A 54286-nucleotide genomic window follows, 5' to 3' on the forward strand; every position below is an offset into this window, starting at 1 on the left:
CTGACGCCGCAGCATCGGCGAAGGCGGGGGCTGATACCGCAGCGAATTTGGCGGCCCAGTGGGCGTCCAAGACGGGTTCGCCGGTCAGCGGTGGGGAATTTTCTGCCAGGCACTACGCGCAACTTGCTGCTCAGGGGATGGGCCTACCCGTATTCCCGCCCGGCAACATCCCGACCGCCGACGCGGGGCCGATTTTTGTTGCGGCGCAAGGGGCGATGGAATGGCGCGGCGACCGTTACGTAGTGCAAAAGGCAGACCACGGCCAATGCCGCTTCGTGTATGTCAACACCACCACGTTGAGACTGGTTCCTGAAAGCGGTAACGGGGTCGTAATCAACGGCCGCCAATACCGCATTCAGCCTAGCGGCGTCAGCATCACCAATGCCAGCACGGCGGCGGGTACGGCCTACTACTTTTACGCCAAGGATGATGGATCTGGCGGCATTGCATTGGAAGCACGGGCAGCGGGTTCCAATCCCCACAGTACACATACCGATGGGGTCGAAATTCTGACCGGAGACCCGGCCTATACGTTGGTGGGCTGGGCATCCACCACGGGCACGAACACTTTTCAGTACACGGCGACGGATCACCGTGTTATGTCCTGGTTCAACCGCCGTCGTCGCAGTGTGCGGGAACTCAACAGCCCCAGCCTGACAGCTTCAACCTCATACGTACAACTTACCGCCGGACTGCTCACAGCATGTTGGGCGGGTGAGGAAATCGAGTTCGACGCGACCGGCGTGGTGTATAGCGTGTCGGGGGCCGCAGGGATGTACCTGAAAATCCAGGTCGGCGGCACGACGGACTTCGGTGGGTATGGATACTCAGCGCCGACCCCAGGATCTCAGATTGCTTCCGGGGTGTCGGATTCGTTCGTTGCACCCTCCGATGGGAATTATTCAGTTGCCCCGTTTGGATACGTCACCGCCAACAGCGGCACTTTTCGGCAGAACCTTGTTGCGCGAGCGATGATATGAGCGACGAAATCAAGATTGGCCCGAGCTTTCCTGATGAATTGGCAAATGCCGGTCTGATTGGTAAGCCTTTTTCTTGGCGTCCTGACGGGTCGGTGATTTTTGGCGAAGGTATGAGCGAAGGCGAACGCGCGGCAGTCCTGTCGTTGGTCGACGCACACGTTCCCAGTGCGCCCGCGTCTCCGGTCGTCCCAGAGTCTGTGACCAAGTATCAGTGCTGCGTTGTTCTGGCGCGGCATGGGTTGCTTGCCCGGACCGATGCCTATTTCGATGCCCTGCCCGTAGACGATCCGCGCCGGCTGGCTTGGCTCATGGCCGCGACCGTGCTACGGAACAGCGAAAGCACGCTGGACGCCATCTCGCATCTGGGGCTATCGCCGGCTCAGGCGGATGACATGTTTATCGAAGCCGCGCAGGTCGAATAGGAACGCAGCGGCTCGCATACGCCCGCCATCTTGGCGGGCTTTTTTTTGTTCAAACGGGAGGCAATCATGCGCACCGTCTACAGGAGCAGTGCAACTATGGAACCAGGTACTACGGGGCTGGGAGGCCTCGCTGCCTTGAAGGTCGCAATGGCGTATGGCGTGCCGGCGGCGTTGGCGGCCATGCTTGGCCTGCTGATCATGCCGCCACGGTCGGCGCGGGAGTTCACCGTCCGAACGATTTCGACCGTCGCATGCTCGTTCATGTTTGGGCCGGCGTTGGCCGGCGCGGTGATCGCGTGGAAACCGGGGCTGATGGACGCCATGATCTGGCTGGCGCAGCACGGCGCGGGCAGTGATGACGCGCTGCTGGCGAAGTTCTACGTGTTGGGGCCGAGCATGCTGCTCGCTGGGCTTCCGGCGTGGTGGGTATTGGGGGCGTACATGCGATGGATGGCAAGCATGCGGCGGAAGGGCCTGCTTGAATGGGTGGCCGAGGCCCGCGCGAAGATTCTGGGCGTGCGGCCTGGTGGGGAGGGGTGATTGTGGATATGAAGACAGTTATGGAGGTCGCAATCAAGCCGGCGCTCGCGCGCTTGCCGTCGAAGATGGACACTGCGGCGGCGCGCGTGATGCTGCTGGCAATCGGTCTGCAGGAAAGCCGCTTTCAGCACCGTCGCCAGATCGACGGTCCGGCGCGCGGCTTCTGGCAGTTTGAGCAGGGCGGCGGCGTGCGCGGCGTGCTCACGCACGCGGCCAGTGCGGCGCTGGCGCGCCAGGTGTGCGAGGCGCGTGACGTGTCGCCTGCCGCGACGGCGGTGTACGGACGACTCGAAAACGACGACGTGTTGGCGGCCGTCTTCGCGCGCCTGCTGCTCTGGACGGACGCGGCGCGACTGCCCGCCGTAGGAGACATGGAGGACGCGTGGGCGTTGTATCTGCGCACGTGGAGGCCCGGCAAACCGCATCCGACCACGTGGCCGGCGCTGTACGCGCGGGCTGTAGCCGAGATCCAGTCATGAGTGCTTCGTCTAAGTGGGCCGCCGTGGCCGGGTGGAAAGGTTACGCCACGGCGGCTCTGGCCAGCGCGCTGGTCGTTGGCGGCGCGGCGTGGACCGTCCGGGGATGGAAGGCTGACGCAGCCGAATGGAAGATGGCGTCCGAGCATGCCCAAGAACGTGATGCGCAGGCCAGGGCCGCCCTGGTGGCCGTAGAGGAAGTTCGGAAAGAGGAAAGGCGGCAGACCGCCGCCGTGGAGAAAGCCCGTGATGATGCCCAAGAACAAGCCGCGGCCGCAGCTGCTGATGCTGCTGGCGTTCGTTCTGAGCGCGACCGGCTGCGCGCCCGCGTCTCCTCGTTGGCTCACGCCGCAGCGGGTCGAGATCCCGCCGCTGCCGAGCGAAGCCCGGCAGGGGGCGACGCCGTCGATCTGCTCGCCCACATGTTCGGCAGGCTTAGCGACCGAGCTGCGGAGCTTGCGGGAATTGCAGACCGCGCCCGTATCGCCGGACTGATGTGCGAACGCGCCTACGACGTTGTGCGCGGCGCCCGGTAGAGGTTATTTTTCGATCTCGGGACGCTTGTGCGCGACCGCGACGGCCATAGCGCCGCTCGGCATTCGGTATTTTCCGCCGCCGAGCCAAACGACCGTTTCGCCGGTCGCGAGGGTACAGACGTACTGGTGCACTGGTGCCGCGTCGGGACAGCGTTTTATGACCAGGCGTCGTTCCACTCGACATGTGGACCGATCAGGCAGTTTGACGATAACGTCGGACAATCGGGAGCCGGAAGCCATAAATTGCCCCTCCTGTAGCCTGCGCGTCCGCATCGGGATCGATGTAATGTGCCGGCGGTCAGCGCTTTCCCGTGGCACTTCATTCGTAGCATGCAGGGAAGGACTGGGCGTATCCCCCAATCTGCCTATGGACAAAAGCCGCGAAACTCCAGGCAATAGAAAGCGCCCCGTAGAGGGGCGCTGAATGGCGGGTGGGCATACCGATTGCTGCAACGCATCGGCTCGCAAATCAAAGGTCCCATCATGCTACGTGATGAACTTCTCGCCAAAATGATCGCCCACGCTGCCCCCGGTCAAAATTTCGATGATTGGGCGCAAGTGCTTACCGAATACGCCAACTGCCTTGTGGAAATCAGCGACAGGCTGAGCGTTGATGAGTGCACCAGGCTCGTCAATGTGGGCTCCATGTTCTACCGCACGCTAGCCCGTGCGGAGGACTACCGCAGAACTTCGGTTCGCGGCGACTAGAGCGCGAACTCGGCCTCGCACCGTGGGGGACCGGGCCCGCACATGCTTTCGGAACCCTGCTTCCCATGCCTCGATCTTCAGTACCCAATCCGAGATCCGTTCTCCGGTATGTCCCGGCATTTCGGCAGCGCGTAAGTACGGGCAGTCCCACAAGGTCAATCCTTCGCGGGCGGCTTTCGCGCCGAGCTTCTGGATGTGATCGCAGTGCATTGCTGAACCCTCCAAAAGTATGGTCAATGGGAGGTCAGTATGCCGTTGCCCGTGCGTCGCTTGCAATAGTGTTGCGGCACTACTGGCGGAGTATGGAAGGGTCAGCCGTCGATCCATTGCATCCACCATCCCTGGTAGTAGCGCTTTCCATCGATCTCTTCAAAGCCGCAGACCATCATGCCGCGATCAGATCCGAAGGTCAGCAGCTCGGGTTGGACCAGATCCGGGATCGCGCCCTTTCGCGATGCGCCAAACGTCTGGAGGCTGTCCATCGTCATGACGCGGATGTACCGCTTCAAGTCATCGCGCATCATCGAGTACATGCGTACGGTGCCGGTGATGGTGGGGCCGGGATCGCGGTCGGGGCGCTTTTCGCCCAGACAATGGGTGCGTGTGACGGTACAGAGCATCGTTTGCTGCCTAAAGACTGGATAAAAACACAGTATATTGCAGCAAAAAACGGGGTCACTTTATCGGCGTGGCGACGAGCTTGTCCGAGGGGAAGGGGAGGAGAAAATCCCGGGTGGCAGCGGCCGGCGCGGTCAGCCAGTCGCCGTACGCGCCTTCCGGCAGGATGACGACCATGCGCTTTTCCTTGCCCGACTGGTGGTAGTCGCGGAATAGCGGGTCATCGTCAGCATTGATGGTCAGCATGGTGTAGCTCTCTTGCCACTGGCCGGCAGCATCGCGCCACCGGTCCCAAAGGCCCGCGATGCCGAGTGGCGCGCCGTCAGCCCGCGTGAACCGCGTGGGCACGGCCGACCCCGACCGCCAGTCGGGTTCGAAGATGGCATCCGCCGGGATGATGCAGTGTTGGGCGCGACGCCATGCGTTGCCAAAGGTGAAGGACTTGGGCGCGGTCTCGCTGCGGGCGTTGAACGTAGAGAGCTTGCCAGCTTTGTCCAACCCATCGAGCTTCGTCATGGCGCTGATGAGACCCCAGCGGCCAGCCACTGCTTCCCGCTCCGGCACAGCGTCGTCTCCCGCGTCATGCTCCACGGGGCGGCGCACGAATACGCCTTGATACCTGGGCCACATTTCGTACTTGCCAACGGCGGGCGGCTTCTCGCGCACTCCAAATTTCTTGAGCAGCAATTCGGCGTCTTTCAGCGTCTGGTAGTGGCTGCACATAGAACCCTCGCTATTGAACGCCCAGTATATGAGGTTGCCCCATGCCGCTAAAATGGATGGCCACGCTACGGCGTCATTGGCGAGCGATGCTGACCGACTGGGGAATCGCTAGGGGACTGGGAATTGTGCCCGCCGAAGTTTGATCGAGTGGCCCCAAATTGGCCCCAAAATCCCCGGGAAGCCGCGCCAATGCTAGCTTTTCGAGTCCCCTCCTTCGCACCATACAACTGAAAGCCGTTGCCGGCCTCCCGGGCCACATTGATGGCCTCCCGGGCCACATTGATGGCATCCAGGGCCACGTTGTTGGCCCACAAGGGCTTTTGCATCAACGGCTTAGTGGGAAAGAGAAAGAGAAAGAGAAAGCGAAAAGGAAAGTGAAAGGGAAAGGTAGGCGCCGGCTGACTGCCGATAATAATTAGAATTTGCAGTCTTTCAGCCCCATCTTGGCCCCATCCTTTGCACGCTTTGCATGGCCACGCGCCAGCGCCGTTGATACCCCGGTTAGTTAGCTAACTGGCTGCACCAACGGCGGCGTTCAATCAGCTATCAGTTCTTGACCTTGATACGGTCGCGACGCTTTTCGGTTCTGGGTTCGACATCGCGGCCCAGTTCTACGTCCATCAGGATGGCGGCATGGACTTTGGCGCGGCTGGCTTCAATGCGTGGCACGCATGCCCAGCCACGGTCGGCGGCTACCAACAATTTCTTGTCCAGTTCCTGATGGCGCCGACGCTTGTTTTCCGTCGACATATTGCTGAGTTCTTGGTCGGTGATTAAGCGCATGGGTTTCTCCTTGGTGAAACGATGTGGTTGCGAGGGAGGTGGGTGTTGGGCAAAGACCTGCGCCCGCGTGGTGGAGCACGCGTGCGCCCGCATGGCGCGTGTGTATGCCACGTTGCGCCATGATGTGTTTTTGTTATTCGGGAATGGAGCGCGGCCGGGAATCGTTCGGCCCGCAGGGTGACGCCAAGATCAAAGAGCGGGCGTAGTTTGACAGCTTAAATATTTATTGCAAGTCATTGAAAAATAAGAAGAAAAAGATATAAAAACCCCGCGTTCCATATACTTTCCGGCAGCTTTGGATACTTTCTATGCACCTGCATCAAGCAAAGCCGATATGCCGCGCGGAACAGGGTTTATCCTGATGCCCGCAAGGCTTGACACCCCTTTGCCCAGCCCATAAAGTCACCGCACAGATTTAGATAAAAGACCATCTGTAGGGTGGTCTTTTATTGCGCGCAGTTTGCGTCGACCTCTTACAGAAATAATTCCAAGAGGAGACGACTGTGCAATCATCGACCGTAAAAATACGTGGCATCGACGATGTCATCGCTTTTATCGATTCACGGCCCGGTATCACCGGGCGGGCAGGCCTGATCTGGTGGCTGGCCCTGGGTGGACTGTTCCTGGATGCGTTTGCCAACTCCGCGCTAAGCGCGGGCCTGGGTCCCATGACGCGCGACCTGGGCCTTGCGGCCGGTCAAGTCGCGCTGATGACCTCGTTTGCCGCGTGGGTGGCCATTGCGTTCAATCCCATCGGCGGCTGGATGGCGGATCGTTGGGGCCGGATCCGGCCCTTGGTCATCGCAAAATTCCTGGCTGTCATCGGCGCGTTGCTGGTGATGTTTGCGCCCAGCTTCGAAGTCATTCTGGTCGGCCGGTTTTTCGTAGGTGCTGCCTACGGGATCGACTTCGCCATCGCGATGGCCGTCCTGGCCGAATTCACCCCGCTTAAATTCAAAAGCCGCCTCAATACCTGGCAGGGCATGTGGTACACGGCCGTGTGCACGAACCTGCTGCTGGCCCTGTTGTTTTTCTCGTGGGATGTGGGCGATTCGATCTGGCGTTACTCGGTCGCGGCCACCGCCGTCTTCGCGGTCGTGATCCTGCTGCTGCAAATGCGCTATATGGTCGAAAGCCCGATCTGGCTGGCCCGCAAAGAGCGTGTCGAGCAGGCGGCGCGCGCCATGACGCGCATCTACGGGCAGCCCTTCGCGGCGGCGCCGATGAACGAGCGTGTGCCGGTGGTCAACCAGGCCAAGCGCGGCATTGCCAACGTGTTGTTGATCTTTCGCGGCGTTTACCTGCCGCGCACGATCCTGGCGGCAACGGTCCAGATCGGCCAGTCGATCCAGTACTTCGCCGTGGGCTGGTACCTGCCCTTGATCAGCGCCGCGCTGTTTGGCAAGGACTTTGTCTTCGCCACCATCGGCGCGTTGGTGTTCAACGTGTTCGGCATTTTCGGCGGGTTTCTGTCGCCGTACATCGGCCGCAAGCTGGGCCTGCGTCGCGCATCGGCATTCGGCTTTGCCGCGGTGTTTCTGATGCTGCTGATCCTTGGTACCTTCCACGGCAAGATGCCGCTGTGGCTGGCCGTCGTGGTGCCGTCGCTGTTCATCCTGTTCCATTCGGGCGGACCGGGTGCCAACGGCAAGAGCCTGTCGTCGCTGTCGTTCCGCAGTGAACTGCGCGCGGGCGCCAACGGCATCATCGGCGCGCTCGGTTCCACGGGCGCCGCGATCGGACTGCTGGTGTTTCCGCTGTTCCGCGAAAACTATGGCCTTGAAAAGACCTTCCTGATTCTCTCGATTGTGCCGCTGATCGCCAGCATCATCTGCTTCGTGATCAAGTGGGACCCCACCCGCACCACCATCAATCCGGACAACGAAGCCGACGCGCCCCAGTTCAAGGACGACGCCGTGCTGCCTGCCCTGGACCCCGCCATTGGGAAAGCCTCGCGATGACGAACAACAAAGTGATTCTGGCCATAGACGAGGGCACGTCCGGCACGCGGGCGGCCACGGTGTCACGGGACGGCCATGTGTCTTGCCTGCAATACGTGGCGCTGCATGTTGACTCGCCCCGGCCAGGTGTTGTGGAGCAGGACGCCAACGATATCCTCGACCGCACCGTCCAGGTCTGCCGGGATGCCATCGCCCAAGCGATCGCCGAGGGGCAGGAGATCGTTGCGCTGGCGCTGGCCACACAACGTGCCACGGCCGTGCTGTGGGACACGCAGACAGGGCGCGCGCTGGTGCCGGCCATGGTCTGGCAGGACACGCGCTTCGTCGACGAACTGGACCAATTGGCGCCGGAATGGGACGCCCGGCTGCGAGAGCGCGTGGGTCGGCCGGTGGGGGTGCGCTCGTTGTATCTATGGGCGGCGCGCCATCTGCGCGATTCGCCGCTTGTTGCCCGGGCTTGGCAAGAGAAGCGCTTGGCGTTCGGCACCGTGGACACGTGGTTGCTGTGGCATTTTTCACAGCGGCGCGAATGCGTGACTACGCCCACGAACGCCACCTCCGCCGGCGCCTATGTGCTTGCAGACCATCGCTACTACCTGGAATGGGTGCAGGAGCTTGGCTTTCCGCACGAGCTGCTGCCGACTCTGCGTCAGGACGCGGATGATTTCGGACGGACGCGCCCGGCGCTTTTGGGTATCGACGTGCCGATCCTGGCGTCTGCCGGCGACCAGCACGCGGGCGCCATCGGCCTGGGTTGCCTGGACCGTGGGCAAGCGATGTGCGTGCATGGCACGGGCAGCTTCGTGGACCTGGTCATCGGCGCCGAAACTCCCTTGGAAGCCGGCATGTCCGACGGGTCGTTGACGATGACGGCCCGGCGGCAGTCAGGCGTGTCGCACTTCGCGGTTGAGACTTTTGTGGCAACGACCGGATCGGCATTGAACTGGGTGTGCGAAAAGCTCAAGTGGTTCAAGGACGCGCACGAGATCAGCGCGTTGGCCGAAACGGTGAACGCGTCGAACGGCGTGACCTTCGTGCCGGCCTTGACCGGGCTGCGCGTGCCCCGGATGGAAGCCGCGGCCCGCGCGTCGTTGACGGGCGTATCGATGGCCACGACGCAGGCCGAAGTGGCCTACGCCATTCTGGAAGGCATTGCGCATTCCGTCGCCAGCTGCATCGAAGCGGACGAGCAGGCGTCCGGCGTGCGCGTGTCCGAACTGGTCGTGGGCGGTGGCCTGTCGCGCAGCAACCCCTTATTGCAGATTCAAGCGGACTTGATCGGCATTCCCATACGCCGCATGCAGGAGGCCGACCGCGCCAGCCTGCGCGGCATCGCGTACCTGGCGGGCTCGTCCGGCCTGTTGTGGCCTTCATTGCACGAGGCGTGCAAAACCATCGTGACCGACGCCGTGTTTCAGCCTGCCGTTGACGCCGACGAACGCCGCCGCCGCCGCGCCCTGTGGCACGCCCGAGTGGGCTCGGAATTGGGCCACGTCAAACAGTTCAAGCAAGACAACCAGGAGGCATTGCACAAATGATCGGGTGGCTATCCAGAAAGCCCAGGAAGGACCGGGCCGACATGACCAGCACCGAACCCCTGCGCCTGAACCGGCACGAACAGCTGGATCGCTTGGGCAGCGAGCAGTTCGACATCCTGATCGTGGGGGGCGGCATCACCGGCGCCTATGCCGCGCTGGACGCCGCCTTGCGCGGCTATCGCGTGGCGTTGATCGAAAAGGATGATTTTGCCTCGGGCACCTCGTCCAAATCCTCGAAGATGGTGCATGGGGGCTTGCGCTATATCGAACAGGGCAACCTGGGTTTGGTGCGGCATTCCCTGCATGAACGCCAACGGCTGCGGCGCAACGCGCGGCATCTGGTGCAGCGGCTGCCGTTTCTTTTTCCCATCCTGGAACGCGACGGGGTGTTCGACAAGCGCTTGTCCAAGGCGTTTGAAAGCCTGCTGTGGACGTATGACGTGGCCGGCGGATGGCGCGAAGGCATCCTGCACCAGAAGCTGACGGCGGCCGAAGTGCTGTCGCATTGCCCGACGTTCAAGGAAGACGGCCTGCTGGGCGGTTTCCTGTATTACGACGCCCGCGTTGACGATGCGCGCCTGACGCTGACGGTGGCGCGCACCGCCGCCTTTCACGGCGCGGCGGTGGCCAATCATGCCAAGGCGGTCGAGGTCACGCGTGACACGCACGGCAAGGTGGATGGCGCGATCATCCACGCGGATAACAAAGAAATCCGCGCGCGCGCCCGGGTCGTCATCATGGCGACGGGCGTTTGGCTACGCGACTGGACCGGCGCGAAAAAGGGCGATGAACCCGTCCTGCATGTGCGCCCGGCCAAGGGGGTGCACGTGGCGGTGCCCTGGATAAAGATCCGCAACGACTGCACGGTGACCATTCCCGTGCCGGGTCGCAGCCGTCGCGCCACGATCACGCGCTGGGGCGACGTGTCATACCTGGGTACCACCGACGAAGACTACGAAGGAAACCTGGACGACGTGTACTGCACGCGGCGCGAACTGGACTTCCTGCTGGAAGGCGCGCGCTCGGCGCTCAAAACCGATCTGCAAGCCGAAGACGTGGTGGGCAGCATCGCCGGCTGTCGCCCGCTGGTGGCGCCGCCCGGGGGCAAAACGCTGGAGATCAAGCGCAACCACGAAATTCGCGTGTCCGGCGACGGGCTGGTGACGATCGTGGGCGGCAAACTGACCACGTCGCGGCATATGGCGGAACAGACCATTGACGCCGCGCAACAGGTGCTGGGGCAGCGCAATGCCTGCCAGACCAAGAAGGCCTATCTGCTGGGCGCCGCCGGCTACGACCCGCAAGCCATCGTGGCCTCTGGCGGCCTGTCGGCGCATCTGGGTGAACGCTATGGCACCGAGGCGCGTTTTGTCAGCGACTTGATGCAGGCGTCGCCGGCTATGGTGACGCCGATTGTCGACGGCTTGCCCTATACCGAAGCCGAGGTGCTTTACGCGGTGCGTCACGAAATGGCCGGCACCGTTGAAGACGTGTTGGCCAGGCGCATGCGCACGCGCCTGATGGCGCGCGACGCGTCCGCGCTTGCCGCCGGCCGTGTCGGACAGATCTTGCAGGCGGAACTCGGTTTGCCGCCCGCCACCATCGCGCAGCAGGTGAACGACTACCTGGCTGCCATCAAGCACGAAAAATCCATACTCATGGGAGACGAACAATGATCAGCAAAGAAGCCATCAAGCGCGGCTACAACCGTGGTAATTACGTCGTGGGCGCACACACGCCGCCTGCCTATGCCGCCACCTTGACGGACGCAGGCGCCGGCACCGAACCCGGCCTGCAAAGCGACCCCGTGCGCGTCACCGAAGCGCAGGTCGATGCCCTGCGGCATGTCGCCGACAACGTCATGACGGCCATGGCCGACGTCGTGGCCTGGACGCGCGATTGGTGGGCAGGGTCCATGGTGTCCGAAACCGGCGGCAAGCCCGCGACGCCGCAGGCGGTGATCGTGACGGTGTCGTCGGTGCAGCAGGTGCAGGCGGTCATGCGTTGCGCCAACGCCGAGGCCATCCCGGTCACGGTGTCGGCGGGGCGCAGCAATGTCACGGGGGCCGCCTTGCCCGTGCGCGGTGGCATCGTGCTGGACGTATGCCAGTTGAACAGGCTGATCGGCGTGGACCGCGAAAGCCAGATCGTGGAAGTCGAAGCGGGCATGTTCGGCGACGTCTTTGAACAGACCATCCAGAATGAATACGGGCTGACGATGGGCCATTGGCCGTCGTCGTTCGGCATCAGCACGGTGGGAGGCTGGGCGGCTTGCCGGGGGGCAGGGCAGCTGTCCACGCGCTACGGCAAGATCGAAGACATGGTGTTCGGCATGGACGTCGTGCTGGCCGACGGCAGCCTGATCACGGTGGGCGGCTATTCCCGCGCGGCGGTGGGCTCGGACCTGCAGCAGCTGTTCATCGGCTCTGAAGGCACGCTGGGCGTAATCGTGCGGTTGCGACTCAAGCTGCATCGCTTGCCTGACTATGGCCGCGCCATCGCGTACGGTTTCAAAACGTTTGCCATCGGCCTGGACGCGTGCCGCGAGATCATGCAGCGCGGCGCCAACCCTGCCGCCTTGCGCCTGTATGACGAGCTGGAAAGCGGGGTGCAGTTCAATCGACCCGACCTGAACGTGCTGCTGGTGGCAGACGAGGGCGCGCGCCAGATCGTGGACGCCGTCATGCAGATCAGCGAAGGCGTCTGCGTAGAACTGGGCGAAAAGCTGGACGGCGATGCCATCTTTGAACGCTGGCTGGAAACGCGCTATCTGACCGGCAAAAGCGCAGAGGGCTTCAAGCGCAGCCCGGGCTTCGTGGCGGACACGCTTGAGATGTCGGGCCGCTGGAGCGACCTGTCCGCCATTTACAGCGAGGTGGTGGCGGCGGTGAACGCGGTGCCCGGCACGCTGGCGGGCTCCGCGCACCAGTCGCATGCTTACGTCGACGGGGCCTGCCTGTATTTTTCGCTGCGTGGCGACGTCGAGGTGGAGCGGCGCGCCCAGTGGTATCGCGCCGCATGGGATGCGGCCAACGCCGTGCTGATTAAATACAATGCGGCGCTCAGCCATCATCACGGCGTGGGCCTGCTGCGGGCGCCTTACATGCAGGAATCGTTGGGTAGCGCTTTCAACGTGCTGCTTGCGGTCAAGCGCCAGCTGGACCCGCAGAACATACTTAATCCCGGCAAGCTGGGCTTGAGCGATCAACGCCATTACGGTCAGGAAAGTCGATAACCATGGATAGGTCATTTGGGGCATGCCTGGCGCGTCATCCGGTCATTGCGACGCTTTATGGGCTTGAGCAAATCAACACGTTCGTGGGCAGCGTGGCCGAGATCGGCATCGTGGCCAACGTTGAATTGCGCAAGCTGGCGCCGGTCATCGCCACCCTGAACCGCGCGGGCAAATTCGCAATCGTCAATATCGACAGCTGCGAAGGCCTGTCGCAGGACAAGGGCGGGGTGGAATACCTGGCCGACATCGGTGTGGCCAGCCTGGTTTCAACCCGCGTGGCTACCATTCAGCGCGCCAACCGGGCGGGTATGGTCACGATGCAAAAGGTGTTCGTGACCGACCGTTCCACCTGGCCGCGCAGCGTCAAGGCGCTGGAACAAAGCGACCCCAACCTGGTGCAATTGATGCCTGCGCCGATGCTGGCGCACATGGCCGCCCAAGACCTCAAAGCCCTGCCGCCCATCGTGGCGTCGGGCTTTGTCTGCAACCAGGCGGATATCGCGTCGGCGATGAAGCATGGCGCGGTAGGGGTGTCGACCAGCGATCCACAGTTGTGGAGCCTGGAGGGCCGGCAGCTCAAGAGCTGAAAAAACGGGTCATGCAGCCTACCGGCCCTACGGCACTTCGTCCAGCTGCGCGATTTGCGCGTCTTCCGGGAAGCCCTGCGTGCGGTAGCGCGCCGGGTAGCCCTCTTCACGCGCCAGCAGCGGTTCCAGCAGGTGCGCGGCCTGTTCCCATGACACGACGCGCACGTCGCCCATGTTGTCCTCGGCGTCCGGGCGCACCAGCGCAAGGCGGTCTACCTTGGGCAGCGACGTATCCACGCCGCGCGTCCACGACGCCAGCGAAAACGACATGACAGGCTCGTCGTCGCTGGTGAACAGGTTGTAGTTCGCCACGAAAATGTCCTTGCCCTGTTCTTCGTGGATATGGTCCAGCGCCGCCTTCTGCGCGTCGTATTCGGCTTTGTCCAGCAGGCGCTCAAGGTGCTCCAGACGTTGCGCCAGCGCGGCGTCGGTCGGCACGTATCGCAGGGCTTGTCGGTCTTCGTAGTGGTACATGTGCGCGCTGACCGATCGGCCTTGCATGAGCGCCTGATGAGCCAGTTCCACCATGTTTGACAAGCCGACTTCGTCGTTGTCGCCGGCCACCAGCAGCACGTCGCGTGTGGGCACCATGAATACCGGCCGGCCCCGCACCGGCACGCGTTCAATCATGTCGGGCAGCAGCGCGCGGCTGATGTCGTAGCCGTCTGCCCAGGCGCCCCGATAGACGCCGGCAGCAGTCTCGACAAAGTCGTCGGGCGCGTCGCGCAGGTTGTCGATGGCAACCGCCAAGGCCTGGTCGAACGTTAATTGCCACGCGGCCTCGGGGCCGTTGGTCAGGGTGGAAATGGCGTCCGGGTGGTCCAGCGCCAACAGCACCACGCAATCCTCGCCAAAGGGCAGGTAGGCAGGATGGAACGCGGAATCGTCGCCTTCGGTGCGCACATGGTGCAGGCGTACGTCTTCCAGGGCGGTGCGGCTGCGGATAACGGCCCGCAGCATGGGGCGCGCCACCGTAGCCTGTTGCGGCGTCGACTGCTTGCTGCTGGCCAGGGCCGAGACAAAACCCTGCAACGCTCGCTGCTGCTGCGCGCCCCGGGTGTTGTAGTAAACGTGATAAGCGTTGTGCAGGTTGAAGAACGAACCTTCGCCCAGCAGCAGGCGGAATTCATCGGCCTTGTAGGTCAGGTCGCCCTCGAAGCCTTGCTTGCGAGCCGCCGCCACGAACAGTTTGGCGAATTGATCCGGCGTAGGCCTGCGCCGGAACAGCGTGTCTAAAAAACCCATGTGCCCGCCCTGAGTCAGATGCCGGACGGCGCTTTAGCCGTCCACGACGGGTCATTGTGGCCACGGTTCCGGGTTGCGTCCAGTGATAACGCTGCATCGTGGGGCGCGCATGCTCAGGACACCGTAAGTCGGAAATCAATACGCTCGCGGGTTACCTTCAGACTCAAATCCCTACGATGACGACGTCCCCCTTGCAGGCGAATTACTCCGGCCAATCTCACTATGACCGCACCTCGATCGCATTGCATTGGCTGACGGCGTTGCTGGTCGTGGGCCTGTTCGCGCTGGCCGAGATCTGGAGCTTTCTGCCGCGCGGCACCCCGACCCGTCGCCTGCTGCAATCGCTGCACCTATCGTTCGGCTTGCTGTTTACCGCGGTATTCGTGCTACGTGTGGTGTGGCGTTCGACCGGCGGCCGGCGCCTGGCGCCCGCTGCCACCGGCTTGATGGGCCTGGCTAGTACAGGCGTACATGGGCTGTTGTACCTGTTGATGGCGGCGCAGATCGTGCTGGGCTTTCTGTTCCGTTGGGCACAGGGCGAACCGTTTGCTTTCTTTGGATTGTTCGACGTGCCCCGGTGGATTGCGATCGACCGCGATCAGCGCCACTTCATCGGGGGGCTGCACGACACGGTAGCGTGGACGATCATCGTGTTGGCCTTGGTGCATGCGCTGGCGGCGTTGGTTCACCATTACGCCTTGCATGACGGGGTGTTGCGCCGGATGCTGCGCAGCCGCTGAGCGCGGCGGGAAAAAACGGGCGGTCAGGTGAAATCGAGGCGGGGCAGGTTGTACATTACGCACTGTCACCTGCCTTATTTCTACAGGATTTTCCCATCATGACCGCCCCAGAAGTCGTAATTTCCTCGTCGATCCACTGCGCCAATGACCGCCCCTTTGTGCTGTTTGGCGGCATCAACGTGCTGGAATCCCTGGATCTGGCGCTGCGCGCGTGCGAAGAATATCAACGCGTGACCCAAAAGCTGGGCATACCGTACGTGTTCAAAGCGTCATTCGACAAGGCCAACCGGTCTTCCATCCATTCCTACCGGGGCCCCGGCCTGGAAGAGGGCATGAAGATCTTCGAAGCCGTCAAGAAAGAGTTCGGCGTGCCGGTCATTACCGACGTGCACGAACCCTGGCAGGCGGCGCCCGTTGCTGAAGTGGCGGACATCCTGCAATTGCCGGCCTTCCTGGCGCGGCAGACGGATCTGGTGGTTGCCCTGGCCAAGACGCAACGCATCGTCAATATCAAGAAGCCGCAGTTTCTCAGCCCGGCCCAGATGCTGAACATTGTTGAAAAGTTCACGGAAGCGGGTAACGACAAGCTGATCCTGTGCGATCGCGGCACCAGCTTCGGCTACGACAACCTGGTGGTCGACATGCTGGGTTTCGGGGTGATGAAAAAAGTGTCGGGCAATCGCCCCTTGATTTTCGATGTGACGCATGCGTTGCAGCAGCGTTCCGCGCTGGATGCCGCATCGGGCGGGCGCCGGGAGCAGGTGGCCGAACTGGCGCGCGCCGGCATGGCGGTCGGCCTGGCCGGGCTATTCCTGGAAGCGCACCCCGACCCGAAAAACGCCAAATGCGATGGTCCCAGCGCGTTGCCGCTGGACAAGCTTGAACCCTTCCTGACCCAGCTCAAGCAGCTGGACGATCTGGTGAAATCCTTTGCGGACATCGACATCGAACCCTGACGTGGGCGGGCATGCCGTCAACGCCAACTTGCTATACGATCCTGGCCACACCATTTCAGGGAGGCCCGGATGTCTTTTTACGTAATCGTCGCTGTTCGAAAAGAGCCCATCAGCGGGCACATCGCCTATGTGCGCTGGGGCCAGGCTGAACGCGGCGTGCCGGGCTGGGTCACCGAGCCGGTCACGGCGTCGGCGTCCGAGGTGATCGACGTGATCAAGGATGGGGCGGACGTGGAAACCGCCTTCAGCGTGGACGGCACCAGCGTTGCGCTGCGCCCCGTCCGAGTGCTGACCACCGACGACGGCCATGAGCTGCTGGCGTCCGTGCCGGTGCCCAGTTCCACCCTGCACACGCTGTTCGACCTGCCTGAGTTCTAGGCGGGCTGGCGCCGGCCTTCGGCGAAGCTTTTCAGCGCGTCGTCCGTCAGGCGGTAACGCACCCACTCATCCAGCGGCACCGCGCCGATCGATACATAAAAGTCGATCGCGGGCTTGTTCCAGTCCAGCACGCTCCATTCCAGCCGCCCACACCCGTTGGCCACCGCTTCTTGCGCCAGGTGACGCAGCAGGTCGCGCCCGGCGCCGATGCCGCGATGTTCAGGGGTGATGTACAGGTCTTCCAGGTAAATACCGTTCTTGCCGAGCCAGGTGGAATAGCTGTAGAAATAGACCGCGTACCCGATCGGTTTACCGTCCGCCAGGCACATCAGCGCCTTGGCGGGCGCCTGCGGGGCAAAAAGGGTACGGGTGACGTCGTCCGCGCTGGCAATCACTTCGTGCGCGGCGCGTTCGTACACGGCCAGTTCAGTGATGAAGGCATAGATCTGGGCCGCGTCCGAGGGGATGGCGGGGCGGATGGCGATATTCACGTTGACTTCCTCCAAATAGGAGGGCCATGCTACCCGCTATTCCAGGCGCTTGCTGACGGGCGATCGGGTCTGACGCGTACACGAAGGAGACATCCTCGATGGCTGAGTCTGGTTCTGCCGCAGCTAGCACGCCGCCGCGCAAGGGGCGCCGCGTTTCCTGGATCTGGCTGGTTCCGGTGGTGGCCGTCATCGGCGGATTGCTGCTGGTGGTGCAGGCCTGGTTGAATGCGGGGCCTACGGCTACCGTCCACTTCCAGACCGCCGAAGGACTGGAAGCCGGCAAGACGCAGGTCCGATACAAGGAAGTCAACGTCGGCCTGGTTGAACGCGTCAACCTGAACGAGGACCGCACGGGCGTAGTGGTCACGATTCGCGTGGACAAGGACGCCGCCAACCTGTTGCGCGACGGCACGGTGTTCTGGGTGGTGCGCCCGCGGCTGACGCTTAGCGGGGTGTCGGGCCTGGGGACGCTGTTGTCCGGCTCGTATATTGGCCTGGACCCGGCCGGCGGCCACGGCAAGGACGGCGCGCGCGGCGAGCGTAAAAGCGAATTCACCGGCCTGGAAGTGCCGCCCGAGGTCGCGCAGGACCGGGCGGGAAAGCGCTTCACGCTGCACGCGAACGACCTGGGCTCGCTGGATGTCGGCTCACCCGTGTACTACCGCCGAATCGCCGTGGGGCAGGTGGTGAATTACCGGCTGGCCAAGAACGGCGATGGGGTCGATGTGCAGGTGTTCGTCGACGCGCCGAACGATGCCTACGTCAATGAGAGCACGCGCTTCTGGAATGCCAGCGGCGTCGACTTCAGTGTGGACGCGCGTGGTTTGCAGATGCGGTCGCAATCGCTGGTGTCGGTGATTATCGGTGGCGTGGCGTTCGATACATTGGACCAACAGGTACGCCAACCCGCATCGGCGGGGGCCGCCTTTCCACTGTTCTCAAGCGAGGAGTCGGCCCGCGCGCAGCCCGATGGCGCGCCGCTGCGCGTACGGATGCGTTTCGATCAGTCCGTGCGCGGCCTGGTGGTGGGGGCGCCGATCGACGCGTATGGCGTCACGGTGGGCAAGGTGGACGCCATCGACCTGGACTTCGATCAGACGGCCAAGCAGTTCTACGCGCTGGTCTCCGCCACGCTGTACCCCGAGCGCCTTGGCGCGGAGACATTCCATCAGATCAAGAATTTTGCCGGTCCAGACGTGGAACATCCCAGCGGCAGATTGATGACCGCCCTGGTGGCCCGAGGCACGCGGGCGCAGCTGCGCATCGGCAATCTTCTGACCGGCCAGTTATATGTCGCGCTGGCGGAATTTCCTGATGCGCCCCAGGCCACATTCAAGATGGAGGATCGACCCTTCATCCCCACCGTGCCCAACAATCTTGACCAGCTGCAACAGCAGTTGAACAGCATCCTGACCAAAGTCGAAAAGGTGCCGTTTGACGCCATCGGCGCGGAATTGGCTGGAGCGCTTCGGGGGGCGTCGCGGCTGGTCAAAAGGTTGGATACGCATCTGGCCCCAGAGGCGCAGGCCGTGCTGCGTCAGGCAAACCAGTCGCTCGCGGCGGTAGGCGCGTTGCTGGCCCCCGAATCCGCCTTGCCGGTAAATACCGACACAGCGCTGCGCGAGTTGGGCCGCGCGGCGCGTTCGCTGCGGCAGTTGGCGGATTATCTTCAGGCCCATCCCGACGCGCTGCTGCACGGCAGGGCGCCGGATGCGCCGCCCCGTCGGTAGTCAGGACACCGGCGCGGCCTGGCCGTTGGGCATGACACTTGCTGGGGGTCTTGCACGAACGGTTGCAGCATTGCGGCCGTCGGTGCGGTATCCGAGGGGGGACCACCGAATGGATCATAGTGAAATGATGGCCCGCATGATTTCTCAGCCGGTAGCGCCGGACCAGCTGGACGGCTGGGACGGCGTCTTGTCGGCGTATGCGGACTGCCTGTTGCGGGTGCAGGCCAAGCTGACCGACGCGGACGTCAGCCGCTTTCTGGATGTGGGCGCCTTGGTTTTTCGTTCGTGTTGCCAGGACGATGCACGCCTGCGGTGGACGGCCGAGGAATTAGCTTCGTTTCACCGCAAGCCGGAATGCGGCGCGTAGGCCCTGACACCAAAGCGCTGACACCAAAGCGCTGACACCACAGCGCTGACAATCAAGCGCTGAAATCGAACGCTAGGCACAACGCGTTCAGTACAAGCATTGGCTAAGCGCGAATTTACGTCCAAATGCGTGGACTTCGTCACCGTCCACCGACGCCGCCACATCCCAGTGGCCGCCGCGCGTCACCAGAAACGACTGCCCAGTCAGCGCATGCCGTAATGCAAAGCGCCAGAAGGCCGTTTCAGACCCGATAGGTTCCAGGTCATGGGGCCCTATCATCAGCCGGGTGGGTCGGGGGGTGGCGCCCAGCGACCACCGCACCGCAATCGCCAGGAAGGCGAACCGCGCGGACATCGACGACGGTTGAACGCAAAGGACTCGAATCTTGTTGCTCATGGGCGCCACCTTCTGCAGGTGCTTGTGAGCGTAGCAAAGACGCGCGTGACCTTCCATACCGCCTTTGCTGTATTTCGGCTGCAATAGTCCGATGAATGGCGGCATCGCGCGTGTGTGCGTGATGCCGCTGACCCGCCTGCGTCAGGCCGGCGCAGGCGCTGCCTGCCGAGTCACCCGGGGCAGCAGGACCAGCGCCAGGGCGGGCATCAACGCAAACGCCGCGAACAGCCAGCGGGCGGCATGCCGAGCCCCTTCGACACCGCCTGGGTCGGCAAGCCCCGCGCTATTGACAACCACCCCGGCCAGCGCCGCCGTTACCGCCGCCGCGTACAGCTGCACGGTGGTAATCGACGAAGACGTCAGCGTCTCTTCGCCTTTGGGCGCCGCGTTGAAGACTTTGGTCAGCAGATGCGGCCAGGCCAGCCCAATGCCGAATCCCACCCCGGCCAGCGCAACGATGTAGGCGCCCAGCCCAACGGGGGACGCCAGCAGCGCCGGCTGCGGCGTCATGATTCCCAGGCCGATCAACGACGCCAGGATCACGATGGGGCTGATGCGGATCAGCCTGTCGGCGGCGCGACCCGCCCGGGTGGCGCTGGGCATGGCGGCCAGCGTCCAGCCGGCGCCCATGGCAGCGGTCAGGTAGCCCGCCTTTAACGGCGACATGCCGTGGATGACCTGCAGGAAGTAGGGCACGAATATCTCGGTGGCGATGGCGGCCACCACCAGGCACATCGTCGCGTACAACGCGCCAAGCGGCGCACGCAAGCTATAAGCGCCGGTGGGAAGCAGCCGATAACGCGCGCGGGCGTCGACGCGGGCGATCAGCAGGGCGACGATGAGCCCCGCCGCAATGCCCGCCACGTTCCACCCAAGCTGCGTCGACAAGCTGGCCAGCGTGACGGCGATCACCGATATGACCAGCAACGCCAGCGTACGCAGCGGCAGCGCCGAGCGCGGCGCGGGAGGTACCGACGCCCGCCCGCCGACCTTGAATGCGACGATCAACGCCAGCAGCGCGGCAACCGGCAACAGCGCCCAGAACGCCAGCCGCCAATTCCCGGCCTGCGCGAATATTCCGCCGATGGCAGGCCCGGACAGCGTGGCAACCCCCCACATGCAAGACACCAGGGCCATGGCGCGCGACCACAGCGGTGCGTCAAACACCAAACGGATCAATGCGTAGCTCAACGCGAAAAGAACGCCGCCGCCCAGCCCCTGCACGCTGCGTCCGGCCAGCAGTACCGGCATGTCGGGGGCCGTTGCGCAGATGACGGCCCCGGCGCTGAACACGGCCACGGCAAACAGGTAGGCGCTACGCGGCCCCAGTGTTTCGATCAGCTTGGCCGACAGCGCGGATCCGATGATGGACGTCACCACGAACAGCGTCGTGTTCCATGCGTAGTACTCCAACCCGCCGATGTCCCGGATCACCGTGGGCAGGATCGTCGTGACGATATAGACGTTGATCGCGTGCAGCGCGACGCCTCCCGCCAGGGCAATCGACCGCAGGGCATTGGCGCCTTGCAACAGATCGGCCCACGAAGCGCTGGGCGCGGCGGGCTCAAGGGTAGGGCGGGTGGGCACAGGCGCTCCGATATATAAACAAGCAAAGGCTTTGATAATACGTGTGTGGCGAGAAAGGCACAACGCGAAACCGGCGCATCCTTGCCGCCTGTTCAGGCGCGGAGCCGAAGCCTGGCCGTATCAACGCCGCCGGGGCAAACCGCGCAGGATCAAGTCCAGGGTGTGAAGCGCGTCGTCAAGGCGGTTCGATTCGCCGGCCGCACCGGCGATCCATAACGCGCTGTCGGTCAGTCCGCCATTAATGAAGTTAGCCAAGGCCCAGGGGTCGGCGTGCTCGATCAGACCGTCGTCAATCAGTTGCTGAAGCAACGCCGCCATCGACGCAATGCACTGCGATTGCGCCGCGTTCGGCCCCGCGCCCAGCACCGCCGGGGCGTCTTGCAACACTATCCGCCGAATGGCCGGTTCAGTTGCCATCCGCAGATATGCGCGGCAACGCTCGCGCAGCGCTGTCCATGCGTCGGCGGCCTGACCCGAAATATCGTTCAAGCGGCGGTCCATATCGTCATCAATCTGTTGGACCACCGCTGCAAGCAAGCCCTGTTTGTCGTTGAAATGGTGATACAAGGCTCCTCGCGTCAATCCCACCCGGGCGGTCAGATCGTCCATGGACGTTGCGGCATAACCCACGTGTTCAAACGCGTGGCGGGCGGTGGCAAGCAGCTTGGCGCGAGTCGCCTCGATCATTTCCGCGCGGGTGCGGGGCATGTGCGTCTCCCATGACATACGGTGCGCAGGTTAATTGACATACGGAATGTATGTGAATAGCATCCGCCTGTCCACCCAATCAGCAAAAGGTCTTCGGTGTCCAATCCGTATCGTGAGTTATTCAACGCGCCAGGCGCCCTGGGTTTCGTGCTGGCCGGCGCTATCGCGCGCCTGCCTTTGCCGATGATCGGCATCGGCATCATCACGATGCTGTCGGAAGTGCGGGGCGCTTACGGCATGGCGGGCGCCGTTGCCGCCACCTTTGCGTTGGCGACCGCATTGCTGGCCCCGCGCATTTCGCGGCTGGTGGATCGCCATGGGCAAGGGCGTGTGCTGCCGGTTGCAGCGGGCGTATGCGTTGCCGCATTGATTGGATTGTCTGCCTGCGTGCAGTGGAACGCGCCGGATTGGACGCTGTTCCTGTTTGCCGCGCTGGCGGGCTCGTTGCCCAGCATGCCGGCGATGATTCGTGCCCGTTGGACCGAGATCTTTCGCGACCAGCCGCAACTGCGCACCGCCTATGCGCTGGAGTCGGTGGCCGACGAGGTCAGCTTCATCCTGGGCCCGCCCTTGGCCGTGGGCCTTAGCGTGGCCTTGTTTCCGCAAGCGGGGCCGCTGGTGGCCGCGTTGCTGTTGGCGGTGGGGGTGACGGCATTCGTCTTGCAGCGCGCCACGGCGCCCAGCGTGCAGGCCGTCCCGGCGGGGCGGCAGGCCTCGGTATTGCGCATGCCGTCCATGTGGGCGCTGGTGGCCATGATGGCGGCGATGGGCGTCATCGTGGGCACCATCGACGTCCTGAGCGTTGCCTTTGCCCGCGCTCAGGGCGTGCCGGCGGGCGCGAGCCTTGTGCTGTCCGCCTATGCGCTGGGTTCATGCGTGGCGGGGCTGGTGTTTGGCGTCATGAAATTTCAGATGCCGCTGGCCCGCCTGCTGTCGATCGCGGCGGCCGTGACGGCATTCACAACGTTGCCGTTGCTGCTGGTGAACGACCTTGTGACCTTGGCGCTGGGCGTGTTGCTGGCCGGGCTGTCGTTTGCCCCCACCATGATCATCGCGATGGCGCTGGTGGAAAGCAGCGTGCCGGGCCAACGTCTGACGGAAGGGCTGACCTGGCTGGTCACCGGGCTGGGGGCCGGGGTCGCGGCGGGTGCGGCGATAGCGGGCTGGGTCGTGGATCACCACGGGGTGCAAGCCGGGTTCTGGACGGCTACGGTGGCAGGCGCGATCGTATTGCTTGTGGCATTGCCTGGCGGTCGCCGGCCAGTTGTGGCGGATGTCGCGCTGTAAACCGACGCAAACCGACGCATCGCTAGAATTGGGGCTCCGGTGCGCTGTGGGGGCGCGCCGTTCACAGGAGCACGCATGTCCAGAACCGTTGTCAATCCTGATACCGTTTTCAACACCGTCCAGTACGGATTCAGCCAGGCGGTCATCGTGACCGGGCAACGCAGAATGCTGTTGTCGGGCCAGGTCGGCGTAGACATTAACGAGCGCACCGTCGGCCCCGGGCTGCAAGAACAAACTGAAGCCGCGCTGGACAATATCGAACGTGTGCTGGCCGCCGCGGGCGCCAACCTGGCGCAGGTCATCATGCTGCGCATCTACATCTGCGAAACCGCGCGAGAGGATCAGGAAGTGATCGCCCAGGCGCTGCGCGACCGTTTTCCGAAAGACCCGCCGCCGTCCTCATGGGTCATCGTCAGCGGGCTGTCGCTGCCGGAATGGCTGGTGGAGATCGAAGCGGAAGCCATGCTGGATTGACGCGGGCTGCGGCTAGGGCTTGTCGCGCCAGGGCGTCGCAGCGAAGGCTACGCGCAGATGCGCCAGGAACGCGGCAGTACGAGCAGACTGCTCATGGCGCGACTTGACCAACGCCACGACATTGGCGTCCGGCAAGCTCCAGCCCGCCAGCAGGGGCACCAGCGTACGCGCCTTCAGGTGTTCCGCCACATCCCATTCCGAACGCGCAACGATGCCGTGCCCGGCCAATGCCCACTGCACGGCGGCCGCGCCGGTGTTGCTGGACAGCACGGGCGATACGCGCACGCCCACGGCGGGGCCTCTGCCGCGCTTGAATCGCCATAAGGTCACGTCTTCGTCGTTTTCACGCAGCGCGATGCAGTCATGGTCGCGCAGGTCCTCGGGTTTGGCTGGCGCGCCATGGCGCGCCAGATACGCGGGCGACGCGCACAGGATGCGGCGGTTGGGCGCCAGGGGGTAGGCCACCAACGTCGAGTCGCGCAGCTCACCGATGTGGATCATGACGTCCCAGTTATCGGCTGCCAGACGCGGAGGGCCGTCAGACAGCGTCAGGCTTGCGGTGATGTTGTCGCTGGTTTTTCGAAATTCAGCCACCAGCGCGGCAACGTAGCGCTGCCCAAAGCCCAGCGGCGCCACAACGCGCAAATGCCCCGCCACCACGCCCCGGCGGCCGGCCAACTCATCGGCCAGATCGCCGAGTTCGCCGCAGATTTGTCCTGCGCGCAACGCCAATAAACGACCTTCGTCGGTCAGTGCGGTGCCTTTGCCGGATCGGTTTACCAGCCGGACGCCCAGACGCTTTTCCAATGCATGCAACCGTTGCGTTACGGCCGGGGGCGTCACGTCCAGCGCCCGGGCGGCCTGCGCAAGCGAGGGCGTGGCCGCAAGGCTCAGGAAAAATCGTAAGTCGTCCGTCGTGATCATTCAGTCTCGGCTTAATGAAAAATTAAGCTGTCATTAAACACGCGCGGGCCGGGTCGCGCCATACTCGGTCGACCGATTCAGAATATTCCGGATCGACTACGCCTTTTTCGAGACCCGCTCATGACACCCGCCAGCCTTCCCGTTACCCTCGACAGCCTTGAAACCCCGTGCCTGCTGTTGGATGAAACGCGCATGACGCGCAACATCCAACGGCTGGCCGCGTTGATGGCCAGCCACGGCGTGCGACTGCGCCCACACCTGAAAACGCCCAAGTCCATCGAAGTGGCGCGTCGGGTGATGAGCGGCCCCCACGGGCCGGCCGCTGTCTCGACCTTGCAGGAGGCAGAGCAGTTTGCGGCCGCCGGTGTCACCGATCTGCTCTACGCGGTAGGCGTGTCGCCGGGCAAGCTGCCGCGCGTGCTGGCGCTGCGCCAGCGCGGCGTGGACCTGACGGTGGTTGTCGACAGCCTGGATGCGGCGCGCGCGGTAGCGGCGCAGGCGCAGGCCAGCGGCAGCGGGATACCGGCGTTGATCGAAATCGATTGCGACGGCCACCGGGCTGGGGTGCAGCCCGGCAACGCCGAGCAACTGCTAGCGATTGCGCGGGTGCTGCACGCGGCGGACAGCCTGCGCGGCGTCATGACCCACGCCGGCGAATCCTATGGCTGCCGCAGCGTCGACGCCATCGCCGACATGGCCGAGCAAGAGCGCGCCGCCGCCGTGGGCTGCGCCCGGACGATCCGTGAGGCAGGGCTGCCGTGCCCGGTCGTCAGCGTGGGATCGACGCCCACCGCCCATTTCGCGCGCAACTTGGACGGCGTGACGGAAGTGCGCGCGGGCGTGTATGTATTTTTCGATCTGGTGATGGCGGGCTTGGGCGTCTGTTCAATGGACGACATCGCCGCATCGGTGCTGACCACGGTGATCGGACACCAGCCCGACAAGGGCTGGATATTGGTCGACGCCGGGTGGATGGCCATGTCGCGCGACCGCGGCACCGCCAAGCAGGCCGTCGACCAGTTGTACGGCGTGGTCTGCGACGTAAACGGAAACGTCTACCCCGATCTGCTGTTGGCCGAGACCAACCAGGAGCAGGGCATCATCAAGTTGCGCGCGGCAAGCGATGCCCGCCTGCCGGATCTGCCGCTGGGTACCAAGCTGCGCATCCTGCCTAACCACGCCTGCGCGACATGCGCTCAGCACGACGCCTACGAAGTCGTCCGGCCCGGCGAGCCCGGCGTGGTGGCGCACTGGGAACGGTTTCGCGGCTGGTGAATCGGCGTCCCGGCAGGTGAATCGGCGTCCTATAAGGGGCCGCCTATAATGCGCACGCCTCAACGACTACGGGGGAGACGTTCGCATGCAGTACGAATATTTGTTCTGGTCCATGGCCGCGATGGTGGCGGCCGCGCTGATCGGCGGTTCGCTTTGCGGCCGCCTGCGTTCGGTCAAGCAAGTGCTGCTGGGCGTGCTTGCCCTGGCCTTGGCCATTTGCGTTGCCGTTGTGCTGCTATCGCACCACGGCGGCTTTGGCGACTTGTCGGCGATGCTGTCCATCGCCGCCTTCATGTTCAGCCTGGTGATCGGCACCGCGGCATCCCTGCTCACGCGGCGCATCCTGCAACGCCGCTGAGCCTTTATCTGTAGTCTTTACTTCACTCTTCGGCGTCGAATTCCTCGGCGTCGTCTTCGTCGTCCTCATCCTGCTCCAGCGCGTCGTATCCCTTCCAGGTAATACGCCAGCGCGCGGCACCGGCATTGGCGGCGGTTTCGCTCACTTGCTTGACCAGGCCGGCATCGGCCAACAGGTCCAGGTGATGCGCAATGACTTGCAAGCCCTGTTCTTCAGGGTGCGGCGCCAAGGCGGCATTCTTGATGTCGTGGGTGCTCAAGTTGGGGCCGGGCGCGTCGCGCAGGGCGCCCAGGATCGTGACGACCAAGTCGAAATCGCGTTGCATGATGTTCACCGTAAGAAAAATAGTAGGCTGACAATAGCAGAGTTCCGTGGCGTGGATGCGACGGTGCGCAAGGCCGGGTTACAGTCGATGGTTCTCGACAACCGACACTTACCTACAGAACTTTATGAAGAAACCCGCTGAACGCGATTGCCTTGCGGTGATCCCCGGTTATACGGGCCAGGCCGCCAAGCTCTACCTGACGCGTGGCGAAGACGAGCGCATCGAAGGCGTGACGATTTTCGACCTGCTTGGCCACGTCAAGCAACAAGGCGACGCCGATTCCGCCGCCGCCTGGATCGGCCAATGGCTGGCCCAGGAAGCCGACAACCGCAGGGCGCGCCGCACGCAGCTGCAGGCGCAGATGTTCATCTGCAAGCTCACCGGCGATGACAAGAGCGCGTTCCTGGCCGCTCAGAAGCCGCTCATCCGTGTTCTGACCGATGCCGGGGTGCGCTGCCGTAGCGTAGCGGCCACGTCGGGGGCCGCTCGCCAGTCGCTGGGACCAAATGTCAAAAAACATTAGGCGAAGGCTGTTATAGTCGCGCCTGGGCGTGAGATTGCACCTTCACGGTGCGTGCGTCCAAGCGGGCCCAGCCCGCTGATCAAGGAAGATTGAACATGGAAATAGTAAGTCGGCACCTTGCCGACGTAGAGGGCGGCGTCGAGCTGCTCACGACGCTGGATGGCGAGCCCATCAGCGTCTACGTGGTGGTGGGCGTAACCGATCTCAATGCGATCGCTGACATCGTCCCCATCGAAAAAGTCGAAGCCGGAGCGGATATACACGCTTCAAATGTCGACAATGTTGATAATGCGCAAGAACAAATCGACCAGGTCCTGGAAAATATGAATCCCGGCGACGTGGCGGTTTTCCTTTGCTCGGGATCCGATGCTTTTGGCGCGGCTCTCGATCTGTTGGGTTTACCTATCGACCAGTAAGCCTGACGGCAAACCAAAGTGCTGATCCGAATGACGTATGAAAGACGTATGCGTTAAGACAGCATTTATATAAGCCCCGATTGTTTTTTTATTTTGTATGGGTGTTTACACCTATGCAGGGACAAGTTTTGCCTATGAAAACGTGCAAATTTTCAACGCAGTTTCTCTTTGTTGCATTATTGGCACGTATTTTTTAGGATTATGTTGACTTGTGAGGGGAACATAACGATAGTGTCGGCACACGATCACAAGCGTTGCGATTTTCGTTCAGTGCCGTGCCTTTTCCGGCTCAGCGTTATTGTTCTACTGTCCCCTCCTTGATTGATTCGTGACCTCCGGGCATTTGCCCATTATCTCTAGGAAATACAGTATGGAAACCGGCGTCGTTAAGTGGTTCAATTCGGAAAAAGGCTATGGCTTCATCACCCCGGAAGCGGGTGGTAAGGATCTGTTCGCTCACTTCTCCGAAATCCAGGGTTCTGGCTTCAAGTCTCTGGAAGAGAACCAGCGCGTCAGCTTTGTGACGGCCAATGGCCCCAAGGGCCCGCAAGCCACGAAGATTCAGGTCCTGTAAAGGTCTGAGTTCTCGCAAAAAAGCCCCTTCGGGGGCTTTTTTTGTTTTTGCCGCGCGGTATTCTGCACCTGCCGGTATGGCCACACCCCCCCGCGCATGCCTGTGCCGCCTCTATGCCCTCAGGACCGTTTCCATGACTGCTTCCTCGCCCATACCCTTAACTACACAAGCGACCGACGTCGTGGCCTTCTGGGCCGATGCAGGGCCGCAGCAGTGGTATCGGAAAAGCGATGCGTTCGACGCCGAGTTCCGGCAGCGCTTCGAGACGGCGCATTGGGCTGCCGCATCGAGGCAGCTTGATGCCTGGCAGGAAGATGCCGATGGCGCGCTGGCCTTGATGATCTTGCTGGACCAGTTTCCACGTAATGCGTATCGCGGTACGGCACATATGTTTGCCACCGACCCGCTGGCGCAGTATTTCGCTGAACGGGCGATCGCGGCAGGGCACGATCTGGCAGTGCAGCCGGCAATGCGGCAGTTCTTTTACATGCCGTTCGAGCATTCGGAAAGCCTGGCCATGCAAAACCGTGGCGTCGCGCTGATGGAGCCGCTGGAGCCGGATACGCTGCGCTGGGCCATCTTGCATCGGGACATCATCAAGCGCTTTGGCCGATTCCCGCATCGCAATGCCGTGTTGGGACGACAGACCACTCAGGCCGAACATGAATTCCTGGCTGCAGGCGGATTTGCGGGGTGATGGGCGTTAGCGACGCATGCGCTGGCGCGCGGGTATTGGGCGGCGGGTATCGGGTATCGGCATGTATCTTTTCATACCAAGGTGAAAATATTCATCTTTATGTGACCGGCGGCTGCGAACTAACACGGCGCCCGCGTCGACCATTCGCATATTTGACGTTTTTCCGGGTTCACCAATACACTGGGTTCAGCGAGATTTTCAAGCGACGCGGTCTGCGTCAACTTGTCGCCGTCAGTGGTGCTGCGGTTGCTTCCTCTCCCATCCTTGATGATCTGGCGCCCCGCGAGCAATCGCATCTTTTAGGTTCAAGGACAATCCATGGCAACCGGCATCGTTAAGTGGTTCAACGCCGAAAAGGGTTACGGCTTCATCATGCCCGACGACGGCAGCAAAGACCTTTTCGCCCATTACTCCGAGATCCGCAGCGAAGGCTATAAATCGCTGCAGGAAAACCAGCGCGTAACCTTCGAGGTCGGTACCGGTCCCAAGGGTCCCAGCGCCAAGAACATCAAGGTCGCGGCCTGACGCTTTGCGGGTAGCGCGCCGGGTGCGCCCGGTGTTCGGCCCATAAAAAAGCCCCCACACGCAACGTGTGGAGGCTTTTTTTTACGACAGCGACAGGCGTTGTCGCCCGTGCCTTAGTGCTTGTGCGCGGCGCGAGTCGACAGCTTGTCGACCAGCGCAATACCCAGCGCCGACAGTATGAACAATGCGTGGATGATGGTTTGCCACATGACGCCGGCTTCGGTGAAGCGCGCGTTCGGCGTGCCGATCGTGCCGGCTTCGATGAACGTGCGCAGCAAGTGGATGGACGAGATGCCGATGATCGCCATCGCCAGTTTCACTTTCAGCACGCTGGCGTTCACATGGCTTAGCCATTCCGGTTGATCCGGGTGGTTCTGCAAGCGCAGCCGCGACACGAAGGTTTCGTATCCGCCAACGATCACCATGACAAGCAGGTTCGAGATCATGACCACGTCGATCAGGCCCAACACCAGCAGCATGATTTCCATCTCGCCAAAGCTGTTGGCGTGGGTGAGCAGGTGCCATAGCTCTTTCAGAAAGAGCATGACGTAGACGCCTTGCGCCACGATGAGCCCAAGGTAGAGCGGCAATTGCAGCCAGCGCGAACTGAAGATCAAACTGGGTAAGAGGCCCAGGCGGGGAGGGGAGGGTTCAATCATGTTGGGTGCGAGCCATTTGTTGTTTGCGATAAAAGCGCGGCGGCAATTCTAACAACGCCAAGACGACGCCGGCAGCAGATTTTTATGACAAAGCCGAGTCGTGTCTTCACGGTCAGCTAGCACTTCTGCGCCCGGTCTGCCCGACTTTTATGTAAGCGAAACTGCCATTTGCGAAACTCTGTGGCGAAACGCTTAGGGCGCTTTGGGCATATATAGAATTGCCGCCTCGCTCGCATAGAGTCAGTCAAGAGGAGTTTGTTCCCATGAAGATCCGCTACACCGTTGCCGCGTTGACCGTCGCGCTTGCCCCTTATTCCGCGTCGCATGCCTTCGACATCGGCGGCCTGGTGGGCGCCGGCAGCAAGGTTGTGCAAGCTGCCACCCTGAGCGACGCCGAAATCAAGACCTTGTCGGACAAGGCGTGCGCGCAAAGCGATTCCCAAGAAAAGATTGCCGCGCCCGGCAGCAAGTACGATGCGCGTCTGCAGAAGATCGCCAAGGCGCTGGGCGGCACCGTCAATGGTCAGAAGGCCAACTACAAGGTCTACATCACCAAGGACGTCAATGCCTGGGCCATGGCCAACGGCTGCATCCGCGTCTATAGCGGCTTGATGGACATGATGACGGACGACGAAGTCATGGGCGTGGTCGGCCACGAAATCGGCCACGTTGCGCTGGGCCATAGCAAGAAGGCCATGCAAACCGCCTACACCGTGTCCGCCGCGCGCGATGCCGCCGGTGCCGCGGGTGGCGCCACGGTCGCAGCCCTGAACTCGTCCCAGCTGGGCGACCTGACCGAAAAGTTCATCAACGCGCAGTTCTCGCAATCGCAGGAAAGCGCTGCGGACGACTATTCGTTCGATCAGTTACAGGCCAAGAAGCTCAACACCCGCGGCCTGGTCACGGCTTTCCAGAAGCTTGCCGAGCTTGATGGCGGCAAGAGCGATATGATGAGCTCGCACCCGTCCTCGGCCAAGCGCGCTCAACACATCGAAGATCGCATCGCCAAGGCCAAATAAGGCGTCAAAGCGACGTTCGCCTTCCCTTTTCGGGCGGAAAACGGGGCGCGAGTATCCGGGCAAATCCGGGGCTCGCGCCCCTTTGCGTCAGGGTTCCGGAAGTTTCCGGTAAAATGGCGCGTTTATCCGCCCGTAATCTCATCTCTCGGAAAATAGGTCTTTTAATGCAGCCTGTGGTTGAAACCCTCTCCGGCCTGGAGCGCCGTGTTGATCTGGCCGTCTCGGTGGCCGACGTCGAAAAGGAAGTCCAGGCGCAATTAAAGCGCGTGGCTCGCACCGCCAAGGTCCCCGGCTTCCGCCCGGGTAAAGCTCCGCTCGCCATGCTCGAGCGTAGCCATGGCCCCAGCATCCGCTACGACGTGATCAATAGCCAAGTTGGCCGTGCCTTCGAACAAGCCATCGACGGCGCCAAGCTGCGCGTCGCTGGCGCCCCGAACCTCGAACCCAAGACTGAAGGCGTTACCGACGATACGCTGGCGTTCACCGCCACGTTCGAGGTCTACCCTGAAGTCGCCGTGCCGGATCTGTCGGCTCTGGCTGTCACCCGCTACGAAACCGCCGTCACCGACGCCGAAGTTCAACAAACCCTGGACGTTCTGCGCAAGCAGCGCGCCACGTTCGAAGCCCGTGAAGGCCGCGCCGCGCAAGATGGCGACCGCGTCACGCTGGACTTCGCCGGCACCATCGACGGCGTGCCGTTCGAAGGCGGCAAGGCCGAAGACTTCCCGTTCGTGCTCGGCCAAGGCCGCATGCTGCCGGAATTCGAAGAAGCCGCTCGCGGCCTGAAGGCTGGCGAAACCAAGGTCTTCGAACTGAAGTTCCCGGATGACTATCAAGGCGTGGAAGTCGCCGGCAAGACCGCCGAATTCACCATTACCGTCAAGGAAGTGGCTGAAGGCGTCCTGCCCGAACTGAACAGCGAATTCGCCAAGTCCCTGGGCCAAGCCGAAGGCGACGTCGAAAAGCTGAAGGCCGACATCCGCAGCAACATCGAGCGCGAAGTCAAGGTCCGTTCGGCTGGCCGCACCAAGTCCAGCGTCATGGACGCCCTGGTTGAAGCCGGCAAGTTCGACGTGCCGAAGGCTCTGGTCGACAACGACGTTCAAGGCCGTGTCGCCGCTGCCCGCGAAGAGCTCAAGCAGCGCGGCATCCCCAACGCCGAGTCCGTGCCGATCCCGGCTGAAGCTTTCTCGACTGAATCCGAACGCCGTGTCCGCCTGGGCCTGCTGGTGTCGGAACTGGTCAAGCAAGCCCAGTTGCAAGCCAAGCCCGAGCAAGTTCGTGCGCGCATCGAAGAATTCGCGGAAAACTACGAACAACCCGCTCAGGTTGTCAGCTATTACCTGGCAGACCGCCAGCGTCGTGCTGAAATCGAGGCTATCGTGCTGGAAGACAATGTCGTCGCGCACGTTCTGGAAAAGGCTAAGGTCACCGAAGAAAAGGTGCCTTTCGATCAGTTGATGGGGATGGCGTAACACTATGCAGAGATTCACCGATTTCTATGCGGCAATGAATGGCGGGTCTTCGGTGACCCCCACCGGCCTGGGCTACATTCCCATGGTTATCGAGCAGTCGGGGCGCGGCGAACGCGCCTACGACATCTATTCGCGTCTGCTCCGCGAACGGCTCATTTTCCTGGTGGGTCCGGTCAATGACGCAACGGCCAACCTGGTTGTGGCGCAGTTGCTGTTCCTGGAATCGGAGAATCCTGACAAGGACATTTCCCTGTACATCAACTCGCCTGGCGGGTCGGTGTATGCGGGAATGGCCATTTTTGACACCATGCAGTTCATCAAGCCGGACGTGTCGACTCTGTGCACCGGCCTGGCGGCCAGCATGGGCGCGTTCCTGCTGGCGGCTGGCAAGAAGGGCAAGCGTTTCACGCTGCCCAACTCCCGGATCATGATCCACCAGCCGTCGGGCGGAGCCCAGGGCCAAGCGTCCGACATTCAGATCCAGGCTCGCGAGATCCTGGACCTGCGCGAACGTCTTAACCGGATCCTGGCCGACAACACCGGCCAGTCGATGGAGCGAATCGGCCTGGACACGGAACGTGACAACTTCATGTCCGCCGAAGATGCGGTATCGTATGGATTGGTGGACAAGGTGATGAGCTCCCGCTCGGAAGGCTGACTTCCAGGCTGATCCGAACCCGCTGCCACCAAGTTTGAGTAAGCGCATGCGCCGGGCCCGTTACCGGTCTGGCGCATCTTTACCTGAGATACGAAACAAATATGCCTGAAAAAAAGGGATCGGCAGACGCAAAAGTGCTGCATTGCTCGTTTTGCAATAAAAGCCAGCATGAAGTCCGCAAGCTGATCGCGGGTCCGTCGGTGTTCATCTGTGATGAATGCATAGATCTGTGCAACGACATCATCCGCGAGGAAGCGCAAGCGACCGCGCGCGCGGCGATTCGTTCCGAACTGCCCACTCCGGCCGAAATCAAAACCTTCCTCGATCAGTACGTCATTGGGCAAAACTCGCCCAAGCGCATGCTGGCCGTGGCGGTTTACAACCATTACAAGCGCATTCGTCACGGCGAGATCAAGGGTGACGAAGTCGAGCTCTCCAAGAGCAACATCATGCTGATCGGGCCCACGGGCTCCGGCAAGACGCTGTTGGCGCAGACGCTTGCGCGCATGCTGAATGTGCCTTTCGTCATGGCTGACGCCACGACGCTGACCGAAGCCGGCTATGTCGGTGAAGACGTCGAGAACATCATTCAGAAGTTGCTGCAGAACTGCAACTACGAAGTCGAGAAAGCGCAGCGCGCCATTATCTACATCGACGAAATCGACAAGATTTCCCGCAAGTCGGACAACCCGTCCATTACGCGCGACGTTTCCGGCGAAGGCGTGCAGCAGGCGCTGCTCAAGCTGATCGAAGGGACGGTTGCTTCTGTGCCCCCGCAAGGCGGGCGCAAGCATCCGAACCAGGACTTCGTGCAAGTGGACACGACCAACATCCTGTTCATCGTGGGCGGCGCCTTCGATGGTTTGGAAAAGGTCATCCGGGACCGTACCGAAAAGTCCGGCATCGGTTTCTCGGCCTCGGTGCGGGCCAAGTCCGAACGCGGTGTCGGCGAGCTGTTCTCGGAAGTCGAACCCGAAGATCTGATCAAGTTCGGCTTGATCCCGGAACTGGTCGGTCGTCTGCCCGTGGTCGCCACGCTGGACGAGCTGGACGAAGCGGCCTTGGTTCAGATTCTGACCGAACCCAAGAACGCGTTGCTCAAGCAGTTCCAGAAGCTGTTCGCCATGGAAGGCGCCGAGCTTGACCTGCGTCCGGCGGCATTGAAGGCGATCGCCCGCAAGGCGCTGAAGCGTAAGACGGGTGCCCGTGGCTTGCGTTCGATTATCGAACAAACGCTGTTGGACACCATGTACGAGCTGCCTTCTCAGGGCAATGTAAAGCGTGTGGTCGTCGACGAGAACGCAATCGAAGGCGAGGGCAAGCCCTTGCTGATCTACGCGGACGAAGCCGGCGAATCCGACAAGCCGGAACGTGGAGAAGTCCGCGACGCCGCAGCCTGATATTTCAAAAAAGCCCGTTCCTGTAACGGGTTTTTTTGCCGTAGGAGTGCCCTCCGGGGCATTTTTTTTTGCCTTTTGCCTATCCGGCAGCCGGGATCTTGAATTTTCGGCTATTGTTCCCATAACAGACGTAACTGACGCGGATAGCCCGGGTACTCTCTCCCAGGCTCCCCGTCCCCGATACGCCGAGTCATACCGAGGAACCTCCTATGTCTGCCAGCCAGACCCTGCCTTCCGACCCGATCGACCTGCCTTTGCTCCCACTTCGCGACGTCGTGGTGTTCCCGCATATGGTCATCCCGCTGTTCGTCGGCCGTCCGCGCTCTATTCGCGCGCTCGAGGTTGCGATGGAAGCGGGCAAAAGCATCATGCTGGTGGCCCAAAAATCCGCCGGCAAGGATGACCCCACCCCCGAAGACGTCTACGAGATCGGCTGCGTTGCCGGCATCCTCCAGATGCTCAAGTTGCCCGACGGCACCGTTAAGGTTCTGGTCGAAGGCACTCAGCGTGCCCGCATCAACAGCATCGAAGACGCCGATTCGCATTTCACCTGCCAGGTGACGCCGATCGAGCCGGACGCCATGCAGGGCTCCGAAACCGAGGCCCTGCGCCGCGCGATCGTTGCCCAGTTCGAACAGTACGTAAAGCTCAACAAGAAGATCCCCCCGGAGATCCTGACCTCGTTGGCCGGCATCGACGATGCGGGCCGCCTGGCTGACACGATCGCCGCGCATCTTCCGCTGAAGCTCGAGCAGAAGCAAAAAATGCTCGAGATCGTCGGCACGTCTGAGCGCCTTGAAGGTCTGCTTACCCAGCTGGAAACCGAGATCGACATTCTTCAGGTCGAGAAGCGGATTCGCGGCCGCGTGAAGAAGCAGATGGAAAAGAGCCAGCGCGACTACTACCTGAATGAGCAGGTCAAAGCCATTCAGAAGGAGTTGGGCGAAGGCGAAGAGGGCGCGGACATCGAAGAGCTTGAAAAGAAGATCATCGCTGCCCACATGCCCAAAGAGGCGCGCAAGAAGGCCGATGCTGAGCTCAAGAAGCTCAAGCTGATGTCGCCGATGTCGGCCGAAGCCACCGTGGTGCGCAACTACATCGATACGCTCATCAACCTCCCCTGGAGGAAGAAGAGCAAGATCAACAACTCGATCGCCAACGCCGAGACGGTGCTGGACAACGACCATTACGGTCTGGAAAAGGTCAAGGAACGCATTCTTGAATATCTTGCCGTGCAGCAGCGCGTGGACAAGGTCAAGGCGCCGATCCTGTGCCTGGTCGGCCCTCCGGGCGTCGGCAAGACCTCGCTGGGGCAGTCCATTGCCAAGGCCACGAACCGCAAGTTCGTGCGTATGGCGCTGGGCGGCGTGCGTGACGAGGCCGAGATCCGTGGCCATCGCCGTACGTACATCGGTTCTATGCCCGGCAAGATCGTGCAGAACATGTCGAAGGTTGGCGTGCGCAATCCCTTGTTCCTGCTTGACGAGATCGACAAGCTGGGCATGGATTTCCGCGGTGACCCCTCGTCGGCGCTGCTTGAAGTGCTGGACCCGGAACAAAACCACACGTTCCAGGACCACTACATCGAGGTCGACTTCGACCTGTCCGACGTCATGTTCGTCGCCACCAGCAACACGCTGAACATCCCGCCGGCCCTGTTGGACCGTATGGAAGTTATCCGCCTGTCCGGTTACACGGAAGAGGAAAAGATCCATATCGCTCGCGACCATTTGCTGCCTAAGCTGATGCAGAACAACGGCGTGAAGGACAACGAGCTGACGGTCGATGACAGTGCGCTGCGCGATATCGTTCGCTACTACACCCGGGAAGCCGGTGTGCGCGCGTTGGAACGTGAAGTGGGCAAGATCTGCCGCAAGGTCATCAAGCAATTGCTGACCCAGAATGATCGCGCCAAGGCCGAAGGCAAGACCCTTGAGGTCAAGCCGGTCAACGTCACGGGCGACAACCTGAGCGACTATCTGGGCGTGCGCCGCTACACCTTCGGGATGGCCGAGAAGGAAAACCAGGTGGGTCAGGTGACCGGTCTGGCTTGGACCGAAGTGGGTGGCGATCTGCTGACGATCGAAGTTGCCGACATGCCGGGTAAGGGCGTGATCCAGCGTACGGGTTCGCTTGGCGACGTGATGAAGGAATCGGTGGAAGCGGCTCGCACGGTAGTGCGGTCCCGCGCTCGCCGCCTGGGCTTTGCCGACAGCGTGTTCGAAAAGCACGACATGCACGTACACGTTCCCGAAGGCGCGACGCCCAAGGACGGCCCGTCCGCGGGTATCGCGATCACGACGGCCATGGTTTCGGCGCTGTCGCGCATTCCGGTGCGCGCCGATGTCGCCATGACTGGCGAGATCACGCTGCGCGGCGAAGTGCTGCCTATCGGCGGCCTGAAGGAAAAGCTGCTGGCGGCACACCGTGGTGGTATCAAGACGGTCTTGATTCCCGAGGAAAACGTCAAGGACTTGGCGGAGATCCCCGATAACGTCAAGAACCAACTTGAGATCGTGCCGGTCCGCTGGATCGACAAGGTGTTGGAGCTGGCGCTGGAGCGTCTGCCGGAACCCCTGGCCGAGGAAGAAGCCGTCAAAGACGCGCTTGTGACGAAGCCGGCCGAGCCTGGCTCGACGGATCCGGTTCTGAAGCACTGATCGCCTGTCACGGCAGGGCGCCCGCAGTATGTGGCGCCCAAACAAAAACCCCGCCAACATGTGGCGGGGTTTTTTTTGGGTTTCGATGGGGCCTTGGTTTTGGCGATCCCGGTCGCTAGGACCGGGGCTGTTGCGATGCCAAGGCTATGGCTGGGCTAGGCCCGCAGACAGTGCGCGAGCTGACCCCTGCTGCGTCAGTGCAATGCGTGCGTACGGATCAAACCGACGGCGATGCCTTCCAGCGCGAACTCCTGGTCTGCTTCAACGATGATGGTCTGAAAGTCCGGGTTTTCCGGCAGCAGTTCGATATGCCCATTGGTGCGTTGCAGGCGCTTGACCGTCACGTCGTCGCCTAAGCGTGCCACGACGATTTGGCCGTTGCGCGCTTCCGAGGCCTTCTTCACCGCAAGCAGGTCACCTTCCAGGATGCCCGCATCCCGCATGCTCATGCCGCGCACCTTCAGCAAATAATCAGGCGCCTGGGCAAACAGGTGTGGGTCGACGCCAACCTCGCGTTCGACGTGTTCGGCCGCAAGGATCGGGCTACCTGCCGCGACGCGCCCGACCAACGGCAGCAGCAACTGCGCCAATGAAGGTATGGCCAGAGACGTCTGTGACTGGGAGGGCCCATCTTTCAAGCGTATGCCGCGCGAAGCGCCGGCGGTAAGCTCGATAGCACCCTTGCGGGCTAATGCCTTAAGGTGGTCTTCTGCCGCATTCGGTGAACGGAAACCAAGGGCCTGGGCGATTTCGGCGCGCGTCGGCGGAAAGCCGGTGCGCGTGACGGTCTGCCGGATGAGGTCCAGGATTTGTTGCTGGCGATCGGTGAGTTTGCTGGCCATGGCGATGATCCGGTATGAGCGGACTGTACATATATACAGCGTCATTCTGGGGGACGTAGCGCAAAAAAGCAAGCTGGCGCAGGCCCAAAAAGCAAAACGGAGCCAAAGGGCTCCGTTTCGTCGTTGCGGGCCGCTGGCGGCCCGCGCAGGCAAGGGTTTTACAGCACGGCGGCGATGCCAGCAGCGACCTTGTCAATGTTGCCGCTGTTCAGCGCGGCGACGCAGATGCGGCCGCTGGACACCGCGTACACGCCATGCTCTTCGCGCAGACGATCCACTTGAGCCGACGTCAGGCCCGAGTACGAAAACATGCCGCGTTGCTGCAGGACGAAGCTGAAGTCCTGCTTGGCACCATGTTCCTTGATCTTTTCGACCAGTTGCTTGCGCATCAGGCGGATGCGGTCGCGCATGCCGGCAAGCTCTTCTTCCCACATGGCGAAGAGTTCCGGCGTGTTCAAAACCGTCGACACCACCGTGCCGCCGTGCGTCGGCGGGTTGGAATAGTTGGTGCGAATAACGCGCTTCAGCTGGCTCAGGACGCGGCCCGCCGCTTCCTTGCTGCCGGCCACGATCGTCAGGGCGCCGACGCGTTCGCCATACAGCGAGAACGACTTCGAGAACGACGAGCTGATGAACATCGTCATGTCCAAGTCGGCGAACATGCGCACGACAGCGGCGTCCTCGGTCAGGCCCTCGCCAAAGCCCTGGTAGGCAATGTCCAGGAACGGAACCAGGTTGTTTTCCTTCACAACCGCGGCGATCTGCTTCCATTGCTCGGGCGTGGGGTCCACACCGGTCGGGTTGTGGCAGCACGCGTGCAGCACGACGACGGTCTGCGCCGGGGCAGCCTTCAGGTCCGCCAGCATGGCTTCAAAATTCAGGCCGCGAGTGGAGGCGTCGTAGTACGAATACGTGCCCACTTCAAAGCCGGCGCGCTCGAAAAGGGCGCGGTGGTTTTCCCAGCTGGGGTTGCTGATCAACACCTTGGAAGAGGGCAGCAATTGACGCAGGAAGTCGGCCCCGATCTTGAGCGCGCCGGTGCCGCCCAGCGCTTGGGTGGTCAACACGCGACCCGCTGCGGCCAACGCGGAATCCTTACCCAACAACAGGGCTTGAGCACCCTGGTTGTAGCCGGCGATGCCTTCGATGGGCAAATAGCCGCGGGCGGCGGCCGCTTCGATGCGGGCGGTTTCGGCTTTGCGAACGGCGCCCAGCAGGGGGATCCGTCCCTGGTCGTCGTAGTACACGCCCACGCCCAGGTTGACTTTACCCGGACGCGTGTCCGCGGTGAATTGTTCGTTCAGACCAAGAATGGGGTCGCGCGGCGCGAGTTCGACGGAATCGAAAAGGTTGCTCATGGGACTCTGATGAGGATGGGTGGACGCAGTACGAGGTGCTGTGGATAATGGGGGGTTTACCCTGGAACAGTCTAGCATGCCAAACAGTCCAATAGACCCGAGCGGCGCGGGAGATCTGGCCCAGAATCTCGCTGGAAATGCCGTCGTACCAGTATCGGCTGATGCGCCGCCGGTTGCGGGCGCGGAACCGCGCTTTGTCGAGTATCCCGACAGCCCCTTCCAGCTGTTCCAGCCTTATCCTCCAGCCGGCGATCAACCCACCGCGATCGACGGGCTGACCCAGGGTATCGAAGACGGCCTGATGTTTCAGACGCTGCTGGGCGTGACCGGCTCGGGCAAGACCTTCACCATGGCGAACGTCATTGCGCGGCTGGGACGCCCTGCGTTGGTGCTGGCTCCGAACAAGACGCTTGCGGCGCAGCTATATGCCGAAATGCGCGAGTTCTTTCCGAAGAACGCGGTCGAGTATTTCGTTTCGTACTACGACTATTACCAGCCCGAGGCCTATGTCCCAACGCGCGACCTGTTTATTGAAAAGGATTCGTCCATCAATGAGCACATCGAGCAAATGCGTCTGTCGGCCACAAAGAGCCTGCTCGAGCGCCGGGATACCATTATTGTCGGCACGGTGTCTTGCATTTACGGCATCGGCAATCCCGGCGATTATCATGCGATGGTTCTGATTCTGCGTAGCGGGGACCAAATCTCGCGCCGTGAGATCCTGGCGCGTCTGGTTGCCATGCAATACACCCGCAACGATGCCGAGTTCACTCGCGGGGTGTTCCGGGTCCGTGGCGAAACCATCGACATCTTTCCGGCGGAAAGCGCCGAGCTGGCGCTGCGCCTGACGCTTTTTGACGACGAGATCGAGAGCCTTGAGCTGTTTGATCCGCTGACCGGCCGCATTCGGCAAAAGCTGCCCCGGTTTACCGTGTATCCGGGGTCGCATTACGTCACGCCGCGCGATACCGTGCTGCGGGCGATTGAAACGATCAAGGTGGAACTGCGCGAGCGCGTCAAACGCTTTGTCGACGATGGCCACTTGGTCGAAGCGCAGCGTCTTGAACAACGCACGCGGTTCGATCTGGAAATGCTGCAGGAATTGGGCTTTTGCAAGGGCATCGAGAACTATTCCCGCCACCTGTCCGGCGCCGCGCCCGGGGAACCGCCGCCCACGCTGATCGATTACCTGCCGTCCGACGCGCTAATGTTCATCGATGAAAGCCACGTGACCATCGGCCAGCTCAGCGCCATGTATCGCGGCGACCGGTCGCGCAAGGAAACGTTGGTGCAATATGGGTTCCGGTTGCCTTCCGCGATGGATAACCGGCCTCTCAAGCTAGAGGAATTTGAAGCGCGGGTGCGCCAATGCGTGTTCGTGTCGGCCACCCCCGCGGCGTACGAGAAAGAACACGCGGACAACGTCGTCGAGCAGGTCGTTCGGCCCACCGGCCTGGTCGATCCGCTGGTCGAGGTTTTGCCAGCCCGCACCCAGGTGGACGATCTGCTGGGCCAGATCAAGACTCGGGTCGCGGTAGGCGAGCGGGTTCTGGTCACCACCTTGACCAAGCGCATGGCCGAAGATTTGACGGACTTCCTTAGCGAACACGGCGTTAAGGTGCGCTACTTGCACTCGGACATCGATACCGTCGAACGAGTGGAAATTCTGCGCGACCTGCGCCTGGGTACGTTTGACGTGCTGGTGGGCATCAACCTGCTGCGCGAGGGCCTGGATATTCCCGAGGTTTCGCTGGTGGCAATTCTTGACGCCGACAAGGAAGGCTTCCTGCGGTCCGAGCGCAGCTTGATCCAGACGATCGGCCGCGCGGCCCGCAACTTGAACGGCCACGCCATCCTCTATGCAGACCGTATTACGGATTCAATGCAGCGCGCGATGGAGGAAACCAGCCGTCGGCGCGCCAAGCAGCTGCAGTTCAATATTGACAACGGCATAACGGCGCGTGGCGTCCGCAAGGCCGTGCGCGAGCTGATCGACGGCATCGTCGCGCCGGTACAGCACGACGCCCTGGAAGCCGCGGTGCCAGCTGAATTCCTGAAGGACGAGAAGGCTTTGGCGCGCGAGCTGAAGCGCTTGGAAAAGCTGATGATGGACCATGCGCGAAACCTGGAATTCGAGCAGGCCGCCGCAGCCCGCGATGCACTGACCGCGCTGAAGCAGCGTGTGCTTCTTGATGGGGCCGTGTAAACGACCGCGCCGCGCAAATTGTCTTGGGATGGCCTGACAGCTAGCTGACACCGGGCTGAAAATGGTGCGCGGGGCGATTGATATGCGCGCGCGCTTGGAAAGGGCGCTTGGCGGCCATTGGGAGTAAAGACCGGGTGTTTAGAATCCGAAGTAACTCGTTGATATAAAAGGAATTTATGAGTGAGAGCCTCGCCCTTTGCTCATTTGTTTCTTTGCAAAAAAAGCTTGCCTTATCTCGGGTTTTCCCTCACACTTACTCCCATGATGACCAAGGTACTTTTCGTTTGCATGGGCAATATCTGTCGCTCGCCGAGCGCAGAGGGCGTGTTTCGCCATTTGGTGAATGACGCAGGTTTGAGCGACGTTGTTCGCATCGACTCTGCGGGCACGCATGCGTTTCATATCGGCGAGGCGCCTGATGCCCGGGCGCAGGCTGCGGCGCGTAAACGCGGCTACGAGATCACGCACTGTGAGGCCCGTCAGGTCACCGCGGAAGATTTCCGCGACTTCGATCTTATCCTGGCGATGGATTGGGACAACCTGTCTGCGATGCAGCAGCAGTGCCCCAAGACCTATCAGCACAAATTGATGCTGCTGATGCGCTTCGCCAACGAGTTTGAAGAGGCCACTGTGCCCGATCCTTACTACGGCGGCGCGGATGGTTTTGGGAAGGTTCTCGATTACTTGGAAGACGCCTGCCAAGGTGTCCTGGAATTGGTCCGCAAGCGCGCTACCCAGTACCAAGCGGCCTGACCGCTTTTCCGTAGAGCCGCCCACAGCGCGGCTCTTGGGGTACAGGGCAACGAAAAAACCGCGCAACAGCGCGGTTTTTTCTGGTCAGGAGCCATACCAAATTAGTCGGGAATAGGCTATACTTGACCCAATTACTCGGGTATTGACCGCTGGATTCGCTGGCGGCCATTGCCGAATCACTGGGAACCCACCATGCGGCTAACTACCAAAGGGCGTTTCGCCGTGACTGCCATGATCGATCTCGCCATGCGCCAGCATAGCGGCCCGGTCACTCTTGCGGCCATCAGCCAGCGTCAAAACATCTCGCTTTCCTATCTGGAACAGCTGTTCGGGAAACTGCGTCGCCACGAACTCGTGGACAGTGTGCGCGGCCCGGGTGGCGGTTATTCGCTTGCGCGCCTTGCCCGCAACGTGACCGTCGCGGACATCATCTTTGCAGTGGACGAACCGTTGGACGCCACCAGCTGTGGCGGCAAGCGCGACTGTACGAGCGGCAATGACGGCAAACCCGGCAAGTGCATGACGCACGAGCTCTGGGCGACGTTGAATCGCAAGATGGTCGATTACCTGGATTCGGTGTCCCTGCAAGATCTGGTTGATCAGCAGCGCGTGCGCCAATTGCAGGAAGCCAGCAATCAAGCGCAAGCCTGCGCAGTGCGCGTCAATCGGGTGGGCGGCGCCAATGCCGCTGCCAATTCCCCGACCACGGCCGTCGCGGCTAATGCCACCGTATAAGCAGTATCAGGAGTTGTAGACATGACCAACCGTCCGATTTATTTTGATTATTCGGCCACCACCCCCGTCGACCCGCGTGTCGTGGACAAGATGGTGCCGTGGCTGTACGAGAATTTCGGCAATCCGGCATCCCGCAGCCATGCGTATGGCTGGGACTCGGAAGAAGCCGTCGAACGCGCCCGCGAAGAAGTCGCCAAGCTGGTCAACGCCGATCCGCGCGAGATCGTCTGGACTTCTGGCGCAACCGAATCGAACAACCTTGCCATCAAGGGCGCTGCGAATTTCTACGCGGAACGCGGCAAGCACGTCATCACCGTCAAGACCGAGCACAAAGCGGTGCTTGACACCTGTCGCGAGCTGGAGCGCCAGGGATTCGAAGTCACCTACTTGAACGTGAAGGACGACGGTCTGATCGACCTGGACACGTTCAAAGCCGCACTGCGCCCCGATACGGTGCTGGTGTCGGTGATGATGGTGAACAACGAAATCGGCGTGATCCAGGATATTGAATCGCTTGGCGAAATCTGCCGCGAAAAAGGCATTATTTTCCACGTCGACGCCGCTCAGGCGACAGGCAAGGTGGAAATCGACCTGCAAAAGCTGAAGGTTGATTTGATGTCGTTTTCGGCGCACAAGACGTACGGTCCGAAGGGTATCGGCGCGCTGTATGTGCGTCGCAAGCCGCGCATCCGCATCGAAGCGCAAATGCACGGTGGCGGCCACGAGCGCGGTTTCCGCTCGGGCACGCTGGCCACGCACCAGATTGTTGGCATGGGCGAGGCTTTCCGCTTGGCGCGCGAAGAAATGGGTACCGAGAACGAGCGCATCCGCATGCTGCGCGATCGCTTGTGGAATGGCCTGTCGCAGATCGAAGAGGTCTATCTGAACGGCGACATGGATCAGCGCGTGCCGCACAACTTGAACGTCAGCTTCAATTATGTTGAAGGCGAGTCCCTGATCATGGCGATCAAGGAACTGGCCGTTTCCAGCGGTTCAGCTTGCACGTCGGCTAGCCTGGAACCGTCGTACGTGTTGCGCGCCCTGGGCCGCAATGACGAATTGGCCCACAGTTCCATCCGTTTCACGCTCGGCCGCTTCACGACCGAAAAGGAAGTGGACTACGCCATTGAATTGCTCAAGAGCCGCGTCGGCAAGCTGCGCGATATGTCGCCGCTGTGGGAAATGGCCAAGGAAGGCATTGACTTGAACACCGTGCAGTGGGCCGCGCACTAAGCGCCCGCGCCAAGAAATACGTGGAGAAATAACATGTCTTACAGCACCAAAGTTCTGGATCACTACGAAAACCCGCGCAACGTCGGTTCTTTCGACAAGTCGGACGAATCGGTTGGCACCGGCATGGTCGGCGCACCCGCCTGTGGCGACGTCATGAAGCTGCAGATCAAGGTCAATGAAGCCGGCGTGATCGAAGACGCGCGTTTCAAGACCTACGGCTGCGGTTCCGCCATTGCGTCCAGCTCGCTTGTGACCGAATGGGTTAAGGGCAAGACGCTGGATCAAGCGATGAACATCCGCAACACGCAGATCGCCGAAGAGTTGGCGCTGCCGCCGGTGAAGGTGCACTGCTCCATCCTGGCCGAAGACGCTATCAAGGCCGCGGTGCAGAACTACAAAGAGAAGCATTCGGCTCCGGCCGAAGCGGTGGCAGGCTGATCATGTCCGTTACCCTGACCCAACAGGCTGCCTCCCACATCGGCCGCTACTTGCAAAAGCGCGGAAAGGGTATCGGCTTGCGGCTCGGCGTTAGGACGACGGGCTGTTCCGGCATGGCCTACAAGTTGGAATATGTGGACGACTCGGCGCCGGAAGACGTCGTGTTTGAAAGCTTCGGCGTAAAGGTCTTCATTGACCCCAAAAGCCTGGCTTACCTGGACGGAACCGAGCTCGATTACGCCCGGGAAGGCCTGAACGAAGGCTTCAAGTTCCGCAACCCCAACGAGAAGGCGACCTGCGGCTGCGGCGAGTCGTTCACGGTGTAAGTCTTGGCTGTAGACGACCACTTCAGCCTATTCGGCTTGCCGGCCCGTTTCGACCTGGATGCGCAAGCACTGGAAACGTCGTGGCGAGGCGTCGCGGCGCAGGTGCATCCCGATCGCTATGCCACCGCCAGCCCCGCCGAACGCCGCGTCGCCATGCAATGGGCGGCGCGCGCCAACGAGGCGTACCGCGTTTTGCGTGATCCGTTGCTGCGCGCCCGCTATCTGTGCGAACAGGCGGGCGTGGATTTGCAGACCGAGAGCAACACGTCCATGGACACCGCCTTCCTCATGCAGCAGATGACGTGGCGCGAGATGCTGGACGACGCGCGTGACGACGCTGACGCGCTGGCGACCCTGAACACGGAGCTGGACGAGGCCCGCGTGTCGATGCGCGCCACGCTCAAGCGCCTGCTGGACGATGAGCACGACCACGCTGCTGCGGGCCTAAAGGTACGCGAATGGATGTTCGTGGAAAAACTGGCGCAAGAGCTGGCGCACGCCCAGCCCGCTGGATAGCCAACGCTGCGTTGTGGCGCCCCTGCTTCGGGCGCCTCTACACCGCCGCCAACTGACCAGAAAAAATAGATCATGGCCTTATTGCAGATATCCGAGCCCGGTGAGTCGCCCGCGCCGCACCAGCGCAAGCTGGCGGTGGGGATCGATCTGGGCACTACCAATTCCCTCGTTGCGGCGGTGCGCAGCAGCGTTGCGGAAGTGCTGCCCGATGCGCAGGGCCATGCCTTGCTGCCGTCGGCGGTGCGCTACCTGCCTGATGGAAAAGTCACCACGGGCCGCGAACCGCTTGCGCAGCAAGCCGAAGACCCTTTGAATACCGTGGTGTCCGTGAAGCGATTCATGGGCCGTTCGCTGGAAGAGGCGCGCGCCACGCGTGCGCCGTATGAATTCGTGGACGCGCCCGGCATGGTGCGCATCCGCACGGTGCAGGGCGATTTGAGCCCCGTCGAAGTGTCGGCGCAGATTCTGGCGGTGCTGCGTCAGCGCGCCGAAGACGTATTGGGCGATGACTTGGTGGGCGCGGTGATTACCGTGCCCGCTTACTTTGACGACGCCCAGCGCCAGGCAACGCGCGACGCCGCGCGGCTTGCCGGGCTGAACGTGCTGCGCCTTCTGAACGAACCGACGGCTGCCGCCATCGCCTATGGCCTGGACCACGCATCGGAAGGCGTTTACGCCGTCTATGACCTGGGCGGCGGCACCTTCGATATTTCCATCTTGCGGCTGACGCAGGGCGTTTTCGAAGTGATCTCCACCGGCGGCGACACGGCGCTGGGTGGCGACGATTTTGATGCGTTGATTGTCGATCACGCCGTGGCCAAGCTGACGGCCGGCGAGTTTTCCGCCGCTGACCGGCGCGGTTTGTTGATGGCTGCGCGCACTGCGCGTGAAGCCTTGTCCAGCGCGGACAGCGCGACGCTGAAGCTGGCGTTGGCCGACGGTCGCAACGTGGATCTGGTACTGACCCGCGCCGAATTTGAAACCTTGGCGCAGCCGCTTATCGAACGCACGCTGGATTGCGCGCGCCGCGCGTTGCGCGACGCATCGCTGAAACCGGCCGACGTGAAAGGCGTGGTGATGGTGGGCGGCGCGACGCGCATGCCTGTTGTGCGGGCCGCGGTGGCGAAGGTGTTTGGCACGGAGCCCCTGACCGACCTGGACCCCGATCAAGTCGTCGCGCTGGGCGCGGCGTTGCAGGCGAATCTGCTGGCTGGTAATCGCGCACCGGGTGAAGATTGGCTGCTGCTGGACGTGATTCCGCTGTCGCTGGGCCTGGAAACCATGGGCGGGCTGGTTGAACGGGTGATCCCGCGCAACAGCACCATTCCCGTGGCGCGCGCCCAGGAGTTCACCACGTTCAAGGACGGCCAGACCGCCATGAGCATTCATGTGGTGCAGGGCGAACGTGATCTGGTGGCGGACTCCCGTTCCCTGGCTCGCTTCGAACTGCGCGGTATTCCGCCGATGGTGGCGGGCGCCGCGCGCATCCGCGTCACGTTCCAGGTGGATGCCGACGGCCTGCTCAGTGTGACGGCGCGCGAGCAAAGCACGGGCGTCGAGGCCGCCGTGTCGGTCAAGCCGTCTTACGGATTAAGCGACGACGAAATTGCCCAGATGCTGGCCGACAGCGTGGCGCAGGCCGATACCGACGCCCGCGCCCGCATGTTGCGCGAGCAGCAGGTCGACGCGCGCCAGTTGGTGGAATCCGTGCAGGCAGCGCTGGCGGTCGACGGCGACTTGCTGGACGCCGACGAGCGCCGCCGCGTTGACGAATGCCTGCAAGCCGCCATCGACGCGCAAGCTGCCGACGATGTGGACACCGTGAAGGGCGCCGTGCAGGCCTTGTCGGCTGCCACCGACGATTTCGCCGCGCGTCGCATGGACCGCAGCATTCGCGCCGCCCTGGCGGGTCGAAAACTTGATGAGATTGCCTGATAAGACGCTATGCCGAAACTGACTGTATTGCCTCATCCCGACTATTGCCCCGAAGGCGCCGTGATCGAGGACGCACCCAAGGGCGTGTCGATCTGCCGCATTTTGCTGGACAACCACATCGACATCGAGCACGCCTGCGAACTGTCGTGTGCCTGCACCACCTGTCATGTGGTCATCAAGCAGGGCTATTCCGCATTGGAAGACGCGACGGACGACGAAGAAGACTTGCTGGACAAGGCCTGGGGCCTGACGCCCACGTCGCGCCTGTCGTGCCAGGCACTGGTGACTGACGCTGATCTGACGGTTGAAATTCCGAAGTACACCATCAACCATGCCAAAGAGGGCCATTGATGAAGTGGACCGATACCTACGACGTTGCCGCGGCCCTGGTCGACGCGCATCCTGACGTGGACCCCAAGACGCTGCGCTTCACGCAGCTGCGCGAATGGGTCATGGCCTTGCCCGGTTTCAACGACGACCCCGCCCACTGTGGCGAAAAAATCCTTGAAGCTATCCAGATGGCCTGGATCGACGAAGCGGACTGACCGCATCAAACAAAAACGCTCCCGGACGGGGGCGTTTTTGTTTGCGCGGCCGTCGTTCCGCCGTGCCGCCGTCAAGCGGCCACGTTATCATCAAGGATCCGTACGTTGTGTTCCACCTTGTCCGAGTCTACTGATGCCCGCTGCTCCATTGCGCTTTGGCCTGGCCGCCAACCGGCTGCACCACGAAACCCCCGATGCCGCATTGTTCACCTGGTTGCGCGCGTGCTCGTCCACGATACGTGAGCTAGGAGTCCAGCTGCACACCGTCGGCCGCACCCATGACGCCATCGTGCGCGAAGGCATGTTGCAAGGCTACAGCGGGCTGATCCGGTATCCCTACGGGCGCGAAGGCGGCCTGATGAAGCTGGTGGCACGCGTGACCGAAGGGCGCGACGGGCAGGCGCCGTTTGACGGCGCCATCTATCTGATTGATCCGGTGGATCCGTCGTCGATTTTCCCCGAAGCGTTGGCGTTGAAGCGTCAGTGCATCACGCATGGCCGGCCCTTTATTTCCACCGTGGCCGGCGCCATCGAATGGATGGAAGTGGAACGCGTGCATGCCGGGTTGGCGCCTGATGCGTCCGTCTCGCGCCTGTTCAACTTCACGGGCCAGACGCTGGCCATGATCGCGCACGATGCGCTCAAAGACGAGATGGTGGCGTTTGCCAGCGAGCATTTCGACGTGTTGTCGCAATTTGCCCGCCGCGTGGCGACGGGCACCACAGGCGGCCGGCTGAACGAATTGGCTTGGTCGCGCGGCTGGCCCAAGGATACGCCGTGGGTGCACCGCTACCTGAGCGGTCCGCTGGGCGGCGATGCGCAGATTGCCGAACTGGTGCTTGAACACCAATGCCAGCGCGTGATCTTTTTCGAAGACCCGCACGTGGCCCGCCAGCACGAGGCCGATATCCAGCTGCTTGAGCGTGCCGTACGCGTGGTGACGGAATCCGCTACCTGCGCAACCTCGCCGACCGTGGCGCGGCGCTGGGCGCAAGCGGTTGAAAAGCGCGCCGGCCTGATCTGACGCGCGTGCTAACCGGGCAAGCCGCCATCGACGATGATCCGGCTTACCCGATCGGCCACGGCGGTGGCGGCCATGGACAGCGGCAGCACATCCGAGCGGCATAGAAATACCGGACGCGTCAGGCGCGGCGTTTTTATCCGGCGCAACGATACCTCCTCGCGCATCGCCTCTTTGCGCACGGCTTCATACGACAGGATGGTGTGCGCCAGCCCGGCTTGAACCAGCTCTATCAATTGCGGTATTGCGTTGGCCTCGGCAATGACGCGAAACGCCGTGCGCTCTTGCTGCTGATACTTGTCCAGCAGCCGGCGCAAACTATGTGGATTGCCGGGCAGAACCAGCGGTAGTTTGGCCAACGCGCTTAGGCCCATCGTCGGTAGCGCGGCCAAGTGCCCGGACCACGCTTTTGCGCCGCCGCGAGTGGCCGGGGGCGACACCACCACCAATTCCTCATCGATCAGATGCTGAAAGCGCAGGTCCACGGCCGCATCGTCGCTGAACGTCAGGCCCAGGTCGGCGTGTCCGGAGCTGACGAAGCCGGGTATGTATCCGGTGCTGGATTCTATGATCTTCAAGTAGACGTCGGGCCAGGCCTGGAGGCTGAATCGCAGCAGGGGCACGGCCACGAGCTTGGCCATGGACATCGACATGGCCAAAGACACCGTGCCGCGCGGGGCGGCCTGATCTTCTCGCACATCGGCGCGCGCTGCGTCGATGCGTCCCAGTATCTCGCGGGCGTGCGACAACAGCCGCGCGCCGGCGGCGGTGGCGGTGACGCCGCGCGATGTACGGTGCAACAGCACCACGCCCAGATCTTCTTCCAGGTTGCGGATCAGCAGGCTAAGCGCGGGCTGGGCAACGTGCAGCGCCGCCGCCGCCCGGCTGATCGAGCCGGTGGACACCACCGCGACAAAGCACTGCATTGCACGAATCGACATCGACATTCAAAGATCCTGGCCGGGGTTAGCTATAACAATTTTATGATATCGCGCATATAAAAACGGTATTTCTCATATAACTGCCCGCTTTGCATAATGCAGCCGCCACCATCGAAAAACACAAGGAGACATCATGGCGCTGATGAAAGCACTGGCCACCGCGATTGCCGCGACGGTTCTGGCCGCACCCGCGGTCGCGGATACCTGGCCGTCCAAACCCATTACGTTGCTGGTGCCGTTTTCCGCAGGCGGTCCGACGGACTTCATCGCGCGCCTGGTGGCTGATCCGCTGTCGCGCGAATTGGGCCAGCAAGTCATCGTGCAAAACAAGCCGGGCGCCAGCGGCAATGTCGGTTATCAAAGCGTGCTGAACGGGCCTGCCGACGGCTACACGCTGATGCACAACACCGTTGGCATGCAGGCGATCAACCCGTTGATGTATCCCAGTGCCAAGATGCAGCCGCTGACGGATTATGTGCCCATCGGCACGACCGGCGCCATGCCGAACCTGCTGGTGGTCAACCCCGAGCGCACGCCGGTCAAGACGCTGGCCAATCTGGTCGAGCGTGGGCGCGCGGCGCCTCATGGCCTGAGCTACGCGACGTTTGGGCCGGGCAGTTCGCCGCACGTGTATGGCGCGCTGCTGCAGAAGTTGGCGAAGTTTGACGCAGTGGGCGTGGCGTACAAAGGCAGTGCCAACGCCGTAACCGACGTGATCGGCGGGCAGGTGGATTTCCTGTTCGACAGCATGTCGACCAGCATCGGACAGGTGCAGGCGGGCAGGCTGCGGGCCTTGGCCATCACGTCGGGCGCGCGGTCGCCGCTGTTGCCGGATGTGCCCACGTTGAAAGAGGCCGGCTACGCCGGGCTGGATCTGAAATTCTGGTTCTCGCTGCAAGTGCCGGCAGGCACGCCGCCTGAAGTCGTGACCAAGCTGCGCACCGCCGTGGCCAATGTGGTGGCCAGCGAGGCCTACCGCAAGGCCATGCAGGAACGTGGCGCCGAAGCGTTGTCCGTGTCGCCGGCTGAACTCGACGCCTTCTTCAAGCGTGAAACGGCTCAATGGACCGATGCCGCCCAGGCCGTGGGATTGAAGGCCGAATGATGAATAAGCCATCTGCTACGCGCATGACGCCGCTGAAAGACATTACGGTGCTGGATTTAAGCAAGGTGCTGGCCGGCCCCCTGTGCGGCCAGTATCTGGGCGAGCTGGGCGCGCGCGTCATCAAGGTTGAACCCGTGGGCACCGGCGACGACACGCGTGCCTGGTTGCCGCAGGACGCCGGACAATCCGCCACGTTCCTGGCCGTGAATCACAACAAGCGCAGCCTGGCCGTTGACTTGAAATCCGACGCGGGCAGGGCAGTGGTGCATCGGCTGGCCCAGCAAGCGGATGTGGTGTTGCAGGGCTTCGGCGGCAAGACCGCCGCGCGCCTTGGCGTCGACTACGACACGCTGGCCCAACTGAATCCGACGCTGATCTATTGCGAAATCTCAGGGTATGGCCGTGAAGGCCCGATGGGTGACGAGCCCGGCTATGACGTGATGCTGCAAGCCTTTAGCGGCATGATCAGCACCATGGGCGAGCCGGGCGGCAACTTTGCCCGCGCCAGCTTTTCGCCGGTGGACCTGGGCACCGGATCATTCGCGTTAAGCGGCATTCTGGCGGCGCTGCTCCAGCGTGCGCAGACGGGGCAGGGCCAGTACCTGGACGTGTCGTTGCTGGACACCTCGTTGGGCTTGATGTCGTACATGGCGCAGAACTATTGGCGCACCGGCCAGGTTCCGCGTCGCATGGGCACCGGCCATCCGGCGATGTGCCCGTATCAGGCGTTTCGTGCGGCGGATGGCGACTTGATGCTGGGCGTGGGCAATGACGCGCAGTGGCAGCGCTTTTGCGCCGTTGCCGGCTTGCAGGACAAGGTGAACGATCCCGAATTTGCCAGCAACGCCGCGCGCGTGCGTAACTTCGAGGCGACTGTGGCATTGGTGCAGGCGCGGATTGCGACTCGCACGGTGGCCGACTGGATTGCCGCGCTAAAGCCCGCGGGCATCGCGTGTTCGGCTATCCACACGCTGGATCAGGCGCTGTCGCACCCGCAGGTGGCGGCGCGGGAACTCATCGTCAGCAGCCAGCATCCGGTCCTGGGCACCGTCCATAACGTGGGGCTGCCCGTGCGATTCGGCAGGCAGCCGCGCCATGCCGCCATGCCGGCGCCGCTGCTGGGACAGCACAGCCGCGAGATTCTGGCAGACTTGGGTTACACGCCCGACGACATCGACGCCTTGCTTGCCGCCGGCAGCGTGCAGGAAGCCGCTCGGCAAGCCCCCCAGGCGTCGCCCCACACTGCACCCGGAGAACCAACGTGACCTATCTACGCTACGAAGTGCGCGACCGGATCGCCGAGATTCACCTGTGCCACGCGCCGGTCAACGCGCTGGATGTGGACATGCTGGATGCGTTGATCGCCGCGCTGGAACGCGCCAATGCCGATGCCGATGTGCGCGCGGTACTTCTGGCCAGCGATCTTCCCGGCCGCTTCTGCGCGGGGCTGGACATGAAGAAACTGATGGCCAGTTCAGCCGGCGCAATCCATGCGCTGTTGACCCGGCTGTACGTCAAGCTGTACGACGCGCAATTCAATCTGACCAAGCCGTCGATTTCCGTGGTGTCGGGCGCCGTGCGCGGCGGCGGCATGACGGTGGCCATTTCCAGCGACATGATCGTGGCCGCCGACAACGCCACGTTCGGCTATCCCGAAATTGATGTCGGCGTGCTGCCCGCCATCCACTACGCGCATCTGCCTGCCATCGTGGGCAAGCATCGCGCATTCGATCTGCTCTTTACCGGCCGCACATTCAGTGCGCAGGAAGCGCACGCGCTGGGCCTGGTGGCGCGCGTTGAAGAAGAAGCGCAGTTGCTGGCGCAGGCGCGCCAGTTGGCGCATTCGTTGGCTAGCAAGCCGCCACAGGTGTTGGCCATGGGCCGCCGCGCGTTCGTGTTTGCCAACGACAACGACTACCGCCGCAAGCTGGCCACCGCCGTCGAGGTGTTCTGCAACGCCGCGGCCACGCCGGATGCCGCTGAGGGTCTGTCGGCCTTCGTCGAAAAGCGTGCTCCGGTGTGGAAGCAGGGGTAGGGAACAACAACGGCGCTTAGGCCTCATGTGCGGCGTGTAGACATGCGGGGCCTCACGTAGCTGACATGCACGCCGCGCGCCGCGCACCACCCCGAACGTCAAGCCCGAACTATTGCCCCTTGAACTGGGGCGGGCGCTTTTCACGGAACGCGCGTACGCCCTCGGCAAAGTCCCCACGACCCGCCGAATCCAAAAAGCGCGCCGTCTCCTCGGCCAGCTGCGTCTCCAAGGTGGCGTGCTGCGCGCTACGCAACAGATCCTTCGCTCCCGCAATACCATGGGGCGCGTGCCGCGCCAGTTCCTGGGCATAGCGTGCACCGGCCTCGGCCAAATCCGAAGCGGGCACGCTGCGGTTAAGCATGCCCCATGCCAACGCATCGCTTGCCGTGAACGCATCGTGTCGCAACAGCAGGTCCAGCGCACGCCGCGCGCCCAGCACGCGAACCAGCCCATGCGTCATGCCAGCGTCGGGCGTTGCGCCCAGCTTCAGGTACGCGGTCATGAAACGCGTGTCGTTATCGGCGATCGCCAGGTCGCAGGCCAGCACCAGCGACAAGCCCGCGCCCGCCGCGACGCCATGCGCTTGTGCCAACCAGATTTTGTCCATGCGTGCGATGCGCGCGATGAAATCATTCAGCGGCGTGAACAGGTCTTGCAAGGTGGCGCGCACCCGCGCCGCTTCGCCCGTGAACATGCTGATGTCGCCGCCGGCGCAAAACGCCTTGCCCGCCGCGCGCAACCGGACAACGCGGATATCCTTCTGCGTTTCCAGCCACTGCGCCGCCCGTTGCAAGTCGCGCGCCATGGCGACGTCGATGGCGTTAAGCGTGTCGGGTCGGTTCAGCGTGGCGGTGGCAAGCGTGCCGTCCGCCTCCAGCAGCAGGGAATCGAACGTGGGAAGTTCCTGGGTCATGGCGTGTCTCCGTTATCGGGTAAGTACCAGCTGTCGATCCAAAAACCGCGATGCTATGGTCTGAACCGAGCGCTTGCTTGGTTTTGTTTTAAGCAGGCCTAGCGTAACGCATAGCACTGCCGCATAGCACTGCCGCATTGAACGATTTTCCGGCGCTGGATTGGCGTAGGTAAAGACAGGTTCGTTGCATCGCCTGCCTGGCGGGTCGCCCGATTCATCGCCCAAAAAAATGTCCGCCACAAGGCGGCAAATAACTTCGCGATCAATCAGCGAGGAGACAAATGGTGGATCAGTCCGAACACGCTCCCTTGCTGGAGGTGGATGGCGTTACCTTGGCGTTTGGCGGCGTAAAAGCGCTGACGGGCGTGGGCTTCCGGGTGGCGCCCGGCACCATCACCACCGTCATCGGCCCCAACGGTGCGGGCAAGAC

At 62.4% G+C, this 54286-nt stretch carries 61 protein-coding genes (1 of these 61 only partly in view); 45 read left to right on the forward strand and 16 right to left on the reverse strand.

Annotated features, from left to right (window positions below):
* The 6 genes from ACNPP0_RS05615 to ACNPP0_RS05640 all read left to right on the forward strand — a co-directional run.
* On the forward strand, nucleotides 1-980 hold a 980-nt coding region (locus tag ACNPP0_RS05615), incomplete at its 5' end, for a hypothetical protein (protein WP_448705241.1).
* A complete protein-coding gene (locus ACNPP0_RS05620; protein ID WP_314359027.1) occupies nucleotides 977-1402 on the forward strand; it encodes a hypothetical protein in 426 nt (141 codons plus the stop codon). The genes ACNPP0_RS05615 and ACNPP0_RS05620, both read left to right, overlap by 4 nt.
* Nucleotides 1403-1498: 96 nt before the next feature.
* Nucleotides 1499-1942, forward strand: a complete 444-nt coding sequence (locus ACNPP0_RS05625; RefSeq protein ID WP_104145103.1) for a hypothetical protein — start codon at nucleotides 1499-1501, stop codon at nucleotides 1940-1942.
* A 2-nt stretch (nucleotides 1943-1944) separates the two neighbouring features.
* Nucleotides 1945-2421, forward strand: a complete 477-nt coding sequence (locus ACNPP0_RS05630; RefSeq protein ID WP_411266436.1) for a hypothetical protein — start codon at nucleotides 1945-1947, stop codon at nucleotides 2419-2421.
* Nucleotides 2422-2667: 246 nt separating this feature from the next.
* Nucleotides 2668-2913, forward strand: coding sequence for a hypothetical protein (locus tag ACNPP0_RS29745; protein WP_527892291.1), 246 nt, complete (start codon nucleotides 2668-2670; stop codon nucleotides 2911-2913).
* A 485-nt stretch (nucleotides 2914-3398) separates the two neighbouring features.
* The gene (locus ACNPP0_RS05640; protein WP_448705243.1) at nucleotides 3399-3662 is read left to right on the forward strand and encodes a DNA-3-methyladenine glycosylase; all 264 of its coding nucleotides are present in this window, start codon (nucleotides 3399-3401) and stop codon (nucleotides 3660-3662) included.
* Here the strand turns inward: ACNPP0_RS05640 and ACNPP0_RS05645 are convergent.
* From ACNPP0_RS05645 to ACNPP0_RS05660, 4 genes are all read right to left on the reverse strand, one after another.
* Entirely contained in the window at nucleotides 3615-4001 is a 387-nt protein-coding gene (locus tag ACNPP0_RS05645; RefSeq protein WP_448705244.1) for a CrpP-related protein, read from the reverse strand. The genes ACNPP0_RS05640 and ACNPP0_RS05645 overlap by 48 nt on opposite strands.
* Nucleotides 3974-4282 carry a hypothetical protein gene (locus ACNPP0_RS05650; protein ID WP_448705245.1) on the reverse strand — a complete coding sequence of 103 codons (309 nt, stop codon included), beginning with the start codon at nucleotides 4280-4282 and terminating at the stop codon, nucleotides 3974-3976. The genes ACNPP0_RS05645 and ACNPP0_RS05650 overlap by 28 nt, the downstream gene beginning before the upstream one ends.
* Nucleotides 4283-4337: 55 nt before the next feature.
* Nucleotides 4338-5003: an SOS response-associated peptidase gene (locus ACNPP0_RS05655; protein ID WP_448705246.1), complete on the reverse strand. Its 666-nt coding sequence runs from the start codon at nucleotides 5001-5003 to the stop codon at nucleotides 4338-4340.
* 546 nt (nucleotides 5004-5549) lie between these two features.
* Nucleotides 5550-5786 (reverse strand): toluene tolerance protein, encoded by a 237-nt coding sequence (locus tag ACNPP0_RS05660; RefSeq protein ID WP_332608658.1) that lies wholly within the window; start codon nucleotides 5784-5786, stop codon nucleotides 5550-5552.
* 503 nt (nucleotides 5787-6289) lie between these two features.
* Between ACNPP0_RS05660 and ACNPP0_RS05665 the strand changes: the two genes are divergently transcribed.
* The 5 genes from ACNPP0_RS05665 to ACNPP0_RS05685 are packed head-to-tail and all read left to right on the forward strand — an operon-like array spanning nucleotide 6290 to nucleotide 13107.
* On the forward strand, nucleotides 6290-7747 hold the full coding sequence (locus ACNPP0_RS05665; protein WP_448705247.1) for an MFS transporter: 1458 nt from the start codon (nucleotides 6290-6292) through the stop codon (nucleotides 7745-7747).
* Nucleotides 7744-9285 carry an FGGY family carbohydrate kinase gene (locus tag ACNPP0_RS05670; RefSeq protein ID WP_448705248.1) on the forward strand — a complete coding sequence of 514 codons (1542 nt, stop codon included), beginning with the start codon at nucleotides 7744-7746 and terminating at the stop codon, nucleotides 9283-9285. The genes ACNPP0_RS05665 and ACNPP0_RS05670 overlap by 4 nt, the downstream gene beginning before the upstream one ends.
* Nucleotides 9282-10961 (forward strand): glycerol-3-phosphate dehydrogenase/oxidase, encoded by a 1680-nt coding sequence (locus ACNPP0_RS05675; RefSeq protein ID WP_448705249.1) that lies wholly within the window; start codon nucleotides 9282-9284, stop codon nucleotides 10959-10961. The genes ACNPP0_RS05670 and ACNPP0_RS05675 overlap by 4 nt, the downstream gene beginning before the upstream one ends.
* Nucleotides 10958-12520: an FAD-binding oxidoreductase gene (locus tag ACNPP0_RS05680; protein ID WP_448705250.1), complete on the forward strand. Its 1563-nt coding sequence runs from the start codon at nucleotides 10958-10960 to the stop codon at nucleotides 12518-12520. The genes ACNPP0_RS05675 and ACNPP0_RS05680 overlap by 4 nt, the downstream gene beginning before the upstream one ends.
* 2 nt (nucleotides 12521-12522) lie before the next feature.
* Complete coding sequence (locus ACNPP0_RS05685; protein WP_332608653.1) at nucleotides 12523-13107, forward strand: glycerol-3-phosphate responsive antiterminator; 585 nt, start codon at nucleotides 12523-12525, stop codon at nucleotides 13105-13107.
* A 27-nt stretch (nucleotides 13108-13134) separates the two neighbouring features.
* On the opposite strand, the gene ACNPP0_RS05690 is transcribed toward ACNPP0_RS05685, so the two are convergent.
* Entirely contained in the window at nucleotides 13135-14352 is a 1218-nt protein-coding gene (locus tag ACNPP0_RS05690; protein ID WP_332608652.1) for a DUF1444 domain-containing protein, read from the reverse strand.
* Nucleotides 14353-14528: 176 nt separating this feature from the next.
* On the opposite strand from ACNPP0_RS05690, the gene ACNPP0_RS05695 reads away from it, so the two are divergent.
* The 3 genes from ACNPP0_RS05695 to ACNPP0_RS05705 all read left to right on the forward strand — a co-directional run bounded on the left by ACNPP0_RS05695 (nucleotide 14529) and on the right by ACNPP0_RS05705 (nucleotide 16426).
* Nucleotides 14529-15092 carry a cytochrome b gene (locus ACNPP0_RS05695; RefSeq protein ID WP_448705251.1) on the forward strand — a complete coding sequence of 188 codons (564 nt, stop codon included), beginning with the start codon at nucleotides 14529-14531 and terminating at the stop codon, nucleotides 15090-15092.
* Between the two features lie 98 nt (nucleotides 15093-15190).
* Entirely contained in the window at nucleotides 15191-16048 is an 858-nt protein-coding gene (kdsA, locus tag ACNPP0_RS05700; protein WP_448705252.1) for a 3-deoxy-8-phosphooctulonate synthase, read from the forward strand.
* A 69-nt stretch (nucleotides 16049-16117) separates the two neighbouring features.
* Nucleotides 16118-16426, forward strand: a complete 309-nt coding sequence (locus ACNPP0_RS05705) for a carbohydrate isomerase (RefSeq protein ID WP_332608649.1) — start codon at nucleotides 16118-16120, stop codon at nucleotides 16424-16426.
* Here the strand turns inward: ACNPP0_RS05705 and ACNPP0_RS05710 are convergent.
* Nucleotides 16423-16917: a GNAT family N-acetyltransferase gene (locus tag ACNPP0_RS05710; protein ID WP_448705253.1), complete on the reverse strand. Its 495-nt coding sequence runs from the start codon at nucleotides 16915-16917 to the stop codon at nucleotides 16423-16425. The two genes, ACNPP0_RS05705 and ACNPP0_RS05710, sit on opposite strands and share 4 nt — an antisense overlap.
* Before the next feature lie 98 nt (nucleotides 16918-17015).
* Here ACNPP0_RS05710 and ACNPP0_RS05715 point away from each other — a divergent pair, with 98 nt between their 5' ends.
* Entirely contained in the window at nucleotides 17016-18647 is a 1632-nt protein-coding gene (locus ACNPP0_RS05715; RefSeq protein ID WP_332608647.1) for a PqiB family protein, read from the forward strand.
* Between the two features lie 109 nt (nucleotides 18648-18756).
* Nucleotides 18757-19014: a hypothetical protein gene (locus ACNPP0_RS05720; protein WP_332608646.1), complete on the forward strand. Its 258-nt coding sequence runs from the start codon at nucleotides 18757-18759 to the stop codon at nucleotides 19012-19014.
* An 87-nt stretch (nucleotides 19015-19101) separates the two neighbouring features.
* Here the strand turns inward: ACNPP0_RS05720 and ACNPP0_RS05725 are convergent, their stop codons facing one another.
* The 3 genes from ACNPP0_RS05725 to ACNPP0_RS05735 form a co-directional block, all read right to left on the reverse strand.
* Nucleotides 19102-19410: a hypothetical protein gene (locus ACNPP0_RS05725; RefSeq protein ID WP_448705254.1), complete on the reverse strand. Its 309-nt coding sequence runs from the start codon at nucleotides 19408-19410 to the stop codon at nucleotides 19102-19104.
* 141 nt (nucleotides 19411-19551) lie between these two features.
* Nucleotides 19552-20997 carry an MFS transporter gene (locus tag ACNPP0_RS05730; RefSeq protein WP_448705255.1) on the reverse strand — a complete coding sequence of 482 codons (1446 nt, stop codon included), beginning with the start codon at nucleotides 20995-20997 and terminating at the stop codon, nucleotides 19552-19554.
* 120 nt (nucleotides 20998-21117) lie between these two features.
* Nucleotides 21118-21705 (reverse strand): TetR/AcrR family transcriptional regulator, encoded by a 588-nt coding sequence (locus ACNPP0_RS05735; protein ID WP_332608643.1) that lies wholly within the window; start codon nucleotides 21703-21705, stop codon nucleotides 21118-21120.
* Nucleotides 21706-21801: 96 nt separating this feature from the next.
* Between ACNPP0_RS05735 and ACNPP0_RS05740 the strand changes: the two genes are divergently transcribed.
* Nucleotides 21802-22992 carry an MFS transporter gene (locus ACNPP0_RS05740; protein WP_332608642.1) on the forward strand — a complete coding sequence of 397 codons (1191 nt, stop codon included), beginning with the start codon at nucleotides 21802-21804 and terminating at the stop codon, nucleotides 22990-22992.
* Nucleotides 22993-23067: 75 nt separating this feature from the next.
* Complete coding sequence (locus ACNPP0_RS05745) at nucleotides 23068-23466, forward strand: RidA family protein (protein ID WP_448705256.1); 399 nt, start codon at nucleotides 23068-23070, stop codon at nucleotides 23464-23466.
* Nucleotides 23467-23478: 12 nt separating this feature from the next.
* On the opposite strand, the gene ACNPP0_RS05750 is transcribed toward ACNPP0_RS05745, so the two are convergent.
* The gene (locus ACNPP0_RS05750; protein ID WP_448705257.1) at nucleotides 23479-24390 is read right to left on the reverse strand and encodes a LysR family transcriptional regulator; all 912 of its coding nucleotides are present in this window, start codon (nucleotides 24388-24390) and stop codon (nucleotides 23479-23481) included.
* Between the two features lie 120 nt (nucleotides 24391-24510).
* On the opposite strand from ACNPP0_RS05750, the gene ACNPP0_RS05755 reads away from it, so the two are divergent.
* Nucleotides 24511-25665, forward strand: coding sequence for a DSD1 family PLP-dependent enzyme (locus ACNPP0_RS05755; protein ID WP_448705258.1), 1155 nt, complete (start codon nucleotides 24511-24513; stop codon nucleotides 25663-25665).
* A gap of 85 nt (nucleotides 25666-25750) precedes the next feature.
* Nucleotides 25751-26023 (forward strand): hypothetical protein, encoded by a 273-nt coding sequence (locus ACNPP0_RS05760; RefSeq protein ID WP_332608638.1) that lies wholly within the window; start codon nucleotides 25751-25753, stop codon nucleotides 26021-26023.
* 22 nt (nucleotides 26024-26045) lie between these two features.
* Here the strand turns inward: ACNPP0_RS05760 and ACNPP0_RS05765 are convergent, their stop codons facing one another.
* Complete coding sequence (locus ACNPP0_RS05765; protein ID WP_046805836.1) at nucleotides 26046-26348, reverse strand: DUF2513 domain-containing protein; 303 nt, start codon at nucleotides 26346-26348, stop codon at nucleotides 26046-26048.
* Between the two features lie 124 nt (nucleotides 26349-26472).
* On the opposite strand from ACNPP0_RS05765, the gene ACNPP0_RS05770 reads away from it, so the two are divergent.
* The 5 genes from ACNPP0_RS05770 (at nucleotide 26473) to ACNPP0_RS05790 (ending at nucleotide 29083) form a co-directional block, all read left to right on the forward strand.
* Nucleotides 26473-26871, forward strand: a complete 399-nt coding sequence (locus tag ACNPP0_RS05770; RefSeq protein WP_332608637.1) for a hypothetical protein — start codon at nucleotides 26473-26475, stop codon at nucleotides 26869-26871.
* Between the two features lie 95 nt (nucleotides 26872-26966).
* Nucleotides 26967-27287, forward strand: a complete 321-nt coding sequence (locus ACNPP0_RS05775; RefSeq protein WP_046805804.1) for a hypothetical protein — start codon at nucleotides 26967-26969, stop codon at nucleotides 27285-27287.
* 370 nt (nucleotides 27288-27657) lie between these two features.
* On the forward strand, nucleotides 27658-27861 hold the full coding sequence (locus ACNPP0_RS05780) for a cold-shock protein (RefSeq protein WP_006220190.1): 204 nt from the start codon (nucleotides 27658-27660) through the stop codon (nucleotides 27859-27861).
* Between the two features lie 133 nt (nucleotides 27862-27994).
* Complete coding sequence (locus ACNPP0_RS05785; protein WP_448705259.1) at nucleotides 27995-28558, forward strand: DUF924 family protein; 564 nt, start codon at nucleotides 27995-27997, stop codon at nucleotides 28556-28558.
* A gap of 318 nt (nucleotides 28559-28876) precedes the next feature.
* Entirely contained in the window at nucleotides 28877-29083 is a 207-nt protein-coding gene (locus tag ACNPP0_RS05790; RefSeq protein WP_006225311.1) for a cold-shock protein, read from the forward strand.
* Between the two features lie 113 nt (nucleotides 29084-29196).
* Here the strand turns inward: ACNPP0_RS05790 and ACNPP0_RS05795 are convergent, their stop codons facing one another.
* Nucleotides 29197-29742 (reverse strand): TIGR00645 family protein, encoded by a 546-nt coding sequence (locus ACNPP0_RS05795; RefSeq protein WP_448705260.1) that lies wholly within the window; start codon nucleotides 29740-29742, stop codon nucleotides 29197-29199.
* A 263-nt stretch (nucleotides 29743-30005) separates the two neighbouring features.
* On the opposite strand from ACNPP0_RS05795, the gene loiP reads away from it, so the two are divergent.
* The 5 genes from loiP to lon all read left to right on the forward strand — a co-directional run bounded on the left by loiP (nucleotide 30006) and on the right by lon (nucleotide 36954).
* Nucleotides 30006-30761, forward strand: a complete 756-nt coding sequence (loiP, locus tag ACNPP0_RS05800; protein ID WP_006220185.1) for a metalloprotease LoiP — start codon at nucleotides 30006-30008, stop codon at nucleotides 30759-30761.
* Between the two features lie 164 nt (nucleotides 30762-30925).
* Entirely contained in the window at nucleotides 30926-32236 is a 1311-nt protein-coding gene (gene tig / locus ACNPP0_RS05805; protein WP_046805800.1) for a trigger factor, read from the forward strand.
* A gap of 4 nt (nucleotides 32237-32240) precedes the next feature.
* The gene (gene clpP, locus ACNPP0_RS05810) at nucleotides 32241-32894 is read left to right on the forward strand and encodes an ATP-dependent Clp endopeptidase proteolytic subunit ClpP (RefSeq protein WP_006220183.1); all 654 of its coding nucleotides are present in this window, start codon (nucleotides 32241-32243) and stop codon (nucleotides 32892-32894) included.
* Between the two features lie 101 nt (nucleotides 32895-32995).
* Nucleotides 32996-34294 carry an ATP-dependent Clp protease ATP-binding subunit ClpX gene (gene clpX, locus ACNPP0_RS05815; protein ID WP_046805799.1) on the forward strand — a complete coding sequence of 433 codons (1299 nt, stop codon included), beginning with the start codon at nucleotides 32996-32998 and terminating at the stop codon, nucleotides 34292-34294.
* Between the two features lie 209 nt (nucleotides 34295-34503).
* Complete coding sequence (lon, locus tag ACNPP0_RS05820) at nucleotides 34504-36954, forward strand: endopeptidase La (protein WP_332608634.1); 2451 nt, start codon at nucleotides 34504-34506, stop codon at nucleotides 36952-36954.
* Between the two features lie 194 nt (nucleotides 36955-37148).
* Here the strand turns inward: lon and lexA are convergent, their stop codons facing one another.
* Both lexA and ACNPP0_RS05830 read right to left on the reverse strand, forming a co-directional pair.
* Entirely contained in the window at nucleotides 37149-37796 is a 648-nt protein-coding gene (lexA, locus tag ACNPP0_RS05825) for a transcriptional repressor LexA (protein ID WP_046805797.1), read from the reverse strand.
* A gap of 158 nt (nucleotides 37797-37954) precedes the next feature.
* A complete protein-coding gene (locus tag ACNPP0_RS05830; protein ID WP_448705261.1) occupies nucleotides 37955-39154 on the reverse strand; it encodes an amino acid aminotransferase in 1200 nt (399 codons plus the stop codon).
* 76 nt (nucleotides 39155-39230) lie between these two features.
* On the opposite strand from ACNPP0_RS05830, the gene uvrB reads away from it, so the two are divergent.
* The 11 genes from uvrB (at nucleotide 39231) to ACNPP0_RS05885 (ending at nucleotide 48865) form a co-directional block, all read left to right on the forward strand.
* Complete coding sequence (gene uvrB / locus ACNPP0_RS05835) at nucleotides 39231-41360, forward strand: excinuclease ABC subunit UvrB (RefSeq protein ID WP_448705324.1); 2130 nt, start codon at nucleotides 39231-39233, stop codon at nucleotides 41358-41360.
* Between the two features lie 261 nt (nucleotides 41361-41621).
* Nucleotides 41622-42113 carry a low molecular weight protein-tyrosine-phosphatase gene (locus tag ACNPP0_RS05840; protein ID WP_046805835.1) on the forward strand — a complete coding sequence of 164 codons (492 nt, stop codon included), beginning with the start codon at nucleotides 41622-41624 and terminating at the stop codon, nucleotides 42111-42113.
* 192 nt (nucleotides 42114-42305) lie between these two features.
* Nucleotides 42306-42848 (forward strand): Fe-S cluster assembly transcriptional regulator IscR, encoded by a 543-nt coding sequence (iscR, locus tag ACNPP0_RS05845; RefSeq protein ID WP_050445292.1) that lies wholly within the window; start codon nucleotides 42306-42308, stop codon nucleotides 42846-42848.
* A 21-nt stretch (nucleotides 42849-42869) separates the two neighbouring features.
* The gene (locus tag ACNPP0_RS05850) at nucleotides 42870-44081 is read left to right on the forward strand and encodes an IscS subfamily cysteine desulfurase (RefSeq protein WP_448705262.1); all 1212 of its coding nucleotides are present in this window, start codon (nucleotides 42870-42872) and stop codon (nucleotides 44079-44081) included.
* Between the two features lie 33 nt (nucleotides 44082-44114).
* Nucleotides 44115-44519, forward strand: a complete 405-nt coding sequence (iscU, locus tag ACNPP0_RS05855) for a Fe-S cluster assembly scaffold IscU (RefSeq protein ID WP_006220174.1) — start codon at nucleotides 44115-44117, stop codon at nucleotides 44517-44519.
* Nucleotides 44520-44521: 2 nt separating this feature from the next.
* The gene (gene iscA, locus ACNPP0_RS05860) at nucleotides 44522-44845 is read left to right on the forward strand and encodes an iron-sulfur cluster assembly protein IscA (protein WP_332608632.1); all 324 of its coding nucleotides are present in this window, start codon (nucleotides 44522-44524) and stop codon (nucleotides 44843-44845) included.
* Nucleotides 44846-44848: 3 nt separating this feature from the next.
* Nucleotides 44849-45361, forward strand: coding sequence for a Fe-S protein assembly co-chaperone HscB (gene hscB, locus ACNPP0_RS05865; protein WP_332608631.1), 513 nt, complete (start codon nucleotides 44849-44851; stop codon nucleotides 45359-45361).
* Between the two features lie 72 nt (nucleotides 45362-45433).
* Nucleotides 45434-47296, forward strand: a complete 1863-nt coding sequence (gene hscA, locus ACNPP0_RS05870; protein ID WP_332608630.1) for a Fe-S protein assembly chaperone HscA — start codon at nucleotides 45434-45436, stop codon at nucleotides 47294-47296.
* 9 nt (nucleotides 47297-47305) lie between these two features.
* Nucleotides 47306-47647, forward strand: coding sequence for an ISC system 2Fe-2S type ferredoxin (gene fdx / locus ACNPP0_RS05875; RefSeq protein ID WP_046805791.1), 342 nt, complete (start codon nucleotides 47306-47308; stop codon nucleotides 47645-47647).
* On the forward strand, nucleotides 47647-47841 hold the full coding sequence (gene iscX, locus ACNPP0_RS05880) for a Fe-S cluster assembly protein IscX (RefSeq protein ID WP_046805790.1): 195 nt from the start codon (nucleotides 47647-47649) through the stop codon (nucleotides 47839-47841). The genes fdx and iscX overlap by 1 nt, the downstream gene beginning before the upstream one ends.
* Before the next feature lie 133 nt (nucleotides 47842-47974).
* Complete coding sequence (locus tag ACNPP0_RS05885) at nucleotides 47975-48865, forward strand: methylglyoxal synthase (protein WP_448705263.1); 891 nt, start codon at nucleotides 47975-47977, stop codon at nucleotides 48863-48865.
* Between the two features lie 8 nt (nucleotides 48866-48873).
* Here ACNPP0_RS05885 and ACNPP0_RS05890 read toward each other — a convergent pair whose 3' ends face one another.
* Nucleotides 48874-49809: a LysR family transcriptional regulator gene (locus ACNPP0_RS05890; RefSeq protein WP_448705264.1), complete on the reverse strand. Its 936-nt coding sequence runs from the start codon at nucleotides 49807-49809 to the stop codon at nucleotides 48874-48876.
* Between the two features lie 127 nt (nucleotides 49810-49936).
* On the opposite strand from ACNPP0_RS05890, the gene ACNPP0_RS05895 reads away from it, so the two are divergent.
* The 3 genes from ACNPP0_RS05895 to ACNPP0_RS05905 are packed head-to-tail and all read left to right on the forward strand — an operon-like array spanning nucleotide 49937 to nucleotide 52943.
* Complete coding sequence (locus tag ACNPP0_RS05895) at nucleotides 49937-50908, forward strand: Bug family tripartite tricarboxylate transporter substrate binding protein (RefSeq protein WP_448705265.1); 972 nt, start codon at nucleotides 49937-49939, stop codon at nucleotides 50906-50908.
* A 23-nt stretch (nucleotides 50909-50931) separates the two neighbouring features.
* Nucleotides 50932-52173 carry a CaiB/BaiF CoA transferase family protein gene (locus tag ACNPP0_RS05900; protein ID WP_448705325.1) on the forward strand — a complete coding sequence of 414 codons (1242 nt, stop codon included), beginning with the start codon at nucleotides 50932-50934 and terminating at the stop codon, nucleotides 52171-52173.
* Nucleotides 52170-52943: an enoyl-CoA hydratase/isomerase family protein gene (locus ACNPP0_RS05905; protein ID WP_332608625.1), complete on the forward strand. Its 774-nt coding sequence runs from the start codon at nucleotides 52170-52172 to the stop codon at nucleotides 52941-52943. Before ACNPP0_RS05900 ends, ACNPP0_RS05905 begins: the two co-directional genes overlap by 4 nt.
* 109 nt (nucleotides 52944-53052) lie before the next feature.
* Here ACNPP0_RS05905 and ACNPP0_RS05910 read toward each other — a convergent pair whose 3' ends face one another.
* On the reverse strand, nucleotides 53053-53856 hold the full coding sequence (locus ACNPP0_RS05910; protein WP_448705266.1) for an enoyl-CoA hydratase/isomerase family protein: 804 nt from the start codon (nucleotides 53854-53856) through the stop codon (nucleotides 53053-53055).
* Nucleotides 53857-54137: 281 nt separating this feature from the next.
* On the opposite strand from ACNPP0_RS05910, the gene ACNPP0_RS05915 reads away from it, so the two are divergent.
* Nucleotides 54138-54286: the start of an ABC transporter ATP-binding protein gene (locus tag ACNPP0_RS05915; RefSeq protein ID WP_448705267.1), read on the forward strand. The gene runs 676 nt beyond the window's last position; the window shows 149 of its 825 coding nt (coding positions 1-149); the start codon lies at nucleotides 54138-54140; the stop codon falls past the right edge of the window.

This window comes from Achromobacter semiaridum (genome assembly GCF_053543755.1).

Bases quoted from the DNA above. Each gene is read 5' to 3' on its own strand.
- ACNPP0_RS05620 (WP_314359027.1), top strand. From the start codon at position 977: ATGAGCGACGAAATCAAGATTGGCCCGAGCTTTCCTGATGAATTGGCA.
- ACNPP0_RS05625 (WP_104145103.1), top strand. From the start codon at position 1,499: ATGGAACCAGGTACTACGGGGCTGGGAGGCCTCGCTGCCTTGAAGGTC.
- ACNPP0_RS29745 (WP_527892291.1), top strand. From the start codon at position 2,668: ATGATGCCCAAGAACAAGCCGCGGCCGCAGCTGCTGATGCTGCTGGCG.
- ACNPP0_RS05645 (WP_448705244.1), bottom strand. From the start codon at position 4,001: ATGGTGGATGCAATGGATCGACGGCTGACCCTTCCATACTCCGCCAGT.
- ACNPP0_RS05650 (WP_448705245.1), bottom strand. From the start codon at position 4,282: ATGCTCTGTACCGTCACACGCACCCATTGTCTGGGCGAAAAGCGCCCC.
- ACNPP0_RS05655 (WP_448705246.1), bottom strand. From the start codon at position 5,003: ATGTGCAGCCACTACCAGACGCTGAAAGACGCCGAATTGCTGCTCAAG.
- ACNPP0_RS05660 (WP_332608658.1), bottom strand. From the start codon at position 5,786: ATGCGCTTAATCACCGACCAAGAACTCAGCAATATGTCGACGGAAAAC.
- ACNPP0_RS05670 (WP_448705248.1), top strand. From the start codon at position 7,744: ATGACGAACAACAAAGTGATTCTGGCCATAGACGAGGGCACGTCCGGC.
- ACNPP0_RS05675 (WP_448705249.1), top strand. From the start codon at position 9,282: ATGATCGGGTGGCTATCCAGAAAGCCCAGGAAGGACCGGGCCGACATG.
- ACNPP0_RS05680 (WP_448705250.1), top strand. From the start codon at position 10,958: ATGATCAGCAAAGAAGCCATCAAGCGCGGCTACAACCGTGGTAATTAC.
- ACNPP0_RS05685 (WP_332608653.1), top strand. From the start codon at position 12,523: ATGGATAGGTCATTTGGGGCATGCCTGGCGCGTCATCCGGTCATTGCG.
- ACNPP0_RS05690 (WP_332608652.1), bottom strand. From the start codon at position 14,352: ATGGGTTTTTTAGACACGCTGTTCCGGCGCAGGCCTACGCCGGATCAA.
- ACNPP0_RS05695 (WP_448705251.1), top strand. From the start codon at position 14,529: ATGACGACGTCCCCCTTGCAGGCGAATTACTCCGGCCAATCTCACTAT.
- kdsA (WP_448705252.1), top strand. From the start codon at position 15,191: ATGACCGCCCCAGAAGTCGTAATTTCCTCGTCGATCCACTGCGCCAAT.
- ACNPP0_RS05705 (WP_332608649.1), top strand. From the start codon at position 16,118: ATGTCTTTTTACGTAATCGTCGCTGTTCGAAAAGAGCCCATCAGCGGG.
- ACNPP0_RS05715 (WP_332608647.1), top strand. From the start codon at position 17,016: ATGGCTGAGTCTGGTTCTGCCGCAGCTAGCACGCCGCCGCGCAAGGGG.
- ACNPP0_RS05720 (WP_332608646.1), top strand. From the start codon at position 18,757: ATGGATCATAGTGAAATGATGGCCCGCATGATTTCTCAGCCGGTAGCG.
- ACNPP0_RS05725 (WP_448705254.1), bottom strand. From the start codon at position 19,410: ATGAGCAACAAGATTCGAGTCCTTTGCGTTCAACCGTCGTCGATGTCC.
- ACNPP0_RS05735 (WP_332608643.1), bottom strand. From the start codon at position 21,705: ATGCCCCGCACCCGCGCGGAAATGATCGAGGCGACTCGCGCCAAGCTG.
- ACNPP0_RS05745 (WP_448705256.1), top strand. From the start codon at position 23,068: ATGTCCAGAACCGTTGTCAATCCTGATACCGTTTTCAACACCGTCCAG.
- ACNPP0_RS05750 (WP_448705257.1), bottom strand. From the start codon at position 24,390: ATGATCACGACGGACGACTTACGATTTTTCCTGAGCCTTGCGGCCACG.
- ACNPP0_RS05755 (WP_448705258.1), top strand. From the start codon at position 24,511: ATGACACCCGCCAGCCTTCCCGTTACCCTCGACAGCCTTGAAACCCCG.
- ACNPP0_RS05760 (WP_332608638.1), top strand. From the start codon at position 25,751: ATGCAGTACGAATATTTGTTCTGGTCCATGGCCGCGATGGTGGCGGCC.
- ACNPP0_RS05765 (WP_046805836.1), bottom strand. From the start codon at position 26,348: ATGCAACGCGATTTCGACTTGGTCGTCACGATCCTGGGCGCCCTGCGC.
- ACNPP0_RS05770 (WP_332608637.1), top strand. From the start codon at position 26,473: ATGAAGAAACCCGCTGAACGCGATTGCCTTGCGGTGATCCCCGGTTAT.
- ACNPP0_RS05775 (WP_046805804.1), top strand. From the start codon at position 26,967: ATGGAAATAGTAAGTCGGCACCTTGCCGACGTAGAGGGCGGCGTCGAG.
- ACNPP0_RS05780 (WP_006220190.1), top strand. From the start codon at position 27,658: ATGGAAACCGGCGTCGTTAAGTGGTTCAATTCGGAAAAAGGCTATGGC.
- ACNPP0_RS05785 (WP_448705259.1), top strand. From the start codon at position 27,995: ATGACTGCTTCCTCGCCCATACCCTTAACTACACAAGCGACCGACGTC.
- ACNPP0_RS05790 (WP_006225311.1), top strand. From the start codon at position 28,877: ATGGCAACCGGCATCGTTAAGTGGTTCAACGCCGAAAAGGGTTACGGC.
- ACNPP0_RS05795 (WP_448705260.1), bottom strand. From the start codon at position 29,742: ATGATTGAACCCTCCCCTCCCCGCCTGGGCCTCTTACCCAGTTTGATC.
- loiP (WP_006220185.1), top strand. From the start codon at position 30,006: ATGAAGATCCGCTACACCGTTGCCGCGTTGACCGTCGCGCTTGCCCCT.
- tig (WP_046805800.1), top strand. From the start codon at position 30,926: ATGCAGCCTGTGGTTGAAACCCTCTCCGGCCTGGAGCGCCGTGTTGAT.
- clpP (WP_006220183.1), top strand. From the start codon at position 32,241: ATGCAGAGATTCACCGATTTCTATGCGGCAATGAATGGCGGGTCTTCG.
- clpX (WP_046805799.1), top strand. From the start codon at position 32,996: ATGCCTGAAAAAAAGGGATCGGCAGACGCAAAAGTGCTGCATTGCTCG.
- lon (WP_332608634.1), top strand. From the start codon at position 34,504: ATGTCTGCCAGCCAGACCCTGCCTTCCGACCCGATCGACCTGCCTTTG.
- lexA (WP_046805797.1), bottom strand. From the start codon at position 37,796: ATGGCCAGCAAACTCACCGATCGCCAGCAACAAATCCTGGACCTCATC.
- ACNPP0_RS05830 (WP_448705261.1), bottom strand. From the start codon at position 39,154: ATGAGCAACCTTTTCGATTCCGTCGAACTCGCGCCGCGCGACCCCATT.
- uvrB (WP_448705324.1), top strand. From the start codon at position 39,231: ATGCCAAACAGTCCAATAGACCCGAGCGGCGCGGGAGATCTGGCCCAG.
- ACNPP0_RS05840 (WP_046805835.1), top strand. From the start codon at position 41,622: ATGATGACCAAGGTACTTTTCGTTTGCATGGGCAATATCTGTCGCTCG.
- iscR (WP_050445292.1), top strand. From the start codon at position 42,306: ATGCGGCTAACTACCAAAGGGCGTTTCGCCGTGACTGCCATGATCGAT.
- ACNPP0_RS05850 (WP_448705262.1), top strand. From the start codon at position 42,870: ATGACCAACCGTCCGATTTATTTTGATTATTCGGCCACCACCCCCGTC.
- iscU (WP_006220174.1), top strand. From the start codon at position 44,115: ATGTCTTACAGCACCAAAGTTCTGGATCACTACGAAAACCCGCGCAAC.
- iscA (WP_332608632.1), top strand. From the start codon at position 44,522: ATGTCCGTTACCCTGACCCAACAGGCTGCCTCCCACATCGGCCGCTAC.
- hscA (WP_332608630.1), top strand. From the start codon at position 45,434: ATGGCCTTATTGCAGATATCCGAGCCCGGTGAGTCGCCCGCGCCGCAC.
- fdx (WP_046805791.1), top strand. From the start codon at position 47,306: ATGCCGAAACTGACTGTATTGCCTCATCCCGACTATTGCCCCGAAGGC.
- iscX (WP_046805790.1), top strand. From the start codon at position 47,647: ATGAAGTGGACCGATACCTACGACGTTGCCGCGGCCCTGGTCGACGCG.
- ACNPP0_RS05885 (WP_448705263.1), top strand. From the start codon at position 47,975: ATGCCCGCTGCTCCATTGCGCTTTGGCCTGGCCGCCAACCGGCTGCAC.
- ACNPP0_RS05890 (WP_448705264.1), bottom strand. From the start codon at position 49,809: ATGTCGATGTCGATTCGTGCAATGCAGTGCTTTGTCGCGGTGGTGTCC.
- ACNPP0_RS05895 (WP_448705265.1), top strand. From the start codon at position 49,937: ATGGCGCTGATGAAAGCACTGGCCACCGCGATTGCCGCGACGGTTCTG.
- ACNPP0_RS05900 (WP_448705325.1), top strand. From the start codon at position 50,932: ATGACGCCGCTGAAAGACATTACGGTGCTGGATTTAAGCAAGGTGCTG.
- ACNPP0_RS05910 (WP_448705266.1), bottom strand. From the start codon at position 53,856: ATGACCCAGGAACTTCCCACGTTCGATTCCCTGCTGCTGGAGGCGGAC.